Genomic DNA, 55,117 nt, shown 5'->3' with positions numbered 1-55,117 from the left:
CCCTGGCGGGCGATGGACATTTGCTCTGAGGGCGCGCGGCCCGGCACATCCGGGGCGTAAAATCCGTTTTGTCTGCAGACGTGTCGGGCTTAATATTTCCTTGTTCCAATGCTCTCCGGAGCCGGGCTTGGTACATCGCTTGACGGGCGTGATCATCTCGCGTCAGATGAACCCGAAGTCCTGCTGCCCTCGCCCACCTGAACCCTGGTTCAGGATGCGGGTCCGGCACACCATCTGCAGACACCTTTTCCCGCCACGGCCCCCTGCTTCACCGCACGGGGCCGTTGCTTTTTCAGCCGCTCGTTCTTTCTCCATCCTCCCGTGAACCTCGCTGCCCTGCTCGACCCCCTCCTGATCGCCGAACTCGCCGCGCTCGGCCTGGGCACCGGTTTCCTCGCGGGCCTCCTGGGCATCGGCGGCGGCATGCTGATGGTGCCGTTCATCACGATCATCATGGGCCAGCGCGGCGTGCCGGCCGACCTGGCGGTGAAGATGGCGATCGCAACCTCGATGGCGACGATCATCTTCACGTCGGTGTCCAGCGTGCGCGCGCACCACAAGCGCGGCGCGGTGCGCTGGGACATCGTGCAGCGCCTGGCACCCGGCATCGTCATCGGCAGCCTCGCGGGCAGCCTGGGCGTGTTCGCGCTGCTCAAGGGCACGGCGCTGGCCATCTTCTTTGCGCTGTTCGTGGGCTTCTCGGCCACGCAGATGTTCCTCGACAAGAAGCCCAAGCCCACGCGCCAGATGCCCGGCACCGGCGGCCAGCTCGCGGCGGGCGGCATCATCGGCTTCATCTCGGGCCTGGTGGGCGCGGGCGGCGGCTTCATCAGCGTGCCGTTCATGACCTGGTGCAACGTGGCGATCCACAACGCGGTGGCGACCAGCGCGGCGCTGGGCTTTCCCATTGCGGTGGCCAACGTGCTGGGCTACGTGCTCAGCGGCCAGTCGGTGCAGGGCCTGCCGGCCGGCGCCTTCGGCTACATCTGGCTGCCCGCGCTCGTGGTGATCGCGGCCTGCAGCGTGTTCACCGCGCCGTTGGGCGCCAAGGCCGCGCACAGCCTGCCGGTGAAGAAGCTCAAGCGCGTGTTCGCGAGCATCCTGTACCTGCTGGCCGCCTACATGCTCTGGAAGGGCCTGCGCGGCTGAGGCATATCAAACACCCCGTGGCTTTCCTGTGCCATCCTATGCGGCACTTGTTCACAGTCGTAGAAGGAAAGCCATGAAAATCCTCATTGCAGTCGACGGCAGCGCCTACACGCAAAAGGCCCTCAATTACCTGCTCGCCAACCGCGCCATGTTCGTGGACGGCCATGAGCTGGTGGTGGTCAATGTCTGCACCGGCATCTCCGGCCACGTGGCGCGCCACCTGAGCAAGGAAATCGTCACCGAGTACTACGCCGAGGAAAACGCCAAGGTGCTCGACCCGGTGAAGGCCTGGTTCGCCGAGAAAGGCGTGGCCAACTTCACCGCCGACGCGCGCCACGGCCACGCGGCCGAGGAAATCCTCAAGTCGGCCACCGAATCGAAGGCCGAGCTGATCGTGCTGGGCACGCACGGCCACGGCATCCTGGGCCGCGCGCTGATGGGCTCGGTGGCGACCAAGGTCGTGGCCGAGACCGACGTCTCGGTGCTGCTGGTCCAGTAAGAAGACCCGGTCACCCCGGCGACGGCCGATGCGCCGTGGCCGCGGTCATTGCGGCGAGCGCTGCTGCCGCCATTCGCGCGGCGAACACCCGAAGCGCTCGCGAAACGCGCGGCTGAAATGCGCCGCGTCGTTGAACCCCCTCCCGTACGCGATCTCTCCCACCGGCCGCCCTGCCAGGCGCGGCTCCAGCAGGTCGCGGCTGCATGCGTCGAGCCGGCGCTCCCAAATGTACTGCGAGGGCGTCAGCGGCTCGCTCTTGAACACGCGGTGGATGTGGCTCACCGACATGCCCAGCTGCGCCGCCAGCGTGCCCACCGACAGCGTCGGATCGGCCAGCTGCTCGTCGATGCGCTGCTTCACGCGCGCGAGGTGGTACGCCGTGAGCTTGCTGAGCGCCGGTGCGTGCGCCGCAGGCAGCGTCTGCAGGCCGGCCACGAGGATGTTCTGCACGCCATGGGCCACCGCCAGCGCCGAGGCCGGCTGCAGCGCGTCGAAGTCCTCGCGCAGCGTGCGGATCATGCCCAGCAGCAGGTGCCCCGCGCCCTCGCGCCCCGACACCGTGGTGGCCGTGAGCGCCTCGGTGTCGCGCAGTTCGCTGCGCAGCCGCTCGCCGGGCAGCTTGAGCACGATCTGCTCGAAGGGCTGGTCGAACAGCAGTTGATAAGGCCGCGTGCTGTCGTAGAGCGCGAAGTCGCCGGCACCGAGCACGGCGTCGCGCCCGTCCTGGCGCACCACGCCCTGTCCGCGCGCCTGGATGCTCACGAGAAAACAGTCGTCGCTCGACGCCGCGATGTGGCCCGGCGTGCGCATCACCTTCTGCGCCCGCGAGGTCACGACCGACATGCCGAGGCCGGGCAGCGCGTGCTGGCGAATGCTGCCCTCGAAGTCGCCGCCGTCGCCGGTGCGCACCGCGTCGCATTCGAGCTGCACGTAGACGTTGCAGATCATGTCGGTCCAGTACGCGAGCCGCTGCTCGCGCGGGACGGCATCGGTGCTGAGCAAGGGGGTCATCGGGGTCCTCGGAAGGCCTTCGCAAGGCACATGCAACGCTGGAACAAGAACGCCGCCAATCCGGGTCAAGGCGTTCCGGCGGCGCGAATTTACGCTTCATGCAACCCGCATGCCACCGCGCAAACCCGGTGCGCACAGCGGGGATTTCGTTACGTTCATTGCCCCCTGGAGAACACCCCATGCCGACCACCGTCCACCCCCAACTCCGCGTCGCCGCCGTGCAGGCCGCGCCTGTTTTCCTCGACCTCGACGCCACCATCGACAAGACCATCGACCTCATGGCGCAGGCTGCGAAACAGGGCGTGCAGCTCATCGCCTTTCCCGAGACCTGGGTGCCGGGCTACCCGTGGTGGGTCTGGCTCGATTCGCCGGCCTGGGGTATGCAGTTCGTGCAGCGCTACCACGACAACTCGCTGGTCATCGGCTCGCCCGAGTTCGAACGCCTGCAGGCGGCGGCGCGCCAGCACAAGATCTGGCTCTCGCTCGGCTACAGCGAGAAAGCGGCGGGCAGTCTCTACATCGCGCAGGCGCTGATCGACGACCAGGGCCGCACCGTGCAGACGCGTCGCAAGCTCAAGCCCACGCACGTGGAACGCACCGTGTTCGGCGAAGGCGACGGCGCCGACCTGCACGTGGTCCAGACGCCGCTGGGCAACATCGGCTCGCTGTGCTGCTGGGAACACCTGCAGCCGCTGAGCAAGTACGCGATGTATGCGCAGAACGAGCAGATCCACTGCGGCGCGTGGCCGAGCTTTTCGCTCTACCGCGGCGCGGCCTACGCGCTGGGCCATGAGGTCAACAACGCCGCGAGCCAGGTGTATGCGGTCGAGGGCGGCTGCTTCGTCATCGCGCCCTGCGCCACAGTGTCGAAGGCCATGAGCGAGCTGATGTGCACCGACGACGGCAAGCGGCAGATGCTGGGCGTCGGCGGCGGGCATGCGCGCATCTACGGCCCGGACGGTTCGCCACTGGGCACGCCGCTGGCCGAAGACGCCGAAGGCCTGGTGATCGCCGACATCGACCTCGGCATGATCGCGCTCGCCAAGGCGGCGGCCGATCCGAGCGGCCACTATTCGCGGCCCGACGTCACACAGCTGCTGCTGAACAAGACGCGGCGCACGCCCGTGGTGGTGCAGCTCACGCCGGAGCCCGAGGGCAGCGTGCCCGAGCCGGTCGTGGCCTGAGCCGACCACGGAGCCGCACCATGGAATCGGCCATCCCCGAGCACCTGCGCTGCCCGCGCACCCGCGAGCGCCGCGTGGCAGACGACCACACCCCGCCCTACCCCGGCTGGTCGGCGCGCGCGCCCGTGACGACGACCCAGGTCGTGATGGGCTATTTCGGCGTGCAGTCGCGCGGTCCGGCGATGCAGGGCCGGGCCTGCGCCGCGCTCCTGAAGATCGCTGGCGACTTCGCCTTGCCCGACGGCCCCGGCCACCACGACCTGGCCCACTGTGTCGACGCCGACGGCTGCGACAACATGATCGCCATCGCCTACTGGCACGATGCGGCGGCGTTCGCGCGTTGGTGTGCCACGCCCGCCATCGAGGCCTGGTGGAACGCCGACGAGCGCTTGCATGAAGGCCTCGGCTACTTCCGCGAAATCGCATCCCCGCGTGCTGCGCACTTCGAGACCCTGTTCAGCACGCCCGACCGCCTCGAGGGCATCGGCGTGGTGATGGGCGGTGTGAGCGGCGAACTGCAGGAGCACGGCTACTGGGGGTCGATGCGCGATCGACTCCCGCTCGCGCAGGCCGACGCGCTCGCGCCTTCAGGCACGCGCGCGGTGATCGCCGGCACGCCTGCACCGGGCCAGCGCGTGCGCATCGCGGGCCACACGCACCTCGCGATGATCCGTTCGGGCCAGGAATGGACCGAGACCACCGGCCAGGAACGCCAGCGCTACCTGGAAGACATGGCCCCGGTGCTGCGCGAAGGCATGGACTTCCTGCGCGACCAGGGCCTGCCCATCGGTTGCTACAGCAACCGCTTCATGCACCACCTCGACGCACACGGCGCTCCGCTGCAGAAGTCCTTCGGTCTGAGCTACTGGCGCTCGCTGGCCGACATGGAGCGCTGGGCCGAGTCGCACCCGACGCACGTCGCGATCTTCGGCAGCTTCATGCGCTACGTGCAGGCGCTGAACTTCGAGCTGCGCCTGCGCCTGTACCACGAGGTGTCGGTGCTGAAGGCCGACGAGCAGAGCTACGAGTACATCAACTGCCACGCGCGCAGCGGGCTGATGAACGGGCTCGCACCCGCCGCCTGAAGCCCGGGGCGCGCGGCGAGGCTCAGGCGGCGAACAGCCCCTTGTGCTCCGCCCGCAGCAACGCCTTCTGCACCTTCCCCATCGTGTTGCGCGGCAGCTCCGGCACGACGAAGCAGCGCTTGGGGATCTTGAAGTTCGCCAGCTTGGCCTTGAGCTCGGCCACGATGGCGTCGGCGTCGATCGTGGCGCCGCCCTTGGGGATCACGATGGCCACGCCCACCTCGCCGAAGTCGGGATGCGGCACGCCGATGACCGCGCTTTCGGCCACGCCGGCCATCTCGTTGATGTAGCCCTCGATCTCGGCCGGGTAGACGTTGTAGCCGCCGCTGATGATCAAATCTTTGCTGCGCCCGACGATGGTGATGTAGCCGCGCGCATCGATCTTGCCCACGTCGCCGGTCTTGAAGAAACCGTCGGCGGTGAACTCTTCCTTCGTCTTCTCGGGCATGCGCCAGTAGCCCGCGAACACGTTGGGGCCCTTCACCTGGATGCCGCCGATCTCGTCGACCGGCAGGTCCTTGCCCTCGTCGTCGCGCACGCGCAGCTGCACGCCGGGCAGTGCGAAGCCGACGGTGCCGCCGCGGCGCTCGCCCTTGGCGGCGTCGTACGGGTTGGACGTGAGCATGGCGGTCTCGCTCATGCCGTAGCGCTCGAGGATGGTGTGGCCGGTGCGCTCGCGCCATTCGTCAAACGTTTCGATGAGCAGCGGCGCCGAGCCCGCGACGAACAGGCGCATGGTGCGCACCGCCTCGCGCGTGAGGCCCGGCTCGGCCAGCAGGCGCACGTAGAGCGTGGGCACGCCCATGAACACGGTGGCCTCGGGCAGCTTGGCGACGATGCGCTTGGGGTCGAACTTCGAGAACCACAGGATCTTGCTGCCGTTGAGCAGCGCACCGTGCAACGCCACAAACAGGCCGTGCACGTGGAAGATCGGCAACGCGTGAATCAGCACGTCGCCCTTCGTCCAGCCCCAGTAGTCCTTGAGCACTTCGGCGTTCGACAGCAGGTTGCGGTGCGTGAGCATCGCGCCCTTGCTGCGGCCCGTGGTGCCGCTGGTGTAGAGGATGGCGGCGAGGTCGTCGGCCTTCTTGATGGCCACGGTGTGGCGGTCGCTGCAGCGCGCCGCCGCGTCGAGCAGCGTGCCGGTGCGGTCGTCGTCCAGCGTGAACACATGGCGCGTGCCGGCCGCCTCGGCGATGGGGCGCACCCAGGCCGCGTTGCGGCCGGTGCACACGACCACGGCGGGTTCGGCGTTGCCGATGAAGTACTCGATCTCGGCGCTCTGGTAGGCCGTGTTGAGCGGCAAAAACACGTAGCCCGCGCGCAAGGTCGCGAGGTACAGCAGCATGGCTTCGACCGATTTCTCGACCTGCACCGCGACGCGCGCGCCCTTCTCGAGCTTGAGGCCGTCGAGCAGGTTGGCGATCATCGCGCTGGCGCGGTCGAGGTCGCGCCACGAATAGTGCAGACCGTTGTCGGTCTCGACCGCGATGGCGTCGAGGTCGGCGGGAAAGGCCGCGCGCAAGGCGGCGAACAGGTTGGCGTTGGGGGAGGACTTCGTCTTCATCATCTTCGTCATCATCAAACGGCAGGCTCAGGAAGGTCGGAAATTCGGAGGGCGCTTGCCCAGGAAGGCATCGATGCCCTCGCGGTGCTCGGCGCTGTCGGCGTAGTCGTACGCGGTGGCCAGCAGCTGCTGCGCCGCCGCACCGCCACGCTTGAGCGCAGTGAAGGTGGCCTTGTGCAGGCGCGCGGCCTGCGGCGACAGCGCGGCAATGCGCGCCGCATGCGCCTGCGCGGCGGCCGGCACTTCGGCGTCGGGCAGCACATGCAAGAGAAAACCCGCGTCGTACAGCCGCTGCGCGCCATGCACGCCGGCGGCCAGCAGCATGTCGCGCGCCAGCACGTCGCCGATGGCGCCATGCACCAGCGCGGCTTCGCGCGGCGCCATCGGAAAGCCCAGCTTCGCGATCGGTGCGCCGAACTTCGACGACGCGCCGGCCAGGCGGATGTCGCAGCAGCTGGCCATCTCGACGCCGGCGCCCATGCAAGCGCCTTCGATCTGGGCCACCAGCGGCAGCGGGCAGTCGAGCATCGCCTGCAGCGCGGCCCAGACTTCGTTCTCGTGGAATTCGCGCAGGCTCGCTTCCTCGAAGCGGAACGAGGGGTACTCGGAGATGTCGCCGCCCGCGCAGAAGGCACCGCCCTCCCCGCGCACGACGACGCAGCGCAGCGCGGTGTCGCCGCGCAGGTCGTCGAACACCGCGCGCAGCGCACGCCACATGGCACGCGTCATCGCATTGAGACGCCCCGGGTTCGACAGCGTGACGAGCGCCACGGCGCCTTCGCGGCGCAGCGAGACCTGCCGCTCGGTCATTCGAGCTTGGCGCCCGAGGCCTTCACGACGGTCGCCCATCGCTTGATCTCGGCGTTGACGAAGCGGCCGTAGGCGGCGTTCGTGACGTTCGGGATCTCGGAGCCGTTCTGGGCCCAGATGGCCTTCAGCTCGTCGGTGCCCAGCGCCTTCTTCATCGTGTCGATGATCTGCGTCTGCGCTTCGGCCGGCGTGCCCTTGGGCGCCCACAGGCCGTACCAGGTGGTGACGGTGTAGTCGGGCAGCCCCACTTCGGCGGCGCAGGGCACGTCGGGGAATGCGGGGTTGCGCTTGGCGCCGGCGACCATCAGCGCCTTGATGCGGCCGCCCTTGATGTGCTGCGCCGAGGAACCCAGGCCGTCGAACATCAGGTCGACGTTGCCCGCGATCAGGTCGGACAGCGCCGGGCCCGCGCCGCGATACGGAATGTGGGTGATGAAGGTGCCGGTCTGCAGCTTGAACAGCTCGCCCGCCAGGTGGTGCGAGGTGCCCGAGCCGGCCGAGCCGTAGTTGAGCTTGCCGGGGTTGCGCTTGGCGGTGGCAATCAGCTCCTGGATGGTCGCGGCCTGCACCCGCTTCGGGTTGACCACCACCACCTGCGGCACGTTGGCCAGCAGCATCAGGGGCACGAAGTCTTTCTCGAGGTCGTAGTCGAGCTTGGGGTAGATCGACGGCGCGATCGCGTGGTGCACCGCGCCCATGAAGAGCGAGTAGCCGTCGGCCGGCAGCTTGGCCGCGATGCTCGCGCCCACGGTGCCGCCGGCGCCGCCGCGGTTGTCGATGACCAGCGTCTGGCCCGCCGCGCGGGAGAACTGGGCCGACAGCGGACGCGCGAAGGCGTCGGTGCCTCCGCCGGCCGGGAACGGCACCACCATGGTCACGGGCTTGGTCGGCCAGCCCTGGGCACGTGCGCCACCGCACAGGGCCACGGCCCCGGCTGCTGCGGCGACGCGCAGCACATCGCGTCGTTGAAAACTCTGTTGCGTCATCTGTCTCGTCTCCTGTCGTCGTCGTTGTAGATGTTGCCGCCCTCCGGCGGTCAAGGTGCGGGCCGCAGCGCTGCCGCGGCGAAGCGAACGGACTCAGCCTTTTTTGAGGAACAGGCCTTCGATGTCTCCCGAAACCGCGATCTTGCCTTCGGCCAGCCAGGCGCGATGCCGGTCCAGGCGCTTGAGGTCGTACAGGTAGTTGACCATGAGGCCGTACGACTGCTTGAGCCCCTTGGCCGACGGGTCGCCGGCCCAGTTGAGCCGCTCGACGCGCGCGCCGTTGCCCAGGTGGAAGCGCGCCACCGGGTCGGCCGGCGTGCCGTCGACCAGCGTGCGGCCCAGGTACTCGGCGGTGGCCTGCAGCAGCCATTGGCGCAGCGGCGACTTGGCATCGAGCTCGGGCCCCGCGTCGACCGCGGCCAGCAGGCGCTCGGCCGTGGGCGGCACCGAGCCGACGAGGCGGCCGAGTTCGGCCTCGCGCTTCTCGTCCAGGCGCGGCAGCAGCTCGGCGGCGTTCTTGGCGAGCCACGCGCGCAGGCCCGGAATGGGCGACAGCGTGGCGAAGGTCTTCAGGCGCGGCAGCTCGTCCTGCAGGGTCTCGACCACGCGCTTGATGAGCGAATCGCCGAAGCTCACGCCGCGCAGGCCGGTTTGCGTGTTGCTGATCGAATAGAAGATCGCGGTGGTCGCCTTGGCCGGCTGCACCGGCACGGCGGCCTCGTCGAGCAGCGGCATGATGCCTTCGCTGATGCGGTCGACCAGCGCCACCTCGACAAAGATGAGTGGCTCGTTCGGCAGGCGCGGATGGAAGAAGCCGTAGCAGCGGCGGTCGCTGTCGTCCAGGCGGTTCTTCACATCGGACCAGCTCTTGATGTCGTGCACCGCTTCGTAGCGGATGAGCTTCTCGATCAGCGAGGCCGGCGAGTTCCAGTCGATGCGGCGCAGCTCGAGAAAGGCCACGTCGAACCAGGTGGAGAACAGGTGCTCCAGCTCGGCCTCGAGCGCGAGCAGGCGCTTGTCGGACTTCAGGCACGGCAGCAGGTCGGCGCGCAGGTCGACCAAAAAGCGCATGCCGCCGGGCTCGACCGCAAAGCGCTGCAGCAGCCGCATGCGCGGCGACACCAGCGCGCGGCGCAGGCGCAACTCGGCCTGCCCTTCGTCGGGCGTGCCGACGGCGCTCTGGTGCTGGTCGCGCGCGCTCTTGAGCTTGCCCGCGTCGGCGGCGAAATGCTCGCTCATGAGCGCCCAGTAGTCGCGGCGCTCTTCGGGCGAGGCGCCGGCGTAGGCCTGCGCGATGGCGTGGGCGCGGCGGCCGCCCTCGACCTCGCTCACGCGCGGATCGATCACGGCCTGCAGCTCGGCCAGCACGCGGCGCAGCGTGCGCGGTGACAGGGCCTCGTCGGCCTTGCGCAGCGTGGCCTGCAGCCGCTCGGCGGTGGTGCGGGCGCTGGGCTTGGGCGTGTGGCGGGCCGGGCCTTTCGTGGCGCCGTTGCTCGCCACGGGAACCTTGGACGATTCGCCCATGCGCAGGCGCGCCTGGAACCACTCGGTCGCACTCATCGATCTGCTCCTGTGCCGTTGGCTGTAAAGGTGGTGCGTGTCACGGCATCACCCGGGATTTCTGCTGTTGCATCACTTCGCGCAAGGCTTCGCGCTGGCGCGTCATGTGGGTGCGCATGGCGGCATCGGCGCCTTCGCTGTCGCGCGCCTTGAGCGCGGCGAACACGGCCAGGTGCTCCGACAGGCTCTGGTCGAGCCGCCCCGGCGCGTGCAGCTGCTGCAGCCGCGCCAGCTTCAGGATCTTGCGCAGGTCGCCGATCACCTGAGCCAGCCACTTGTTGTCGGCGAGCTTGATGATCGCCTCGTGAATGATGTGGTTGGTGGCGTAGTAGTCGTTGATGCGCCGCGCCTTGGCGTGGCGCACCAGGCGCTCGTGCAGCGCGTCGAGTTCGTTCAGCTCGGCGTCGCTGGCGTTGCGCGCGGCCTCGTAGGCGCAGCGCCCTTCGAGCAGCGCAATGACCGGAAAGATTTCGTCGAGGTCGCGCTCCGTCACCTCGTTCACGAAGCAGCCGCGGCGCGGCTCGTGGCGCAGCAGGCCTTCGGCCGTGAGCACCTTCAGCGCCTCGCGCAGCGGCGTGCGCGAGATCGACAGCCGCTCGCACAGGGCCACCTCATCCACGAAGCTGCCGGGCGACAGCGTGCCGTCGAAGATCTGCTCGCGCAGCGTGGCGGCGACTTCGTCGTGGAGGGAGTTGGGGACCAGGCGCATGCGTGAAGGACTCGGAAAGTCGGTGGGCGTTTCGCGTAATTTCCTGTAATTACGCATAATTGTGAGTGCATGGTTAACGCAATGCAAGGGCCGCGCCCTGCCCTTGCGGCCCGGAATTACCCTGAGACGGACGAAAAAAAGCGGCGCGCACCCGAAGGTGCTGCGCCGCGTTGTGCGGGGTGTGAAGAGGTCAGGCGCGCGCGGTGCTGCCCGTCTTGCCGGCGCGGCCGAACCAGAACCACAGCGCGATGCCGGCGATCACCATCGGCACGCTGAGCCACTGGCCCTGGCTCAGGCTGAGCGCGCGCAGGCCCAGGAAATCGTCGGGCTCGCGGAAGTACTCGGCCACGAAGCGCAGCACGCCATAACCGATGAGGAACACGGCGGCCACCTGCCCCTGCTTGCGCTCCTTGCGCGCATAGAGCCACATCACGACGAACAGCAGCAGCCCTTCGAGCAGGAACTGGTAGACCTGCGACGGGTGGCGCGGCAGCATCGAGCCGCTTTGCGGGAACACCATGCCCCACGGCAGCTCGGGGCTGCTGAAGCGGCCCCACAGCTCGCCGTTGATGAAGTTGCCCACGCGGCCCGCGGCCAGGCCGGTCGGCACGCAGGGCGCGACGAAGTCCATCACCTGCCAGAACGGCCGCGCACGCGAGCGCGCAAACCACACCATGGCGCCGATCACGCCGAGCAGGCCGCCATGGAAGCTCATGCCGCCCTGCCACACATAAAGAATCTCGAGCGGGTGCGTGAGGTAGTACTCGGGCTTGTAGAACAGGCAGTAGCCGAGCCGGCCGCCAACGATCACGCCCATGACACCCAGGAACAGGATGTCCTCGATGTCCTTGCGTTGCCACACGCCGGCCGTGGCCAGCGAGCGGAACGGCTCGTGGTGCAGGCGGCGCGTGCCCAGAAAATAAAACAGCGCGAAGGCCGCCAGGTAGGTCAGGCCGTACCAGTGGATGGCCACCGGCCCCAGCTGCAAGGCGATGGGATTGATCTGCGGATACATGAGCATCCGACGATTGTGCCGTGGCGCAATGACGCCGCCGCCACGGGGGCATTCAGGGCAATGTCAGCGCCCGAACTTCCACCACAGCAACCCCGCCACCAGGGCCGGCACCGCGAAGATGAACAGGAAGATCGGCAGCTCCTCGGCCACCGAGTACCCGGCCTTGAGCACGCCCACGGCCATGTTGATGCCCGCGCCGACGAACCACGCCGGAATGAACCACTTGGCCGCCGCGGCCAGCGCCATCGACGAGCCGTCGCCCATGAAGCGGCCGGCCAGAAGAAACACCACCAGCAGCGCGAAGCCGCCTCCCATCACCATGACTGTGTGCATCTGCGTTGTCCTCCTGGGCGCATCTTGCCGGATATCGGCGTTTCAGCGCGTGGTGTAGCCACCGTTGGCGAAGATCGTCTGGCCCGTGATCCACCAGCCTTCGGTGACCAGGAAGCGCACGATGGGCGCGATGTCCTCGATGTCGGTGAGGCCCTTCTTCGAGTACTTGCTGAGCGCGGCGGCGCTGCTGTGGTACGCCACGGCCTCGGGGCTTTCCTGGCCGTAGAAGAACGGCGTGTCCATCGGGCCGGGGCCGATGGCATTCACCGAGATGCCGCGGTCGCCGAACTCCTTGGAGGCCGCGCGCGTGTAGTGCTCCACCGCCGCCTTCGCCGCCGGGTAGATGGCATAGAACGGCGTGTAGGCCGCGAGCAGCGAGCTCACCAGCGTCACGATGCTGCCGCCGTCGGCCAGCGTGCGGCCGGCCTGCTGGATGAAGAAGAAGGCCGCCTTGGCATTGGCGTCGAAGCTCTTGTCGTAGTCGGCTTCGGTGATGTCCAGGATCGGCTTCTTGATCACCACGCCCGCCGTGTTGATCGCCAGGTCGACCTGGCCGAAGTGCTTCACGGCCTGGTCGAACAGCTTCACATTGTTCTCGACCACCGCGAGGTCGCCCTGCACCAGCAGCGTGTCGGCGCCCTTGGCCTTCAGCGCGGCGGCCGTCTGCTCGGCCTCGGCGCGCGAGCCGTCGCTGTTGTAGTGGATGGCGATGCCGCGGGCGCCGCCGTCGACCAGCTGGTGGGCGATGAGGGCACCGAGGTTCTTGCCACCGCCGGCGATGACGGCGACCTTGTTCGTGAGCGTGCGTGCGGACATGGATGGATTCCTCTGAGTGAGTGAAAGACCCGGGACGGGATGTGTGACGAGCCGCCAGTCTATTGATCGTCAAGTTGCAGATAAATCATTCATTCAAGGCTAGACTGTTCTGGAAACCACGAACAATCAGCCCGCCGCCATGGACCGCATCGAACTCCTCCAGGTCTTCCTGCGCGTGGCCGAAACCGGCAGCTTCACGCGCGCCGCCGACCGGCTGGCGCTGCCGCGCGCCACCATCTCGACCGCCATCCAGCAGCTCGAGGCCCGCCTGGGCTCGCGCCTGCTGCACCGCACCACGCGCCGCGTGGGCCTCACGCCCGACGGCGAGGTGCTGCTCGAACGGGCGCGCGCTTTGGTGGCCGACATGGAGGACATGGAGCAGCAGTTCCAGCCCGCGCACAGCAGCGTGAGCGGCCGACTCAAGGTCGACGTGCCCAGCCGCATCGCGCGCCTGCTGATCGCGCCGGCGCTGCCCGACTTCTTTGCACGTCACCCGGCGGTCGAGCTCGAACTGGGCTCCAGCGACCGCGCGGTCGACCTCGTGCTCGAAGGCGTGGACTGCGCCCTGCGCGTCGGCCCGCTCGCCAGCAGCAGCCTCGTGGCCCGGCCGCTGGGGCACTTCACGCTCATCAACTGCGCCAGCCCCGCCTACCTCGCGCGCCACGGCACGCCGCGCACGCCGGCCGACCTGCCGCAGCACGTGGCGGTCAACTACGCCTCGCCAACCAGCGGCCGGGCCGCACCCTGGGAATGGCAAGTGCGCGACGGCGAGACCCAGGTGCTGCGCCTGCGCAGCCAGGTGGCGGCGAACAACGCCGAGACCTACATCGCCTGCGCGCTGGCGGGGCTGGGCCTGATCCAGATCCCGGCCTACGACGTGCGCGAGCACCTCGCGGCCGGCGAGCTGGTGGAAGTGCTGCCCGACGCGCGCGCCGAGCCGCTGCCGGTGCACCTCGTCTACCCGCACCGACGCAATCTGTCGCGGCGGGTGCAGGCCTTCGCGGGATGGCTCGACACGCTGCTGGCGAACACGCTCGATGCGCCCTCGCCCGCCGGCCGGGCTTCGCGCAGCGCCTGAGTCTTACGCCGGCACGCGCCCCGCCCGCTCGCGCACGAAGGCCACGAAGCGCGCCAGCGCCGGATGCGCGGCTTGCGCGGGCCACACGAGGCTGGTCTCGCACACCGGCAGCGTCACGCGGCGGCGCCCCACGCCCTTGAACTCGTGGACCTGCCGGTAGACCACGCCCGCGCGCCGGAACTGCATCACGCTGTGCGGCACCCAGGCCACGCCGATGCCGCCCGACACGAGGTTGACGATGGTCTGCATCTGGATCGCCTCCTGCGCCACCTGCGGCGTCCGGCCGGCCGCGTGGTAGAGGTCGAAGATCGCGTCGTGCAGCGAGGGCACGATGCGGCGCGGAAAGATCACCAGCGGCTCGTCGAGCACCTCGGCCAACGGCACGGGCCGCGCCTCGGCCAGCCGGTGCTGGGCGGGCAGCGCGAGCACCAGCGGCTCCACCTCGACCGGCAGGCAGGCCAGCCCCGGCGGCGCGGCGCCCGGCGAATGCAGCATCAGGCCGGCATCGATCTCGCCGCGCGCGAAGGCCTCGAGCTGCACGTCGCCGGTGGCCTCGACCAGCTCCAGCGCCACCTCGGGGCACAGCACGCGGAACTCGCGCACCCAGGCCGGCAGCTGTTCAAAGCCGACCGTCGAGACGAAGGCGATGCGCACGCGCCCCACCTGCCCCGCCGCCGCCGCGCGCGCCCGCGCCGGCAGCGCCTGGGCGCGCGCCAGCAGCTCGCGCACATCGGGCAGCAGCGCCTCGCCGGCCGGCGTGAGCGCCACGCGGCGGCGCGTGCGGTCGAACAGCACCACGCCCAGCGTTTTCTCGAGCTGGGCAATGGCCTGCGTGACCGGCGGCTGCGTCATGTGCAGGCGCTGGGCGGCGCGACCGAAGTGCAGTTCTTCGGCCACGGCCACGAACTGGCGCCAGGCACGCAGATCGATGAGAGCTTCATTCATATGCCAAGCATATCAATCCATGCTTCAAATTGGATTGGAACCAATCAATCAGAAGTCCGATACTTGGCGCTCCCCTCACGATCTCCCCACGACAGAAGAGACACCATGGACACCAAGACCATCCAGATCAACCGCCGCAGCGCGAACATCACCGAAGGCAAGAGCCGCGCCCCCAACCGCTCGATGTTCTACGCCATGGGCTACGAGGAAGGCGACTTCAAGAAGCCGATGGTCGGCGTCGCCAACGGCCACAGCACCATCACGCCCTGCAACTCGGGCCTGCAGAAGCTGGCCGACGCGGCCATCGCGGGCATCGAAGAAGCCGGCGGCAACGCGCAGGTGTTCGGCACCCCCACCATCTCCGACGGCATGGCGATGGGCACCGAAGGCATGAAGTACTCGCTGGTGAGCCGCGAAGTCATCTCCGACTGCATCGAGACCTGCGTCGGCGGCCAGTGGATGGACGGCGTGCTGGTGGTCGGCGGCTGCGACAAGAACATGCCCGGCGGCCTCATGGGCATGCTGCGCGCCAACGTGCCGGCGATCTACGTGTACGGCGGCACGATCCTCCCGGGCCGCTACAAGGGCCAGGACCTGAACATCGTGAGCGTGTTCGAAGCCGTGGGCCAGAACGCCGCCGGCAACATGAGCGACGAAGATCTGCACGAGATCGAGAAGCGCGCCATTCCCGGCACCGGCTCGTGCGGCGGCATGTACACGGCCAACACGATGTCGAGCGCGTTCGAGGCGCTGGGCATCTCGCTGCCCTACTCGTCGACCATGGCGAACCCGCACGACGAGAAGGCCAACTCGGCCAAGGAATCGGCCAAGGTGCTGATCGAGGCCATCAAGAAGGACCTGAAGCCGCGCGACATCGTGACCAAGAAGGCCATCGAGAACGCGGTGGCGGTCATCATGGCCACCGGCGGCTCGACCAACGCAGTGCTGCACTTCCTGGCCATCGCGCACGCGGCTGGCGTGGAGTGGTCCATCGACGACTTCGAGCGCATGCGCAAGAAGGTGCCCGTGATCTGCGACCTGAAGCCCTCGGGCAAGTACCTCGCGGTCGACCTGCATCAGGCCGGCGGCATTCCGCAAGTGATGAAGGTGCTGCTCAAGGCCGGCCTGCTGCATGGCGACTGCATCACCATCAGCGGCCAGACCATCGAAGAAGTGCTCAAGGACGTGCCCGACGTGCCGCGCGCCGACCAGGACGTGATCCGCCCCATCGACAACCCGATGTACGAGGAAGGCCACCTGGCCATCCTGAAGGGCAACCTGTCGCCCGAAGGTGCCGTGGCTAAGATCACCGGCCTGAAGAACCCGGTCATCACCGGCCCGGCGCGCGTGTTCGACGACGAGCAGTCGGCATTGCAGGCCATCCTGGCCGGCAAGATCGTCGCCGGCGACGTGATGGTGCTGCGCTACCTCGGCCCCAAGGGCGGCCCGGGCATGCCGGAAATGCTGGCGCCCACGGGCGCGCTGATCGGCGCGGGCCTGGGCGAGAGCGTCGGCCTCATCACCGACGGCCGCTTCTCGGGCGGCACCTGGGGCATGGTGGTCGGCCACGTCGCGCCGGAAGCGGCGGCGGGCGGCACCATCGCGTTCGTGAACGAAGGCGACTCGATCACCATCGACGCGCACAAGCTGGTGCTCGAACTGAACGTGCCCGAAGCCGAGCTGGCCAAGCGCCGCGAAGGCTGGACGCCGCCGGCCCCGCGCTACACGCGCGGCGTGCAGGCCAAGTTCGCGTTCAACGCCTCGAGCGCAAGCTCGGGTGCGGTGCTCGACAAGTTCTGAAGCGGCATCAGCCCATCATCCACGCGCCGTAGCCGAAGGCCATGAAGCCCAGGCCGACGATCGCGAAGATGGCCCGGGCTTCGAAGTCCATCGCCGGGGGAAAGCTCTGCACGACGAAGTGCAGCAGCGCCCCCGCGCCGATGGTGAGAAAACCCGCACCGAACTGCTTCATCGCGCTGTCGTCGGGATAGAGAAACACCAGCGCGAAGCCGGCCAGGAACACCACGTTCGCCAGCACCGTGCCGCGCGTGCGCCATTTCTTCTGCGTGGGCGTCGGCTCGCGCACCGGCGCCGGCCGCCCCCTGCGGCCCTCCTTGAGCGCCATGCCGGTGAAGAACAGGCCGAACATCGTCGGAAAGCCGCCGAAGAGGCCGAGCCCCCAGACGATGCCCCACATGTTCTGGAAGTCGGCCACCAGCGCCTGGGCCGGGTCGGCGGTGCTGTAGCGCACCTCGACCGCATCGCCCCACTCCTTGTCCGACAGGCTGCCACCGAGCCCCTTGACGCGGCGCTTCTGCCCGTCGGCGGCGGTGTATTCGACGAGGGGCGCGCGCGTGGTGGTGACGTAGCCCTTGCTGTCCTTGCTGCGCTCTTCCACGAACTCGACCAGGCTGCCTTGCGTGCTGGCCGTGCCCGCGATCGACTGGTAGCGCTGCCAGCCCACCGTGACCGCGCCGTACAGGCCGGCGCAGCCGATCAGCAAGGCGCCAATGCCTGCGCCCCAGAAGAAGGTCTTGAAACGCCCGACCAGCGCGCCGACAGCCGGCCCGACCAGCAGCGACAGCCCGAAGACGAGCAAGGCGTGGGTGGCGGCTTCGTCGTCCATGGCGCGCGTCCTGTCGGCATGCGGCGCGGGTGACGGAGCCGCGTGGTCAGCGGCGCGGGCGCTGTTGCCCGTTGCTGGTGCGAAGGCCCATGTTGGTCTTCTGGCGGTCGATGCGCGCCTGCTTGCGCCGCTCTTCGCGCTCGATGACCTTGCGCTTGGTATAGCCCGACGAATCGGCCCAGGCCCACCAGGCCAGCGCCAGCGCGAACGGGCTCAGCACGATCCACCAGCTCCAGCCGGCGACCATGCCCACTTCGAAATATTTGAGGGCTACACCGAGCAGACCCAAGAGCAGAAACCACATCGCGAATACCCTCCGAGTTGGTCGGTATCGCCGCCGGTGCGTGTGCACCGCGCTACCTACAATCGCGTTGGATCGAATGTAACTCAGCCCTTACGAAAACAGTCCCCATGAAAAGAACGATGTTGATGGCAGCCCTGGGCCTCGGCCTCGCGGCGCCCGCCTTTGCCGACCTGGCCCTTGCCACGTCGAAGAACTGCATGAGCTGCCACGCGGTCGAACGCAAGGTGCTCGGGCCGTCGTTCAAGGACATCGCGGCCAAGTACAAGGACGACAAGGGCGCGGCCAACTCGCTGGCCACCAAGATCATCAAGGGCGGCTCGGGCGTGTGGGGCCCGGTGCCGATGCCGGCCAACAACCAGGTCAGCGAAGCCGATGCGAAGAAGCTCGCGGCCTGGGTGCTGTCGACGAAGTAATCGGCAGGAAAACGAAGCGCGCAGCGGCGCGCCCGCTCAGATGCTCGGGTTGATGTCGCTGGGCACCGGACGGCGTTCGATGCGGTCCTCGAGCTGCCCGATGTGCGCCGCCACCGTGTTGTCGGTCTGGTCCGAACGCAGCTTGACCGCGCTTTCCAGCTGATCCATGCGCGCCAGCAGCGCCGTGTGGCGGTCGGCGTTGTGCGACATGTGCTGCTTCTCCTGTGCTTCCAGGAAGTTGCGCAGCTCGGTGAAGCGCGAGGCCTCGGCCTTGTCGGCGAGGTCGCGCTGGGTCTGCATTTCCTTCGTGTGGCGCTTGGTCTCCAGCAGCACCGAGCTGTGCAGGTACAGCACGTACACGAGGAAGAAGGCTGCGAGCACGGCCGTGAGCCCCAGCATGATCAGCCCCAGCGGCGCCGACACGCTCATGAAGCCCAGCCACACGTCGGTGGGTGCCGACAACGTGCCCCAGTTCAGCGCGGCAAGCCCCGCGATGAGCAGCACGATGACAAAAAGAAAAGCGGATCTCACGCCCATGTGGCGCCTCCTTGCAAACAACCGATCACGATGACCAAGACCGCGCGCCTGTCATGGCACGTGGTGACGACATCGGTTTTACCTCAGCCAGGAGGCCGCTTTGGTGCACATGGCCGCACAAACGGCCATGTCCTACACCTCGATACAGCAGGTTCGTGACAACTGTTCCGGAATGGCCGGATTCGGCCAATCCCGGGGGTCAGTTCGTCTCGGACAGCTGATCGAGGATCGCCGGGTTCTCCAGCGTCGAGGTGTCCTGCGTGATCGCCTCGCCCTTGGCGATGCTGCGCAGCAGGCGCCGCATGATCTTGCCGCTGCGCGTCTTGGGCAGGTTGTCGCCGAAGCGGATGTCCTTGGGCTTGGCGATGGGGCCGATTTCCTTGGCGACCCACGCGCGCAGCTCGTTGGCGATCTGCTTGGCTTCCTCGCCGGTCGGGCGCGCGCGCTTGAGCACCACGAAAGCACACACGGCCTCGCCCGTCACGTCGTCAGGCCGGCCCACCACCGCGGCTTCGGCCACGAGGTCGGTCTTGGACACCAGCGCCGATTCGATTTCCATCGTGCCCAGGCGGTGGCCCGACACGTTGAGCACGTCGTCGATGCGGCCCGTGATGCGGAAGTAGCCGCGGTCGGCGCTGCGCACCGCGCCGTCGCCGGCCAGGTAGATGGTGCCGCCCATCTCTTCGGGGAAGTAGCTCTTCTTGAAGCGCTCGGGGTCGTTCCAGATGGTGCGGATCATCGAGGGCCATGGCCGCTTGATGACCAGCATGCCGCCCGCGCCGTTGGGCAGGTCCTTGCCCGTCTCGTCGACGATGGCGGCCATGATGCCCGGCAGCGGCAAGGTGCACGAGCCCGGCACCAGCGGCGTGGCGCCCGGCAGCGGCGTGATGACGTGGCCGCCGGTCTCGGTCTGCCAGAAGGTGTCGACGATCGGGCAGCGCTCGCCGCCGATGTTCCGGTGGTACCACATCCACGCTTCAGGATTGATCGGCTCGCCGACCGAACCGAGGATGCGCAGGCTGGTCAGGTCCCAGTTCTTCGGGTGCACCTTCTCGTCGCCTTCGGCCGCCTTGATGAGCGAGCGGATGGCGGTGGGCGCGGTATAGAAGATCGAGACCTTGTGCTTCTGGATCATTTCCCAGAAGCGCCCCGCATGCGGGAAGGTGGGGATGCCTTCGAACACGACCTGCGTGGCGCCAGCCGCGAGCGGGCCGTAGGCGACGTAGGTGTGGCCGGTGATCCAGCCGATGTCGGCGGTGCACCAGAACAGGTCTTCGGGGCGGATGTCGAAGGTCCAGTCCATCGTGAGCTTGGCCCACAGCAGGTAGCCGCCGGTGGCGTGCTGCACGCCCTTGGGCTTGCCGGTGGAGCCCGAGGTGTAGAGGATGAACAGCGGGTGCTCGGCATTGACCGGCACGGGCGCGCACTCGGTGCTCTGCCCGGCCAGCGCTTCGGCGAAGGTCTTGTCGCGGCCCTCGACGCGGTTCCACGCGGTGGGCGTGCGCTCGTACACGAGCACGGTCTTGAGCGTGTCGCAGCCGCCCAGCGCGATGCCGTCGTCCACGATGGCCTTCAGCGGCAGTTCCTTGCCGCCGCGCAGCTGGTAGTTGGCGGTGATGACGGCCACGGCGCCCGCGTCGATGATGCGTTCCTGCAGCGCCTTGGCCGAGAAGCCGCCGAACACCACGCTGTGGGTGGCGCCGATGCGCGCGCAGGCCTGCATGGCGACCACGCCTTCGATGGTCATCGGCATGTAGATGATGACGCGGTCGCCCTTGTTGATGCCCTGCGCCTTGAGCGCGTTGGCGAACTGGCTCACGCGGGCCAGCAGCTCCTTGTAGGTGACGCGGGTGACGGCGCCGTCGTCGGCTTCGAAGACGATGGCGGTCTTGTTCTCGACGGGGGTGCCGATGTGCTTGTCCAGGCAGTTGGCGCTGGCGTTGAGTTCACCGTCGCCGAACCATTCGTAGAACGGCGCCTTCGATTCGTCCAGGGTGCGGGTGAAGGGCTTGGTCCACTGCAGGTTGTCCTTGGCCAGCCGGGTCCAGAAGCCTTCGAAGTCCTGTTCGGCTTCCTTGCACAGCGCCTCGTAGGCGGCCATGCCGGCAATGCGGGCGCCTTCGGTGGCGCGGGCGTCGGGCGGGAACACGCGGTTCTCGACCAGGACGGATTCAATGTTCTTCGATGCGCTGCTCATGCTCTTGTCTCCTGATTGAATGCGGCCGTAATGTCGGGGCACGCACTTACGGGCCACTGACGGGGTCGATGTTAGTTCGCAGGGTTATCACGAGTGCGTCACTGGGAGACCTCTAGAATCGCCCGACTTTTTACATCTGTCTTCTTACTTCATGTCCGCCCCCGATCCTTTCGACGCCCGGAACGCGCCCGTACCAGCACGCAGTTCCCCGCTGAAGCCACTGCCCCGGCTCATCTTCGCGAGCCGCTGGTTGCAGCTGCCGCTGTACCTGGGGCTGATCGTGGCGCAGGGCGTGTACGTGGTGCACTTCCTGGTCGAACTGCTGCACCTGGTCGAAGCCGCCTTCGGCAACAAGGACGCGCTGCAGGCCCTGATCGCGAGCATCGGCTACAAGACCACCGCACCGGTCGGCTCGCTCAACGAGACGGTGATCATGCTGGTGGTGCTGGCGCTGATCGACGTGGTGATGATCTCCAACCTGCTGATCATGGTGATCGTGGGCGGCTACGAGACCTTCGTGAGTCGCATGGACCTCGAAGGCCACCAGGACCAGCCCGAATGGCTGAGCCACGTGAACGCCTCGGTGCTCAAGGTGAAGCTGGCCACCGCCATCATCGGCATCAGCTCGATCCACCTGCTCAAGACCTTCATCAACGCGGACAACTACACCGACAAGGTGCTGATCGCGCAGACCGTGATCCACATCGCGTTCCTGTTCTCGGCCATGGCCATCGCCTACACCGACAAGCTGATGAACGAAGCCGCAGCCGCCAACGCCCACCACTAGGAAGGCGTGTCCCAGGCCGGCACTTCGGTGAAGCGCTCGGCCAGGAAATCGAGCAGGGTGCGCAGCGCAGACGGCATGTGCTTGCGCGAGGCGTACACCGCGTACACCCCCAGCACCTGCGGCTCGTGATCGGGAAAGAGCGACACCAGCTCGCCCGATTGCAGTAACCCCGACGTCAGATAGGTGGGCAGCATTGCGATGCCCGCCCCGGCCCGTGCCAGCGCCATCAGGCTGGCCGCGTCGTTGGTCGAGAGGTTGCCGGCCACGGCCACCGAGACCGGCAGGCCGTCGGCCTTGCGCGTGAAGTTCCACAGGCTGCGGCCGAAATACGAGTGCGTGAGGCAGTTGCGCTGCGCCAGCTCTTCCACGCGCTGCGGCTGGCCGTGCGTCTTCAGGTAGTCGGGCGTCGCGCAGACCACCGAACGGCACACCGAGAGCCGGCGCGCGATGAGGTTCGGATCGATCTCGGACGACACGCGGATGGCGAGGTCGATGCGCTCGTCCACCAGGTTCACCGCGCGGTCGAGCAGCACCAGGTCGACCGCCACGCCCGGGTAGCGCCGCACGTAGTCGGCCACCGCGCCGGCCAGCTGCGCCTGCGCGAACGAGGTGCTGGCCGTGATGCGCAATTGCCCGCTCGGCGCCTCGGCCGGATGGCGCACCGCCACCTGCATGTCGCCCGCAAGCTCCAGCACCTGGCGGCAGCGCGGCAGCAGCTCTTCGCCCGCCGCCGTGAGGCTCAGGCGGCGCGTCGTGCGGTGCAGCAGGCGTGCGCCGGTCCATTGCTCCAGTTCGGCCACGTAGCGCGTGACCACCGGGCGCGACAGGTCGAGCTTGTCGGCCGCGGCCGAGAGGCTGCCCGCGTCCACCACAGTCACGAACACCCGCATTGCGTTCAATCGGTCCATTCGAACGATTTTAGGAATAAAGAAGCGCGGAATTCGAGGTATTTCTTTCGAAACCAGAAACCTAAGATGCGGTTCATCCCCTTCCCAACCTTTTGACTGGAGTCCCTCATGAGCCACATCGCCATCCTCGGCGCCACCGGACGTGCCGGCGGCCGCCTTCTCGAAGAAGCGCTGCGCCGCGGCCACACCGTGACGGCCATCGCCCGCCATGCCAGCGCAAAGCTGGCGGGCCGTGCCAACGTCAAGACCGTCGATGTCGACGCGCTCGACGCCGCCGCCCTAGAAAGGGCCGTGGCCGGCCATGACGCCGTGTTCAGCGCCGCGCACTTCGCCACCGTGCCGCCCGCGGCCGTCATCGAGCCCGTGAAGCGCGCGGGCGTGAAGCGCCTGCTGGTGGTCGGCGGTGCCGGCAGCCTGTTCGCGGCGCCCGGCCTGAAGGTGATCGACACGCCGAACTTCCCCGATGCCTACCGCGCCGAAGCCACGGCCGGCGGCGTGTTCCTCGATGCGCTGCGCAACGAGAAGGACCTCGACTGGACCTTCCTGTCGCCCTCCGCCGAATTCGTCGAAGGCGAGCGCACCGGCAAGTTCCGCCTCGGCAAGGACGACCTGCTGGTGAGCGCCGAAGGCCGCAGCTGGATCACCTTCGAGGACTACGCGATCGCGTTCATCGACGAGCTCGAGAAGCCCGCGCACTCGCGCCAGCGCTACACGATCGGCTACTGATCGATCGGCCGGCAACGAAAAAGGACCCTCGCGGGTCCTTTTTTCTTTGGGGCTGCGGAGCGGATCAGCGACCGGTCATGTTCTCCGGCACCACCCACTGGTCGAACTGCTCGGCCGTCAGGTGCCCCGACGCGATCGCCGCCTCGCGCAGGCTCGTGCCTTCCTTGTGCGCCTTCTTCGCGATGTAGGCCGACTTGTCGTAGCCGATGTGCGTGTTCAGCGCCGTCACCAGCATCAGCGAACGCTGCACCAGCTCCGTGATGCGTTCGCGGTTCGGCTCGATGCCCACGGCGCAATGGTCGTTGAAGCTCACCATGCCGTCGGCCAGCAGGCGCACGCTCTGCAGGAAGTTGTGCGCCACCATCGGGCGGAACACGTTCAGCTCGAAGTTGCCCGAGGCCCCGCCGATGTTGATGGCGACATCGTTGCCGAACACCTGCGCGGCCAGCATCGTCACGGCCTCGCTCTGGGTCGGGTTGACCTTGCCCGGCATGATCGACGAGCCCGGTTCGTTCTCGGGAATGCTCAGTTCGCCGATGCCGCTGCGCGGGCCGCTCGCGAGCCAGCGCACGTCGTTGGCGATCTTGTTCATGCTGGCGGCGAGCGTCTTCAGCGCGCCGTGGGCATGCACCAGCGCATCGACGCTGGCCATGGCTTCGAACTTGTTCGGCGCGGTCACGAACGGCAGGTTCGTGAGCTTCGCGAGTTCGGCCGCGACCTGCTCCGCGTAGCCCTTGGGCGCGTTGAGCCCGGTGCCGACGGCCGTGCCGCCCAGCGCCAGTTCGCACAGGTGCGGCAGCGCGGCGCGCACGTGCGCCTCGCCGTGCGCCAGTTGCGCCACGTAGCCCGAGAACTCCTGGCCCAGCGTGAGCGGCGTGGCGTCCTGCAGGTGGGTGCGCCCGATCTTCACGATGTCGGCGAAGTCTTCGGCCTTCTTCGCCAGCGTACCGCGCAGCTTGGCGATGGCGGGCAGCAGCTTGTGCGTGATGGCTTCCACGGCCGCCACGTGCATGGCGGTGGGGAACACGTCGTTGCTCGACTGGCTGCGGTTCACGTCGTCGTTCGGGTGCACCAGGCGCCCTTCCCCGCGCTCGCCGCCGAGCAGTTCGCTGGCGCGGTTGGCCAGCACCTCGTTGACGTTCATGTTGCTCTGCGTGCCCGAGCCGGTCTGCCAGACCACCAGCGGGAACTCGCCCGGGTGCTTGCCGGCAATGACTTCGTCGGCCGCGGCCACGATGGCTTGGGTCTTCTTCTCGTCCTGCAGGCCCAGCGCGTGGTTGACCACGGCGGACGCGCGCTTGACCTGCGCCAGCGCCTTGATGATCTCGCGCGGCTGCTGTTCGCCGGAGATGTCGAAGTTCTGCAGCGAGCGCTGCGTCTGCGCGCCCCACAGCTTGTCGGCCGGCACGTCGATCGGGCCGAAGGTGTCGCGCTCGGCACGGGTCTTGGGAGAAGTCGTCATGAGAAAAATGGCTCCACAGTCTTGGATGGTTGCGCCCGCTCACCGGGCGCGGTGCCGAGTATGGTCTCAATAAGAATAGCTCGCATCTGACGAGGCCTTTCGCCCGGGTCCCACAGACACGATACGCCCGTGGGTTGACTCGCGTCATGCCAAAAAGTTATAATTAGCGGCTTCCGACGACCAACAAGTCATGTTGGTCACCCTTGCACTACTCGCGGATCTGCGAATCCCGTCGCGGTGCAAGGCCCTTCACGCCGGGCTCAGCCCGGCAAACCGGCCGGATCTTTTTTCCGGCCCCATTGCCACGTCACGCTCATCCAGGCGGCGCCCCTCGACCAGGCCCGTTGTCTGCGAATGAAGCATCCGGCGGGCACTGGCTTCGTCGCCAAGTCGTCTTCAGTGCCTGTCGGCAGCCCTCGGGGCTCGCCGGGCCATTGCATGCGCATGCGCAATCTTCATGCGCGCTGTCGGGCAGCTCCCTCATCGGGCTGATGGCGTGGCCGTTGCCGCCCTCCGGGGCGGTGCTGTGTCCACCCTTCACTCAAGGAGCCCCGGCATATGGCCAAAGGAATTCTCATCGACCATGTCTTCAAGGTGTTCGGCGACTCGCCCGAACAAGCCCTCGAGCTGGTCCGCCAAGGCTTTTCCAAGAAGGAAATCCTGGCGAAGACCGGCCAGTCGATCGGCGTGTTCGATGCCACCTTCGAGATCCAGGCCGGCGAGATCTTCGTGATCATGGGCCTGTCGGGCTCGGGCAAGTCGACGCTGGTGCGCCTGTTGAACCGGCTCATCGAGCCGACCGCCGGGCGCATCGTGATCGACGGCGCCGACATCAACGAGCACTCCGACAGCAAGCTGCGCGCGCTGCGCCGCAAGGACATCAGCATGGTGTTCCAGTCGTTCGCGTTGATGCCGCACATGACGGTGCGCGAGAACACCGCCTTCGGCCTGGAGCTGTCGGGCACGCGCAAGAAAGACCGCCTCGCGCAGGCTGACCTGGCGCTCGCGCAGGTGGGCCTTTCGGGCTGGGGCGACAGCTACCCCGACGAGCTGTCGGGCGGCATGCAGCAGCGCGTGGGCCTGGCGCGCGCGCTGGCGTCTGATCCGTCGATCCTGCTGATGGACGAGGCCTTCTCGGCGCTCGACCCGATCATCCGCACCGAGATGCAGTCGGAGCTGCTGCGGCTGCAGCAGGTGCAACGCCGCACCATCGTCTTCATCTCGCACGACCTGGACGAAGCCATGCGCATCGGCGACCGCATCGCGATCATGAAGGACGGCCACGTGATCCAGGTCGGCACGCCCGACGAAATCCTGCGCACCCCGGCCGACGACTACGTGCGCAGCTTCGTGCGCGGCGTGGACGCAGCGGCGGTGTTCAAGGCGGCCGACATCGCGCGCAAGTCGCTCACCGTGGTGTGCGAGCACCCCGAGCGCGGCGCGCGCGCGGCGCTCAAGCTGCTCGAAGACCAGGACCGCGACTTCGCCTACGTGACCAGCCCGACCAAGCGCTTCCTGGGCGTGGTCTCGGCCGACACGCTGCGCGGTGCGCTCGACGGACATTCGGGCCCGCTCGGGTTGCAGCACGCCTTCCTCGAGGACCTGCCGCGCATCGACGCCGAAGCCCCCGTGGCCGGCCTGATCGGCCAGCTCGCGCAGGCGCCCTGCGCCCTGCCGGTCGTGGCCGGCGACGGCCGCTTCTGCGGCGCGATCAGCAAGACGACGCTGCTGCGCTTCCTCGACCGCGACACGCCGCCGATCGAACCCGTCTCGCCGCACGCCGCGCCCGCACTCGCCGCCGAGCCGCACTGAATGCACGAAGGACCTTGAACGATGAACGACACCACATTGCCTTCCGACCTGAACGCGCCCCTGCTGGACACCCCCGTCCTGGACACGCCCGCCGCGCCCCCCGCCCTCGATCCGTGGGAAGCCATCTCGGCCGCGCCTGACACCTCGACCGCCAGCGCCTGGCTCGACGCGCCGGCGAACACCACGCACGCCCTCGCGGGCCAAGCCGACACCGCCACCAACGGCTTCGCGCTGCACCGCCTGTGGGACGGCTCGCTGCCCGTCGAGGCCTGGATCAACCAGGGCCTGGGTTGGGTGGTGGAACACTTCCGTCCCTTCTTCCAGACCGTGCGCCTGCCCATCGACAGCACGCTCAACTCGGTGCAGGGCCTGCTCACCGCCCTGCCCGCGCTGCCGATGATCGCGCTCATCGGCCTGCTCGCCTGGCAGTTCGCCGGCCGCGCGCTGGCCATCGGCACCGTCGTGTCGCTGATGCTGGTGACCGTGCTGGGCATCTGGCCCGAAGCCATGGTCACGCTGTCGCTGGTGCTGACCTCATTGGTGTTCTGCATGGTCATCGGCCTGCCGCTGGGCGTGCTGCTGGCCAGCAGCGACCGGGCCCAGCGCGTGATGCGCCCGGTGCTCGACGCCATGCAGACCACGCCAGCCTTCGTGTACCTCGTGCCGGTGGTGATGCTGTTCGGCATCGGCAACGTGCCGGGCGTGATCGTGACCATCGTCTTCGCGCTCGCCCCGCTGGTGCGCCTGACCAACCTCGGCCTGCGCCAGGTGCGCCCCGACCTCATCGAGGCCGCGCGCGCCTACGGCGCCTCGCCCTGGCAGATGCTCGTGAAGGTGAAGCTGCCGCTGGCCATGCCCTCGATCATGGCGGGCATCAACCAGGCGCTGATGCTGTCGCTGTCGATGGTGGTGATCGCCTCGATGATCGCCGTGGGCGGCCTGGGCCAGATGGTGCTGCGCGGCATCGGCCGGCTCGACATGGGCCTGGCCACCGTCGGCGGCCTGGGCATCGTGCTGCTGGCGATCACGCTGGACCGCCTGACGCAGGCCATGGGCAAGTCGCGCCGCAGCGCCGGCCACCGCTGGTGGCACACCGGCCCGGCCGGCTTCGCGCTGCGCACGCTGCAGCGCCTCGTCGGCACGCCCTCGCGCGGCTCGCACGCCGATGACGCCGTGCCCGCCCTTTCCACGCAAGCGCACTGACCGCCCCGGAGGACAACCACGCATGAAGACCACCCGCCTCTTCCTTGCCCGCGGCCTCCTGGCGCTGGGCCTTATCGCCTTCGGTGCGACCGCGCAGGCCGCCAACGACCTGCCCGGCCAGGGCGTCACCGTACAGCCGCTGAAAAGCTCGCTCGCCGAGGAAGCCTTCCAGACGCTGCTGGTGATGCGCGCGCTCGAGAAGCTCGGCTACAAGGTCGAGCCCATGAAGGACCTCGAGCCCGCCACCGAGCACCTGGCCATTGCCAATGGCGACGCCACCTTCATGGCCAACCACTGGAGCCTGCTGCACGCCGACTTCTACAAGAACAGCGGCGGCGACGCCAAGCTGTGGCGCCAGGGCACGTACTCCGACGGCGCGGTGCAGGGCTACCTGATCGACCGCAAGACCGCCGAGCAGTACAACATCACCAACCTCGCGCAGCTGAAGGACCCGGCGATTGCGAAGCTGTTCGATGCCGACGGCGACGGCAAGGCCGACCTCACCGGCTGCAACCCCGGCTGGGGCTGCGAGCTGGCCATCGAGAACCACCTGAACACCTACCAGCTGCGCGACAGCGTGACCCACAAACAGGGCAGCTACGCCGCGCTCATGGCCGACACCATCGCGCGCTTCAAGCAGGACAAGCCGATCCTCTACTACACGTGGACGCCCTACTGGGTCAGCGCCGTGCTGCGCCCGGGCGCCGACGTGGTCTGGCTGCAGGTGCCGTTCTCGCCGCCGCAGGCCGGCGCGCAGGTCGACACCCGGCTTCCCAACGGCCGCAACTACGGCTTCCTGGCCAACGAGCAGCGCATCGTCGCCAACCGGGCCTTCATCGAGAAGAACCCCGCCGCCGGCCGCCTGTTCGAGGTGATGAAGCTGCCGATCAGCGACATCAACGCGCAGAACCTGCGCATGAGCGAAGGCGCGAACAGCATGCAGGACGTGACGCGGCACACCGACGGGTGGATTCGGGTGCACCAGGCGACGTTCGATGGGTGGATTGCGCAGGCGCGCGCGGCGGCCCGGTAACACGGCCTCACCCCCGCGCCGGCGCCCTTTCGCCCGGCGCCGGCCTGCGGTATTGGTGGCTGAGATAATCGAGGGCGTTCCCCCTCCAAGAAGACTCCCCACCATGACGACCACGATCCAGCAGGCCGACCTGATCGAATCGATCAGCGCCGCGCTCCAGTACATCAGCTACTACCACCCCGCGGACTACATTGCCCATTTGGCCAAGGCCTACGAGCGCGAGCAGAGCCCCGCCGCCAAGGACGCCATTGCGCAGATCCTGACCAACAGCAAGATGAGCGCCACGGGCCACCGCCCGATCTGCCAGGACACCGGCATCGTCAACGTGTTCCTCAAGGTGGGCATGGACGTGCGCTGGGGCGGCTTCACCGGTTCGCTGGACGACGCCATCAACGAAGGCGTGCGCCGCGGCTACAACCACCCCGACAACACGCTGCGCGCCTCGGTCGTGGGCGACCCGCAGTTCGATCGCAAGAACACCAAGGACAACACGCCCGCGGTGATCTTCACCGAGATCGTGCCGGGCAACACCGTCGAGGTGACGGTGGCCGCCAAGGGCGGCGGCAGCGAGAACAAGAGCAAGCTGGTCATGCTGAACCCCGGCGACAGCGTGGTCGACTGGGTGCTCAAGACCGTGCCGACCATGGGCGCCGGCTGGTGTCCGCCGGGCATGCTGGGCATCGGCATCGGCGGCACGGCCGAGAAGGCCGCGCTGATGGCCAAGGAAAGCCTGATGGACGACCTGGACATGCACGAGCTGCAGGCCAAGGCCGCCTCGGGCGCCGAGCTCAGCAAGGTCGAGGCGCTGCGCCTCGAACTGTTCGAGAAGGTCAATGCCCTGGGCATCGGCGCGCAGGGCCTGGGCGGCCTGGCCACCGTGCTCGACGTCAAGATCCAGATGTACCCCACGCACGCGGCCAGCAAGCCCGTGGCGATGATCCCCAACTGCGCGGCCACGCGCCACGCGCACTTCGTGATGGACGGCAGCGGCCCGGTCTACCTCGATCCGCCGTCGCTGGACCTGTGGCCCGACGTGAACTGGGCGCCCGACGAAAAGAAGAGCAAGCGCGTCGATCTGAACAAGCTCACGCCCGCCGAAGTGGCCAGCTGGAAGCCGGGCGACACGATCCTGCTGAACGGCAAGATGCTCACCGGCCGCGATGCCGCGCACAAGCGCATCCAGGACATGCTGGCCAAGGGCGAGAAGCTGCCGGTCGATTTCACCAACCGCGTCATCTACTACGTCGGCCCGGTCGATCCGGTCGGCAACGAAGCCGTGGGCCCCGCCGGCCCGACCACCGCCACGCGCATGGACGGCTTCACCGAGATGATGCTGGCCGAAACCGGCCTGATCGCCATGATCGGCAAGGCCGAGCGCGGCCCGGTCGCCATCGAGGCGATCAAGAAGCACAAGAGCGCCTACCTCATGGCCGTGGGCGGCGCCGCCTACCTCGTGAGCAAGGCCATCAAGACCGCCAAGGTGGTGGGCTTCGAAGACCTGGGCATGGAAGCCATCTACGAATTCGACGTGGTCGACATGCCCGTGACGGTGGCGGTCGATGCCGGCGGCACCAGCGCGCACATCACCGGCCCGGCCGAGTGGCAAAAGCGCATCGCCAGCGGCGAGTTCAAGACCATTCCGCTGGAAGTCGCTTGAACCCGGTCGGCGTGTTCGACAGCGGCGTCGGGGGGCTGAGCACGCTCGCCGCGCTGCAGGCCGAGCTGCCGACGGAACGCTTCGTCTACTTCGCCGACACCGCGAACGCGCCGTATGGCGAGCGCGGCGACGCCTACGTCATCGCGCACTCGCGCCAGGTGGTCGAACACCTGCTGCGCGCGCACGACATCAAGGCGCTGGTGGTGGCCTGCAACACGGCCACCACGGCGGCGATCCACGTGCTGCGCGCCGAATTTCCCTCGCTGCCCATCGTGGGCCTGGAGCCGGCGCTCAAGCCCGCCGTGGCGACGAGCCGCACGGGCCACATCGCGGTGCTGGCCACGCGCGGCACGCTGGCCAGCGCCCGGTATGCAGCGCTGCGCGATTCCTTCGCAGGCGCGACGACCGTGCGGCCCGTGCCGTGCGACGGCCTCGTGAAGGCCATCGAAGGCTTTGACAGCGCCACCATCGCCGCGCTGTGCGAGCGCTACATGGCGCAAGCAGGCCCCTTCGGCGACGGGCTAGGCGAGGTCGACACCGTGGTGCTCGGTTGCACGCACTATCCGCTCGTGAAAGACGAACTGCAGCGCCACGCACCGCCGACGCTGCGCTTCATCGACACCGGCGCACCGGTCGCGCAGCAGACGCGCCGCGTGCTGACATCGCTCGGCCGGCTGGCCGACGACGGCAGCGAAGGCGGGTTGGTGCTCGAGAGCAGCGGCGACATGACGGTGCTCGAAGCCGCCGCGGCGCGCTGGTTGCCCGCGCGCGTGCAAGGCGCTTCGGTGCCGGCGGCGAACGCAGCCTGACATCCACTCACCAGCAAATGCGCGCCCTCTTCTTTCTGCGTCATGCACTGGTCCTGCTGGGCCTGGCCTCGGCCGCCGGCCTGAGCCACGCCGCCTGCGAAAGCGGGCTGGCCGAGCGCATGCACGCCAAGCTCTATCCGAAGCAGCCGCTCGACGAACGGTTGGCCGCCTGCAAGGTCTGGCCGGCGTTTCCCGGCCGCAGCATCGTGGTGCTGCCCATGCCGCGCGAGACCACGGACAAGGGCGCCAAGGTCTTCGACCTCGCGCTGCTGCTGATCCAGCGGCCCGACAACGGCAACACCGACCGCGACACGGTGATCGGGCGGATCTTCCTGCCCGAGGCGCTCGACGAAGACGCCACCACCTCGATCCAGGAAATCCGCGTCGACACCTCGCGCTACGTGCTGTCGCCCGACACGCGCGCCTTCGGCCTGCGCGTGCGTTACCGCGGCAACAGCACGACCTCGGGCCCGCAGGCCAGCGAGACCGTGCGCCTGTACGTGCAGCGCGGCAACAAGCTGCAGCAGGTGCTGCAGGAGATCGAGCTCGACCACGACAACGGCGGCTGGGACGCCACCTGCACCGGCCACTTCGAGAAGCTGCGCACCATGCTGTCAGTCGCCCGCACCACGAGCAACGGCTTTGCCGATCTGCAGTTGTCGCGCACGCTGGTGCAAAGCCGCGCGCAGGAACAGGAAGACCAGGGTTGCGTCGAGAAAGCGCTGCCCGCGAAGTTCAGCACCGTGACGCTGCGCTATGACGGCGAGCGCTTCAAGGTGCCCAAGTCGCTGCAGCAGGCGCCCTGAGGCACTGACCCGCCGCTATCGCGCAACAGCCTTGTCGTGCAGCGCAGCCCTGCGGCCGCGTTGCATGTCGATCGGCAGCAGCAACAACAGCCCGCCGATGAACAGCACGGCCGTCGAGAGGATCGCGATGCGCTGATTGCCGCCGGTGGCCCAGGTGATGGCGCCGAAGCTCAGCGGGCCGATGATGCTGGCCAGGCGCGTGGCGAAGGTCCAGAGCCCGAAGAACTCGGCGAGCTGCTGCGGCGGCGCAAGGTAGCCCGTCATCGCGCGCCCGGCCGACTGGCTCGAGCCCATTGCCAGCCCCGCGATGGCGGCGGCCCACCAGAAGCCGCCCTTGGTCGTGACCCATGCGGCGATCACGCACACCGCGATCCACGCGAGCAGCGTGGCGGCCAGCGACACCTTGTGGCCGATGCGGTCCTGCACGTAGCCGAAGCCGAAGGCGCCGAGCGCGGCCGCGATGTTGAGCACGAAGATCAGCACCATCGTCTCGCTCGCGACGAAGCCGATCACCTGCTCGGCGTAGATCGCGGCCAGCGTGATCGCGACCGCCACGCCGCCCTGGTAGCAGACGGTGCAGACCAGCAGCCACATGAAGTCACGGTAGGCGCGCGCCTGCTGGAAGGTGGTGCGCAATTGCCGCCAGGCGCTGTCCTGGCCGCGGCGGGCCTGGGGCACGGCGCGTTCGGGCAGCAGCGCGAAGGTAACGCAGGCGGCCACGCCATAGATCGCTGCCGTGATCAGCATCGTGACCGGCACGAAGTGCGCCGCCGGCAACCCGCGCGCCTGCGACCACAGCACGTATGCCAGGCACAACCCCAGCGCCAGCATGCCGCCGACATAGCCGAAGGCCCAGCCCCAGCCGCTCACCTTGCCCATGCCTTCGGCCGTTGCCAACTCGGGCAGGAAGGCGCCGGTCAGCGACTCGCCGTAGGAATAGAAAGCATTGGAGACGATCACCAGCGCCATTGCGAGCGCGACGCCCATCGCGCCGCCCGCGAAGCCCGGCGTGAGCGCCAGAGCCGCCGTGGCGAGCACGCAGCCTGTGGTCGTCATGACCAGCACGCGCTTCTTGGCGGCGCGCAGGTCGGCCCAGGCGCCGATGGCGGGCATCGTGAGCATCACGATGGCGTACGAGGTACTGAGGGCCACGGTCCACGCGAAGGTGGCCCATGGCGCACCCTTGGCGATGCCACCCACGAAGTAGGCGGCGAACACCGCCGTGATCACGACCGTGGTGTAGCCCGAGTTCGCGAAGTCGTACATCGTCCAGCCGAACACCTCGCGCTTGCGCACGCCGGGGCGCAACGCGGAGGCTGGGAACAGGGCCATGCGGCCTTGGGACCGGGCGGTAAGGGAAAGGTCAGTGCAGGTGGCGCGGACGACGGCCACCGCCGTGACCACCACCGCTGCCGCCGCCGGCCCCACCGGCACCGCGCGGACGCTTGCCGATTTCGAGCGAGTTCACGAGCGCGTCGAAACGGTCGCTGAAGAGGCGGTCGATCTCGGCGACCACACCGCCCAGCTCGGCGCCGTCGAAGTGGCGTTCCATGAGATTGACCACGTCTTCGACCAGCAGATCGCGCTGCACCTGCATGATCGCGGCCGGGTTGGGGCCCACGAACAGCATCAGGAAGTCGTCGCGCGATTCTTCGTCGGGATCACCCTCTTCCTCGTCGAAATCGGTGTCGTAGAAGGTGACTTCGATCGCGGCACCGCGTTCGGAGAGTTCGTTCAGGCCCATGCACATCTCGTCGAGCGCCTGGCGGAAGTCTTCGTCGCCCGGCACGGTCCAGCAGATCTGCAGCGTGTGGTCCTTCTGCTCGAAGCGGATGCCGGGTTCTTCTTCGTAGGTGCTGGTGGCACCGTCGGCCAGCGATTTGGCGCCTGCGTATTTCCAGAGCGGCCGCAGCGCCTCCTGGATCTGCTCGAAGCTCACGTCCGAGCGCAGCGGCACATCGCCATGCACATGGATCTCAAATGGAGCGTTGTAGCGAGGCATCAAATACTCCCTTGTAAATATGGTGGTACCCGGAACGGGGGTCGAACCCGTATGCCCCGATTAAGGAAGCGGCGGATTTTAAGTCCGATGTGTCTACCAATTTCACCATCCGGGCCTCGGGTTGAACATCGACGATAACCCAAATGAAACAAGCCCCGGCAACGTCGGTTGGCGGGGCTTGTGTATCGGAGCCGATCGGTCTTGACGAGAGGGTGGAGGCGCGACCCGGAGTCGAACCGGGCTAGACGGATTTGCAATCCGTTGCATAACCGCTTTGCTATCGCGCCACGCTGAATAACGAAATCGAACTGCGAAAAAAAGGGAAGCTGCTTGCTTCCCTTTTTCAAAACTGGAGCGGGAAAAGAGTCTCGAACTCTCGACCTCAACCTTGGCAAGGTTGCGCTCTACCAACTGAGCTATTCCCGCGTTTCGAGCCTCAAATTATATACCAGTTTTTTGAGGCTTCACAAGTTCTGCAATCAATCGATCAATGTTTGACCGAGCCTTCGACGGCCGGCGCCGCAGCACGCTGCTTGGCCAGTTCGGCCACCGCAGCAGCCGACGCGGCCACCTCTTCGTCGGACAGCGGCTCGGGCATTTTCTCGAGCGCGATCTCGAGCACCTTGTCGATCCACTTCACCGGCACGATCTCGAGGCCGTTCTTCACGTTCTCGGGAATGTCCTGCAGGTCCTTGGCGTTCTCTTCGGGGATCAGCACGGTCTTGATGCCGCCGCGCAATGCTGCCAGCAGCTTTTCCTTCAGGCCGCCGATGGCGGTGACTTCGCCGCGCAGCGTGATCTCGCCGGTCATCGCGACGTCGGCACGCACCGGGATGCCCGTGAGCGCCGACACGAAGGCCGTCGTCATCGCCGCGCCCGCGCTCGGGCCGTCCTTGGGCGTGGCGCCGTCGGGCACGTGGATGTGGATGTCACGCTTCTCGAACACCTCGTCCTTGATGCCCAAGCGGCGCGAGCGGCTGCGCACCACGGTGCGTGCGGCCTCGACCGATTCCTTCATCACGTCGCCGAGCGAACCCGTGCGGCTGATCACGCCCTTGCCGGGCATGGTCACGGCCTCGATCGTCAGCAGGTCGCCGCCGACTTCGGTCCACGCAAGGCCCACCACCTGGCCGACCTGGTTCTGCTTCTCGGCCAGGCCGAAGCTGTACTTGCGCACGCCGAGGAACTCGTTGAGGTTCTCGCCGTCGACCGTGACCTTGGGCGTCAGTTGCTTGAGCAGCAGGCCCTTCACCACCTTGCGGCAGATCTTGGAGAGCTCGCGCTCCAGCGAACGCACGCCGGCTTCACGCGTGTAGTAGCGCACGATGTCGCGCACGGCGGCTTCGGTGACGGCGAGCTCGTCGTCCTTCACGCCGTTGTTCTTCATCTGCTTGGGCAGCAGGTACTTGATCGCGATGTTGGTCTTCTCGTCCTCGGTGTAGCCCGAGAGGCGGATGACTTCCATGCGGTCCAGCAGCGCCGGCGGAATGTTCATCGAGTTCGAGGTGGCGACGAACATCACGTCGCTCAGGTCGAAGTCGACTTCCACGTAGTGGTCGCCGAAGGTGTGGTTCTGTTCGGGGTCGAGCACCTCGAGCAGCGCGCTCGACGGATCGCCGCGGAAGTCCGTGCCCAGCTTGTCGATTTCGTCGAGCAGGAACAGCGGGTTGCGCGTGCCGATCTTGCTCAGCCCCTGCAGCACCTTGCCCGGCAGCGCGCCGATGTAGGTGCGGCGGTGGCCGCGAATCTCGGCTTCGTCGCGCATGCCGCCCAGCGCCATGCGGGTGTACTTGCGGCCGGTCGCCTTCGCGATCGACTGCCCCAGCGAGGTCTTGCCGACACCCGGCGGGCCCACGAGGCACAGGATGGGTGCCTTCACCTTGTCGACGCGTTGCTGCACCGCGAGGTATTCAAGGATGCGGTCTTTGACCTTCTCGAGGCCGTAGTGGTCGGCGTTGAGCACGGCCTCGGCATTGGCCAGGTCGTGCTTGATCTTGGTCTTCTTGCTCCACGGCAGGCTGATGAGCACGTCGATGTAGTTGCGCACCACCGTGGCTTCGGCCGACATGGGCGACATGAGCTTGAGCTTCTTGAGCTCGCCCTCGGCCTTCTTCAGGCCTTCCTTGGACATCTTGGCGAGCTTGATCTTCTTCTCGATCTCCTCGATGTCCGCGCCCTCTTCGCCTTCGCCGAGCTCCTTCTGGATGGCCTTGACCTGCTCGTTGAGGTAGAAGTCGCGCTGGTTCTTCTCCATCTGGCGCTTCACGCGGCCACGGATCTTCTTGTCGACGTTCAGGATGTCGACTTCGCGCTCGAGCTGGCCGAACAGGTTTTCCAGGCGCGCCTTGACGTCGTCCAAGTCGAGCACGGCCTGCTTGTTGTCCAGCTTGAGCGGCAGGTGGGCGGCGATGGTGTCGGCCAGGCGGCCGGCGTCGTCGATGCTCGAGATCGAGGTGAGGATCTCGGGCGGGATCTTCTTGTTCAGTTTGACGTACTGGTCGAACTGCTGCATCACCGCGCGGCGCAGCGCCTCGACCTCGGTGCCCTTCTCGCCGCCTTCGGGCGCCTCGACGGGCGTCACGTTGGCCGAGAAGTGCGTCTCGCCGTCATCGATGCGGTTCACGCGGGCGCGCTGCTGGCCTTCGACCAGCACCTTCACGGTGCCGTCGGGCAGCTTGAGCATCTGCAGGATGGTCGAGACGCAGCCGACCTCGAACATGTCCTCGACCGAGGGCTCGTCCTTGGCGGCGGCCTTCTGGGCCACCAGCATGATGCGGCGCTCGGCCTCCATCGCCAGCTCGAGCGCCTTGATGCTCTTCGGGCGACCCACGAAGAGCGGGATCACCATGTGGGGAAACACCACGACGTCCCGCAGCGGCAGCAGCGGCAGGTCGAGGGCTTCGGGGGGCAATGGGGTATGACCAGACATGAGCGTCCTTGTCCTTTAGGCCTTTTTCGCCGTTTCGCGGTACACGAGCAGCGGGGGCTTGTTTTCGTCGATGGTCGATTCCTCGACCACCACCTTGTCGACATTGGTCGCGTTCGGCAATTCGAACATGGTGTCGATCAGCGACTGTTCAAGGATCGAGCGCAGGCCGCGCGCACCGGTCTTGCGGGCCAGCGCCTTGCGTGCGATCGCCTTGAGCGCCGCGGGACGGATTTCGAGGTCCACGCCCTCCATCTGCAGCAGCTTGGTGAACTGCTTCACCACCGCATTCTTGGGCTCGGTCAGGATCTGCACCAGCGCGTCTTCGCTCAGTTCGGCCAGCGAGGCGACCACGGGCATGCGGCCCACGAGTTCGGGGATCAGGCCGAACTTGATCAGGTCTTCGGGCTCGACTTCGCGGAACACCTCGGTGATGCTGCGCTGGGCCTTGCTCTTCACTGCGGCGCCGAAGCCGATACCCGAGGCCTCGGTACGGTTTTCGATGACCTTCTCCAGGCCCGCAAAGGCGCCGCCGCAGATGAACAGGATGTTGGTCGTGTCGATCTGCAGGAAGTCCTGGTTCGGGTGCTTGCGCCCGCCCTGGGGCGGCACGCTGGCCATGGTGCCTTCGATGAGCTTGAGCAGCGCCTGCTGCACGCCCTCGCCCGACACGTCGCGGGTGATCGAGGGGTTGTCGGACTTGCGCGAGATCTTGTCGATTTCGTCGATGTAGACGATGCCGCGCTGGGCGCGCTCGACCTCGTAGTTGCAGCTTTGCAGCAGCTTCTGGATGATGTTCTCGACGTCTTCGCCCACGTAGCCGGCTTCGGTCAGCGTGGTGGCGTCGGCCATCACGAAGGGCACGTCGAGCATGCGCGCGAGCGTTTGCGCCAGGAGCGTCTTGCCCGAACCCGTGGGGCCGATCAAGAGGATGTTGCTCTTGCTGAGCTCGACCTCGTCGCCCTTGGTGTTCTTTTCCTTGTGGCGCAGGCGCTTGTAGTGGTTGTAGACCGCCACCGACAGCATGCGCTTGGCCGGCTCCTGGCCGATCACGTAGTTGTCGAGGTTGGTCTTGATCTCCAGCGGCGTGGGCAGGTCGCTGCGCGCGTCGCGCGCTTCCTCACCGGCCGGCAGCTCGTCACGGATGATCTCGTTGCACAGGTCGATGCATTCGTCGCAGATGAAGACCGAAGGGCCCGCGATCAGCTTCTTGACCTCATGCTGGCTCTTGCCGCAGAACGAGCAATAAAGCGTTTTTTCGCTGGAGGTGCCTTTTTTTTCGGCCATGGACTTTTGCCTCGTGACAGGGTATGGACAATGATAACTAAACAAAAACGGCGTTTCCCGTGTGGGAAACGCCGTTTTTGCCTTTTGGGCGCCCGAGGCGCCGGGCGGCATTAACCGCGCTGGGAGACGACCTGGTCGACCAGGCCGTAATCCTTGGCCTCGTCGGCGGTCAGGAAATAGTCGCGCTCGGTGTCCGACTTGACCTTTTCCAGCGGCTGGCCAGTGCGTTCGGCCAGGATGCGGTTCATCTGGTCCTTGGTGCGCAGGATGTCGCGCGCATGGATCTCGATGTCGGTGGCCTGGCCGCGTGCGCCGCCCAGCACCTGGTGGATCATGATCTTCGAGTTGGGCAGCGAGAAACGCTTGCCCTTCTCGCCGGCCGCCAGCAGGAAGGCGCCCATGCTGGCCGCGAAGCCCAGGCACATGGTCGACACCGACGGCTTGATGAACTGCATCGTGTCGTAGATCGCCATGCCGGCGCTCACGCTGCCGCCCGGGGAGTTGATGTAGAACGAAATGTCCTTGTCCGGGTTCTCGCTCTCGAGGAACAGCAGCTGGGCCACCACGAGGTTGGCGGTCTGGTCGTTGACCTCGCCCACCAGGAAGATGATGCGTTCCTTGAGGAGACGCGAGTAGATGTCATACGACCGCTCGCCGCGGCCCGACTGCTCGACGACCATCGGGATCATGCCGAGGCCTTGAATTTCCTGTGCGCTCATGAATTTGCTCTCCGGAAAATGGATTCGTTCGCTCTGATTGAACTGTACGCCTGAGTGAAATGGGGCTCGTGCCGCAAAGCACAAGCCCCATCGGCGTTGCTGCATGCAGCGACGGAAACCAGCTTACTGCTGCTGCGCCATCAGTTCGTCGAACGACACCGACTTTTCGTTGACCTTGGCCTTGCCCAGCACGAAGTCGGTCACGTTGTTCTCGATGACCACGGCTTCGACTTCCGCCAGGCGGTTGTTGTCGCTGAAGTACCAGCGCACGACGTCTTGCGGCTTCTCGTAGCTGGCGGCCAGCTCGTCGATGTGGGCCTTGATCTGCTCGGGCTTGGCCTGCAGGTTGTTGGCACGCACCAGCTCGGCCACGACCAGGCCCAGGCGCACGCGGCGCTCGGCTTGCGGGCGGAACACTTCCTCGGGGATCGGGGCCTTGTCGGCGTCCTTGATGCCGCGCTGCTTGAGCTCGGCGCGGGCGCCGTCGATCATGCGGGCGACTTCCGACTGCACGCTGGCGTTGGGCAGGTCGAGTTCGGCGTTGGCCACCAGGGCGTCCATCACGGCGTTCTTGTTGCGGGCCAGCAGGCGGAACTTCACTTCGCGCTCGAGGTTGCGCTTGATGTCGGCGCGCAGGCCTTCCACGGTGGCTTCGGCGATGCCGAGCGACTTGGCCAGCTGCTCGTTGACTTCGGGCAGGTGTGAAGCTTCGATCTTCTTCACGGTGACCATGAAGTCGGCTTGCTTGCCGGCCACGTCCTTGCCGTGGTAATCGGCCGGGAACGACAGCGGGAAGGTGCGGCTGTCGCCGGACTTCATGCCGCGCACGGCGTCTTCGAATTCCTTGAGCATCTGGCCTTCGCCGACGACGAACTGGAAGTCTTCGGCCTTGCCGCCCTGGAAGGGTTCGCCGTCGATCTTGCCTTCGAAGTCGACCGTCACGCGGTCGTTGTCTTCGGCCACGGCGTCTTGGGCGCGCTGGGCGAAGGTGCGGCGCTGCTTGCGCAGGATGTCCAGGGTCTTGTCGATGGCTTCGTCGCCGACTTCGGCCGACAGCTTCTCGACTTCAGCGCCCGACAGGTCATTGATCTTGACTTCGGGGAACACTTCGAAGACCGCGTCGAAGGCGAGCTGGCCTTCGGGCGACTCTTCCTTCTCGGTGATGCGGGGCTGGCCGGCGACGCGCAGCTTGGCTTCGTTGGCGGCTTGCGAGAAGGCCTCGCCGACCTTGTCGTTCATGACTTCGTAGTGCACCGAGTAGCCGTAGCGCTGGGCCACGACGTTCATCGGCACCTTGCCGGGACGGAAGCCGTCCATCTTGACGGTGCGCGCGAGCTTCTTGAGGCGCGAATCGACTTCGTTCTGGATGGTGCCGACCGGCAGGGTCAGCGTGATCTTGCGTTCGAGCTTCTCGAGAGTTTCAACGTTCACGGTCATGGTGTCTTCCTTGTGAGGGGTGTGGCTGGTGCGCGGGGCCGGACTCGAACCGGCACGTTCTTGCGAACGTCAGGACCTAAACCTGGTGCGTCTACCAATTTCGCCACCCGCGCGATGCCAAATTTCAGGTGAATGCAAAGGCGGACGGCCTCGGCGCTGCGGAAAACCGCTGGCCCAAGACCGTCCGCCTGAAATCGGTCAACCGCGCATTTTAAACGCAAGAATGGGGGCCTTCCGGCTTCCCCCTTTGGGGGATTTCACCCACTCTCGCGCAAGGGATACGGGCCGCACGACAACGGCCCGTGAAAAGCGCCTTTTCAGGCAGCAGCGGTTTGCGGCTCCCGCTTGATTCGGAAGGCCGCGGCGTACATGGCCGGCAGCGCCAGCAGCGTCAGCACGGTGGCCACGATCAGGCCGCCCATGATGGCCACGGCCATCGGCCCCCAGAACACGCTGCGCGACAGCGGGATCATCGCCAGCACCGCCGCCGCGGCGGTCAGCACGATGGGGCGCAGGCGCCGCACGGCCGATTCGACGATCGCGTCCCAGGCCGGCACGCCGGCGGCGCGGTCGAGCTCGATCTGGTCGATCAGGATCACGGCGTTGCGCTGGATCATGCCCATCAGCGCGATCACGCCGAGCAGCGCCACGAAGCCGAAAGGCCGGTTCAGCAGCAGCAGCGCGGCAGCCACGCCGGCGATGCCCATCGGGCCGGTGATGAACACCAGCAGCGAGCGGCTGAAGCTGTGCAGCTGCAGCATCAGCAGCGTGAACACCAGGAACAGCATGATCGGCACGCCCGCCACGATCGAGGCCGAGCCCTTGGAGCTTTCCTCCACGGCGCCCGCCACCTCGATGCGGTAGCCACCCTGCCCGGCCGCATGCCAGCCGGCTTCCAGCTCGCGCAGTTTCGGCAGCAGTTGCTCGGTCACGGTGGCGCCCTGCAGGCCTTCCACCACGTCGCCCTGCACGGTGATCGCGTAGTCGCGGTTCTCGCGCCACATCACGCCGGGCTCCCAGGTGAACACCGGACGGGCGATCTGCGTGAGCGGGATCGAACGGCCCGTGGTCGTCGGGATGTAGGCGTTGCCGATGTCCGAGATGGCCTCGCGCTCGTCGGCCGACTGGCGCAGCACGATGTCGATCAGCAGGTCGTTCTCGCGGTACTGGCCGACCGTGGTGCCGCTGAACATGGTGCGCGAAGCCTGGGCGATGGCCTGGCTGGTCACGCCGAGCGCACGCGCCTTGGCCTGGTCGATCTCGAGGCGGATCACCTTGACCGATTCGTTCCAGTTGTCGTTCACGCCGCGCATGTTGGGGCTTTCGCGCAGCACGGCCTTCACCTCGTCGGCGCGGGCGCGCAGCTGGGCGGGCTCGGTGCCGATCACGCGGAACTGCACCGGGTACGGCACCGGCGGGCCGTTGGGCAGCAGCTTGACACGGCCGCGCACCTCGGGAAATTCCTCGGCCAGCAAGGCGGGCAGGCGCAGGCGCAGCGTTTCGCGCACCTTCAGGTCCTTGGCCAGCACGATGAGCTGCGACACGTTGGTCTGCGGAAACACCTGGTCCAGCGGCAGGTAGAAGCGCGGCACGCCGGAACCGATCCAGGTGCTGACGGTCTTCACGCCCTCTTCCTTCATCACGCGCTGCTCGACGCGCCTGGCCACCTCTTCGTTGGCGGCGAACGAGGTGCCTTCGGGGAACCAGATGTCCACCATGATCTCGGGCCGGCTCGAATCGGGGAAAAACTGCTGCTGCACCTTGCCCATGCCGACGATGCCCAGCGCGAAGATCAGCACGGTGGCGCCGATGGTCAGCCAGCGGTGCTGCACGCACCAGTTCACGGCGCGGCGGAAGCTGTTGTAGAACGGCGTGTCGAACAGCTCGTGCGGCGGCGCGTCGGGGTCGTGCGGCTTCACCTTGAGCAGCAGCGTGCCCAGGTACGGCACAAAGTACACCGACACGACCCACGACAGCACCAGCGCAATCACCGTCACCGCGAAGATCGCGAAGGTGTACTCGCCCGTCACCGACTTGGCGATGCCGATCGGCAAAAAGCCCGCCGCCGTGATGAGCGTGCCCGTGAGCATCGGCTTGGCCGTGACGTCGTAGGCGAAGGTGGCGGCGCGGACCTTGTCGTAGCCCTCTTCCATCTTCCGCACCATCATTTCCACGGCAATGATCGCGTCGTCCACCAGGAGGCCCAGCGCGATGATCAGCGACCCCAGCGATATCTTGTGCAGCCCGATGCCGAAGTAGTTCATGGCCAGGAAGGTCACGGCCAGCACCAGCGGAATGGTGATGGCCACCACCAGCCCCGGGCGCATGTCGATGTACCAGCCGAAACGCCCGCCCTTGTGCAGGCCGAGCGCGATGATGCTCACGGCCAGCACGATGGCCACGGCCTCGATGAGCACGCCGACGAATTCGTTGACCGAGCTGGCCACCGACACCGGCTGGTCCTGCACCTGCGCCAGCTTCACGCCGGCCGGCAGGCGCTGGTCGATGGTGGCGGTGGTGGCCTTGAGCGCCTTGCCCAGCGCGATGATGTCGCCGCCCTTGGCCATCGACACACCGAGCGCGATCACTTCCTTGCCCTGGTGGTGCACCTTGACGGCCGGCGGATCGACATACCCGCGGCGGATCTCGGCGATGTCGCCGAGCTTGATCTGGTTGCCCGAGCTGCCGCGGATCGGCATCTCGCGCAGCTGCTCCACGCTGGTGAACTGGCCGCCCACGCGCACCTGCACCACATCCAGCGGCGACTGGATCGTGCCGGCGCTTTCAACCGCGTTCTGCGAGCCGAGCTGGGCCAGCACGGCATTGAAGTCGAGCCCCAGCTGGGCCAGGCGCTTCTGCGAGATCTCGATGAAAACCTTCTCGTCCTGCACGCCGAACTGGTCGACCTTGGCCACGTCCTTCACGCGCAGCAATTGCTGGCGCACGTCGTCGGCCAGCGTCTTGAGCTCGGCGTAGCTGAAGCCCTCGCTTTCCAGCGCGTAGATCACGCCGTAGACGTCGCCGAAGTCGTCATTGAAGAACGGCCCCTGCACACCTGCGGGCAAGGTGCCGCGCATGTCGCCGATCTTCTTGCGCACCGTGTACCAGACGTTGGCCACCTCGGCGGCCTTCGACGAATCCTTGATCTGGAAAATGATCTGCGACTCGCCCGGCTTCGAATAGCTGCGGATCTTGTCGGCGTACGGCGCTTCCTGCAGCGTGCGCTCCAGCTTGTCGGTGACCTGCTCGGCCACCTGCTGCGCGGTGGCGCCCGGCCAGTAGGTGCGCACCACCATCGCACGGAAGGTGAACGGCGGGTCTTCGTCCTGGCCGAGCTGGAAGTACGCGAAGGCGCCCAGCACCATCAGCACCACCATCAGGTAGCGCGTGAGGGGCGCGTGGTCCAGCGCCCATTTGGAAAGATTGAAGCCGGGCGACTTGTACTCGGACGCCGGAGTTGTCGCAGGGGTTGCGGGGGTCGCTGGGCCTTCCGTCATTTGGCGGCACCCGTTGCGATCTCCTTCTTCGTCGCGGCCACGGCCTCGACGGCCTGCTGCTTCGCCTGCGCCTGTTGCTGGCCATTGGCGGCGGCCGCCATGGCCTCCTTCGACTGGTAGATGGTGACCTTCTGCCCCGGCGACAGCACGTGCACGCCCGCGGCCACGACCATCATTCCGGTCGACAGGCCCGATCCGATCACCGCTTCATTGCCGTCGGCCGTGACCACCTGCACCGGCTGCGAGCGCACGGTCATGCTGTTCTTGTCGAGCACCCAGACCGCCGAGCCCTTGCCTTCCTGGCGCAGCGCGCTGGTCGGCAGCTTGATCACCGCGACGTCGGTGCGGGCCAGCGCCTGCGGCCGGGCATAGACGGTGGCGCCGAGCGCCGGCGAGGTCGCGGCGTCGATCGACACCTTGACCGAGTAGGTGCGCGTGACCGCGTCGGCACTGGCCGCCACCTCGCGCACCTGGCCCTGCAGCACCTCGCCGCCGGACCAGCCGCGCACCGCGACCGGCGAGCCGGGCTTGATCAGCGCGGCGCGGTCTTCAGGCACCGCGAACACCACGTCGCGCGCGCCGTCCTGGGCGATGCGCACGACCGGCGTGCCGGCCTGCACCACCTGGCCCGGCTCGGCCTCGATGGCCGTGATGATGCCTGCCACGTCGGCCACCAGCGTCGTGTAGCTGGCCTGGTTGCCTTGCGAGGCCAGTTGCGCCTGCGCCTGTTCGAGCTGGGCCTGCGCGGCCTTCCAGGTGGTTTCGCGGCGTTCCAGTTCGGCGCCGCTGATGAAGTTCTGCGATCGCAGTTCGGTGTAGCGCTTGAGGTCGGCGGCTGCCAGATCGCGGTTGGTCAGCGCGGCGGCCTGCTGGGCGCGGGCGGCCTCGGCAGCCAGGCGGTAGTCCTGCGGATCGAGCTGGGCCAAGACCTGGCCGGCCTGCACGTGCTGGCCGAGCTCGGCCTGGCGGCGGATGATCTTGCCCGCCACCCGGAAGCCCAGGCGCGATTCGACCCGGGCCCGCACCTCGGCCGAGAACTCGGGCTGGGCGTCGTAGTCGCTGGTGCCGACGGTCACGAACTTGACCGCCCTCACGGGCTCCTGGGCAGGCGGTTTCGGCGAACAGCCGGCCAGAAAGATGGCGGGAAGCAGCAGCCAGGCGGCGCTGCGGGCACGGAGTGAGGCGGCGGAGGCGGTCATGAGACACCCAAGAAGAAAGGAACCGGGCCATTAATGACCCACCGGTTAGTAATCTAGGGTAAACGTTAAACAGTGTCAATGACCCGCGGGTCAGTTGACCATGTCGACAGCAATGTCTGCGCTAGGTTCTCTGCCCCATTTCGACCAGCCGGTTATCAGGAAGCTCGAAGTAATCGGATGCCCGGCCCGCGTTGCGCTGCAGCCAGCCGAACAGCACCCGTCGCACCGGGTTCATGCCCGGCAGGTTCTCCTCGCCCACCGAGGCGCGGGAGACGAAGTACGAGGTCTTCATCGAGTCGATGGCCAGGGTCTTCTGGTACGCCAGGATGCGGATGAACTCGGGCACGTCGGCGCGCTCCATGAAGCCGTGCCGCGCGGTGACCACCCAGATGCCGTCCATCAGCTGCTCGGCCTCGATGCGCAGGCGCGCGTCCACGCGCGGCGTGTCGCACGAGAGCACGCGCAGCACGATCACCTGCTCGTGCAGCACCTGGTTGTGCTTGAGGTTGTGCAGCAGCGCGTGGGGCACCGCCGTGGCGTCGGGATTCAGGAACACGGCCGTGCCGCTCACCCGGTGCGGCATGTTCAGCGCCAGCGAATCGACGAAGGGGCGCAGCGGCAGGCTGTCGGCCGCCGCCGCCTCCAGGCCCAGGCGCCGGCCCTTGGCCCAGGTGGTGAACAGCACCATCACCCCGGCCGCCACCGCCAGCGTGAGCCAGCCGCCCTCGGCCACCTTCAGGCTGTTGGACACCACGAAGGTCAGGTCGACCGCCGCGAAGGCCGCCACGCCGACCGCCACCGCCACCTTGTTCCAGCGCCACAGGCCCCAGGCCACGATGCCGGCCAGCAATGTGGTCGTCACCATCGTGATCGACACCGCGATGCCGTACGCCGCCGACAGCGCGCCCGAACTGCGGAAGCCCAGCACCAGCAGCAGCACGCCGACCATCAGCAACCAGTTGACGGCTGGCACGTAGATCTGCCCGATGGCCGTGCCCGAGGTCTGCACCACGCGCATGCGCGGCAGGTAGCCCATGCGCATCGCCTGCGCGGTGAGCGAGAAGGCGCCCGAGATCACCGCCTGCGACGCGATCACCGTGGCCATGGCCGCGAGCACCACCATCGGCAGCACGCCCCACGAGGGAAAGAGCCGGAAGAACGGGTTGTCGATGGACGCCGGGTTCGCCAGCACCAGCGCGCCCTGTCCGAAGTAGTTGAGCACCAGCCCCGGCAGCGCGATGAAGAGCCACGCGAGACGGATCGGCCTGGCGCCGAAGTGCCCCATGTCGGCATACAGCGCCTCGCCTCCCGTGAACGCCAGGAACACCGCGCCCAGCACGGCCAGCGACTGCGCCCGGTGCTCGACCAGAAAGCCCACCGCCCGGCGCGGGTCGAGCGCCGCCAGCACCTGCGGCTGCTGCAGCACCTGCCACAGCCCCGCCACGCCCAGCACCAGGAACCACAGCAGCATCACCGGCCCGAAGATCTTGCCGACCACGCCGGTGCCCTTCTTCTGCACCATGAACAGCCCGACAAGGATCGCCAGCGTGATCGGGATCACCACCCGTTGCAGCACCGGCGCCTGCACCTCCAGGCCCTCGACCGCCGACAGCACCGAGATCGCCGGCGTGATGAGGCTGTCGCCGTAGAACATGGCCGCGCCCACCAGGCCCAGGACCCCGATCCCGCGCCACACCCAGGGCCGGGTCTTCGGGCCGGAAACGGCGTTGCGCGCCAGCGCCTGCAGCGCCAGGATGCCACCCTCGCCGTCGTGGTCGGCGCGCAGCACGAACACCACGTACTTGAGCGTCACCACGAACATCAGGCCCCAGAAGATCAGCGAGAGCAGGCCCAGCACCGCGTCGGGCGAGAACGGCACGCCGTGCTCGGGATTCATCGTTTCCTTGAAGGCGTACAGCGGCGAAGTGCCGATGTCGCCGAAGACGACGCCCAGCGCCGCGATCATCAAACCGGGCCCGGCCGCGTGTGCCGTGTCGCCCGAAGCGGGAAGCGAAGTCCCGGAAGCCGCGGCAGTTGCTTTCATCGTCATGGGCGAAAGAGAGATGGAAAGTGGCGACGCCACGAGCATAGTGCCCGGACATGACGTCGCCGACAATCGTGGCGTGTCCGCCACTCCCCCCCATGCCGCCGCGCCGGCCCATTACGAAAACTTCCCCGTGGCCTCGTGGCTGTGCCCGCCGCACCTGCGCCCGCCCATCGCCGCGATCTACCACTTCGCGCGCACCGCCGACGACATCGCCGACGAGGGCGACGCCTCGCCCGATGCGCGCCTGGCCGAGCTGCGCGCCTACCGAGAGGAACTGGCCGCCGCCGCACGCGGCGAAGCGCTGCCCGACTCGCGCTGGCCCCATGTGTTCGGCCCGCTGGCCTGGGCCATCACCGAGTACCGCCTGCCCGAAGACCTGCTCGCCGACCTGCTCAGCGCCTTCATGCAGGACATCGAGAAGACCCGCGACCGCGGCACCTACGCCGACCGCGCCGAGCTGCTCGACTACTGCCGCCGCTCCGCCAACCCGGTCGGCCGCCTGCTGCTGCACCTGTACGGCGTGACCGATGCGCAGGCGCTGGCCCAGAGCGACGCCATCTGCAGCGCACTGCAGCTCATCAACTTCTGGCAGGACCCGAGCGTCGACCTGCCGCGCGGGCGCTTCTACTTTCCGCGCACCGACTGCGCCCGGCGCGGGCTGACCTCGGAGCATTTCAAGGTCTTCGCGCCGCTGTCTTCCGCGCCACCGCCGCAGGAAGCTATCAATCTGATAGCGGTGGTGGCCTTCTGGGCGCGCGAGCTCATGACCGAGGGCGCCCCGCTCGTGCACCGCCTGCCGGGCCGCGTGGGCTGGGAGCTGCGCCTGGTCGTGCAGGGCGGCCTGCGCATCCTCGACAAGATCGAGGACCTGGGCTTCGACACCTTCACGCAGCGCCCCACCGTCGGCAAGGCCGACGCGCCCGTGCTGCTCTGGAAGGCATGGCGGATGCGGAGACAATCACGGCCCATGAAAGCAGCGCCTCCCCGATGAATCCCGAGCAATACGTGCAAGACAAGGCCGCCGCTTCGGGCAGCAGTTTCTATTACGCCTTCCTGTTCCTGCCCAAGCCGCGGCGCGCCGCGATCACGGCTTTTTATGCCTTCTGCCGCGAAGTCGACGACGTGGTGGACGAGGTCTCCGACCCCGGCGTGGCCGCCACCAAGCTCGCCTGGTGGCGCACCGAGGTCGCCCAGGCTTTTGCCGGCACGCCGCGCCACCCGGTCATGCAGGCGCTCATGCCGCATGCCGCCACCTACGGCATCGAGGCGCGCCAGCTCAACGAAGTGATCGACGGCTGCCAGATGGACCTGGACCAGACCCGCTACCTCGACTTCCCCGGCCTCGCGCGCTACTGCCACCTGGTGGCCGGTGTGGTCGGCGAGGTCGCGGCACGCATCTTCGGCCAGACCGATCCGCAGACCACCGCCTACGCCCACAAGCTCGGCCTGGCGCTGCAGCTGACCAACATCCTGCGCGACGTCGGCGAAGACGCGCTGCGCGGTCGCATCTACCTGCCCGTCAACGAGCTGCAGCAGTTCGACGTGAAGGCGCACGAGATCCTGAACCGCGTGCACTCCGACCGTTTTGTCGCGCTCATGAAGTTCCAGGCCCAGCGCGCCCACGCCGCCTACGACGAAGCGCTGGCCCTGCTGCCGCAGGCCGACCGCCGCACGCAGAAGCCCGGCCTGATGATGGCCAGCATCTACCGCACGCTGCTGCGCGAGATCGAGCGCGACGACTTCCAGGTGTTGAACCAGCGCATCAGCCTGACGCCGGTGCGCAAGTTCTGGCTGGCCTGGAAAGTCCAGGCGCTGGGCCGGATATGACGCCCCACCCTTCGTGCCCATGAGGCTCGCCGTCATCGGCGCCGGCTGGGCCGGCCTGGCCTGCGCCGTCGAGGCCACGCGCCTCGGGCATGCCGTCACCCTGTTCGAAGCCGCGCCGATAGCCGGCGGACGGGCGCGGCGGGTCGATCACATGCACGGCATGGCGCTGGACAACGGCCAGCACATCCTGATCGGCGCCTACACCGCCACGCTGGCGCTCATGCGCGACGTGGGGGTCGATGTCGACACCGCCCTGCAGCGCCTGCCGCTGTCGCTGCGCTTTGCCGACGGCGGCGGGTTGCAGCTGCCCGCGGGCCGGCCGCCGCCGCTCGACCTGCTCATCGGCATCTTCACCGCGCGCGGCTGGACCTGGCGCGACAAGGCCGCGCTGCTGGCCACCGCCGTGCGCTGGCGCCTCGCGGGCTTTCGCTGCGCGCCCGGCACCAGCGTTGCCACGCTGTGCGCCGGCCTCACGCCGCGCGTGATGCACGAACTCATCGAGCCGCTGTGCGTCTCGGCGCTCAACACGCCCGTGCCGCAATCGAGCGGCCAGGTGTTCCTGCGCGTGCTGCACGACGCGCTGTTCAGCGGACGCGGCGGCGCCGACCTGTTGCTGCCGCGCGTCGACCTCGGCGCCCTGCTGCCCGATGCCGCGCTGGCGTGGCTCGCGCGGCACGGCGCCACCGCGCACATCGGCCACCGCGTGCGCACCATCGCGCCGGAAGGCGACCGGTGGCGCGTCGATGACGAGGTCTTCGACCAGGCCGTGCTGGCCTGCGCGCCCTGGGACGCCGCGCGCCTTGTGCGTGCCACCGGCCTGCCGGCCGCTTCGCGCTGGTGCAACGTCACCGAATCGCTGCGCTTCGAGGCGATTGCCACGGTCTACGTGCGCGGCGCCGCGCCGCTGGCCGAACCGATGCTCGCGCTGCGCAGCCAGCCGGGCAGCGCGCCGGCCCAGTTCGTGTTCGACCGCGGTCAGCTCGGTGGACCAGAAGGCGTGCTCGCCTTCGTCGTGAGCGCCAACGAGACGCCGCGCGAGATGCTCGAGAAACAGGTGCTCGCGCAAGCCGGCGCGCAGCTCGGGCAGCCCGGCCTCACGCCGATCCAGACCGTGGTCGAAAAACGCGCCACCTTCGCCTGCACGCCCGGCCTGGCCCGCCCGCCGGCCGCCATCGCGCCGGGACTGCAGGCCTGCGGCGACTACACCGAAGGCCCTTATCCCGCCACGCTCGAAGGTGCGGTCCTCAACGGACTGGCCGTCGCGCGCTCGCTTGCCACCTCATGACCACGACCCTGCACTACCTGGATTTCGACTACAGCGAAGACACCGAAGACCACGGCACCTTCGACGCCATGGCCTCGACCCCGCCCGAGCGCACGCCCGAGGTGGAAGCCGAGATCGCGCAGGTGCTGGCCTGGGCCGAGGCCACCTTCCCCGGTGCGCGCGGCGCGCTCGACGACGGTGCGGTGTGGGACTGCGACGTGCAGCGCACGCGGGAGGACAACCCGCGCCTGGACACCCTCACGCTCTCGCTCAGCGGCACCGCCGACTTCTGCGCGGCGCTGCGCGAGCACTTCGGGCTCGACTGAAAAAAGTCGAAGGCTTTCTCAGGCGGTCTTGTTGCGCAAGCGCAGCAGGCTCAACCCCAGCAGCACGAAAGCACCGCCCGACACGCGGTTGAACAGCTGCGCGCGCTTCGGGTTCGCGAACTGCTTCTTCAGCAGGCGCGCCAGCAGCACGTACGAACCATGCGCCAGCACCGAGCCGGCCGCGAAGGTCGTGGTGAGCACGGCGAACTGCGTGAGGATCGGCGCGTCGTGCGTGAGGAACTGCGGGAACAGCGCCGAGAAGAACAGGATGCCCTTCGGGTTGGTCAGCGCCACCGTCACGCCATGCCCGAACAGCCGGCGCGCGGAACGCGAAGGCGCCGGCGCGGCCGACGGCTGCAGCTCGGCGAACACGCTCGTGCGGCTGCGCCACTGCCGGATGCCCAGGTACACGAGGTAGCCCGCGCCCGCCACCTTCAGCACCATGAAGGCCGTGGCCGAGGTGTTGAGCACCACGCCCAGCCCGCCCATCGCGGCGGCCGAGACCAGGAAGAGCCCGCAGGCGTTGCCCAGCGAACTGATCATGGCGCGGCGCGGGCCGACGGAGATGGCGTTGGAGACCGCGAGCAGCACGGCCGGACCGGGCGTGAAGGCGACGACCAGGGTCACGCCGCAAAAGAGGAGCCAGGTGGAGAGATGCATGGGAGGAAATTCGCGCGAAAGCAATGAAAGGAGGCCGTCGCAAAACTATAGTCCGGGCAGCCGCGCGCCGCTCGGGCCGCGCCGATAGTCCCCTGACATTCCTCACCCATGATCACCTGCTACCTGCGCTACATCGTCGATCCCTTCAAGCTCAAGGAATTCGAGCACTACGGCAAGCTCTGGATTCCGCTGGTCGAGAAGTTCGGCGGCCAGCACCACGGCTACTTCCTGCCGTCCGAAGGCGCGAACAACGTGGCGCTGGCGATGTTCAGCTTCCCCAGCCTGGCCGCGTACGAAACCTACCGGGCCGACTCGATGCAGGACGCCGACTGCCAGGCCGCCTTCCGGTACGCCGAAGAGACCCGCTGCATCGTCAGCTACGAACGCAGCTTCTTCCGCCCCGTGTTCCGCTGAGGTTCAAGCGCCCAGCGCGATGCACAGCGCGTGCAGGTTGGGCACGATCAGCTGCGGACGCGCGCCGTGCTCCCACGGTCGCTCGTCGCGCACCAGCCACGCGGCCTGCATGCCGGCGTTGAGCGCGCCCACCACGTCGAGCGCGGCGTCATCACCCACGTGCAGCACGTCTTTCGGCAGCAGGCCGACCGAGGCCGCCGCGGCGCGGAAGATCGGCGCGTGCGGCTTGCCGCTGCCGAAGGTGCGCGCATTGAAGGCGGTGCGGAACCACCGGCCGACGCCGGTCTTGTGGATATCGGCGTTGCCGTTCGACACCGCCACCAGCGGGTAGCGCTCGCTGAGCCACTTCAGCGCCGGCAGCGCGTCGTCGTACAGCGTGACGCGCTGGCGCTCTTCGAAGAAGGCGTCGAAGGCCGGATCGGCCAGCGCCGGGTCTTCGCCCGCGCGCACGAGCGCCGTGCGGATCGACTCGCGGCGCAGCGCGCTCAGGTCGTGCGCGAGGTCGGAGCGCTCCTTGGCCGTGGCTTCGCGCAACTCGCGCAGCACGCCCGGCGTGAGCAGCAGCGAGGCCGTCTTGGGCGCCTCGCGCAGCAGCCATTCGTGCAGCACGCGCTCGGCCCGCTCGATGGTCGGCCAGATCGGCCACAGGGTGTCGTCGAGGTCGAGCGTGATCGCCGAGATGCGCGAGATGTCGAGCGGCGTGGCGCCGCCGGGCGCCGGGGAAGCGGAAGTCATGCCCGAGAATATCGCATGCCTCTCGCCCCCCAAGACAGTCAGAACAGCAAGAACGACCGCACCGCCGTGCTCTGGTGCAACCTGGGTTCGCCCGATGCCCCCACCGCCGCCGCGGTGCGCCCCTACCTCGCCGACTTCCTGGGCGACCCGCGCGTGGTCGAGATTCCCAGGGCGCTGTGGGCGTTGATCCTGCACGGCATCATCCTGCGCACGCGGCCCGCGAAGTCGGCCGTGAAGTACGCCAGCATCTGGCTGCCCGAGGGCTCGCCGCTCAAGGTCTGGACCCAGAAGCAGGCCACCCTGCTGGCCGGCTGGCTCGGCGAACGCGGCCACCGCGTGACGGTGCGCGACGCGATGCGCTATGCCAACCCGTCGATCGCCTCGCGGCTCGATGCGCTGCAGGCCGAGGGCGCCACGCGCGTGCTGGTGCTGCAGGCCTACCCGCAGTACTCGGCCACCACCACGGCCAGCGTGATCGACGCGGTGAACGCCTGGAGCCGCCGCCAGCGCCACGTGCCCGAGTTCCGCTTCGTCAACCAGTACCACGACGACCCGGCCTACATCGAGGCGCTCGCGCAAGGCATCGAGAAGCACTGGAAGACCGAAGGCCGCGGCGAGCTGCTGGTGATGAGCTTCCACGGCATTCCCGCGCGCAACATCGCGCTGGGCGATCCCTACGAGGTGCAGTGCCTCGAGACCGCGCGCCTGCTCGCGGCGCGGCTGGGCCTGGCGTCCACGCAGTACCGCACGACCTTCCAGTCGCGCTTCGGCCGCGCCAAGTGGCTGGAGCCCTACACCGAACCCACCCTGCGCGAACTCGGCGCGCGCGGCGTGAAGCACGTCGACGTGGTGTGCCCGGGCTTTCCGGCCGACTGCCTCGAGACGCTTGAAGAGATCGCCATGGAAGGCCGCGAAGCCTTCCTGCACGCGGGCGGCGAGCGCTTCGGCTACATCCCCTGCCTCAACGACAGCCCGGCGTGGATCACCGCGCTCGCGGGCATCGCCGAACGCCACCTGGCGGGCTGGCCCACCCGACCCGACACGACCACGCCATGAAGAAAGACCTGCACGAAGCCAACCGCCAGTCGTGGAACGCCGCCACGGTGGCGCACAACAGCCACAAGGGCGACCAGGCCGCCTTCTTCCGCGCGGGCGGCTCCACGCTGTTCCCCGAGGAAAGCGCCCTGCTCGGCGACGTGGAGGGCCTCTCGGTGCTGCACCTGCAGTGCAACGCGGGACAGGACAGCCTGAGCATCGCGCGCCGCGGCGCCCGCGTGACCGGCGTCGACATCTCCGACGAGGCCATCGACTTCGCCACCCGGCTCTCGGCCGAGTCGGGCGTTGCGGCGCGCTTCGAGCGTGCGGACGTCTACGACTACTTCGACGCCGCCGCCGCGCGCGGCGAGCGCCACGACCTCGTGTTCTGCTCGTACGGCACGCTGTGCTGGCTGTCCGACATCGGCGCCTGGGCGCGCGGCGTGGCGCAGTTGCTGAAACCCGGCGGGCGCTTCGTGATCGTCGAGTTCCACCCGTTCGCGCTGGTGTTCGACCCGCAGTGGAAGTTCCACTACGACTACTTCAACGACGCCCCCGTGCCCGAGGAAGGCGTGGGCGACTACGTGGCCGAGTCGGGCGACGGCCTCGTGCCCGACGACCGGCCGGTGCCCGGCGTGCAGGGCTTTCGCAACCCGCACCCGAGCTTCGAGTTCACCTGGGGCGTGGGCCAGGTGACGACCGCGCTCGCGCAGGCGGGACTGGCCATCGAGCGCTTCGAGGAGTACCCGTACACCAACGGCTGGAAGCCCTTCGAGGGCATGCGCGAACTCGGCGGACGCCGCATGGCCCCGCCCGAAGGCATGCCGCGCATTCCGCTGATGTACGCGCTGGCGGCACGCCGCGCCTGAACGGACTCAGAAGCGGCCGAGGTAGTCCAGCTTGCCGATGGGCACGCCCTTGTGGCGCAGCACGTCGTAGGCGGTGGTCACGTGAAAGAAGAAATTCGGCAGCGCGAACTGCAGCAGGTAGCGCTGCGCGGTGAAGTGCGCTTCGCCTTCGCGCGCCTTGATGGTCACGGGGCGTTCTTCGTGGCCGTCGATGAGCGCGCGGTCCACGCCGGCCAGGAAATCCTGCGTCTTCACGATGCGCGCCAGCAGGTCGTCCCAGGTCTTTTCCTCGTCGGGAAAGCTCGGGGCCGTGATGCCCGCGATGCGCGCCGTGCCCAGCTTGGAGGCGTCGCTCGCGCGCTGGATCTGGCCGGCCAGCGTGAGCATGTCGGGCGCGAGGCGCGCGTCGACCAGCGTCGCCGGGTCGATGCCCTGGGCCTTCGCATGCGCGAGGCTCTTGTCGAGCAGGTGGGTGAGTTGCCCGAGTCCGCGGGTGAAAACCGGCACGGACAGGTCGTACATCGAGAGGGCCATGGCGAGGTGATCTTGGAGTTGAAGTCGGCGCGATTGTGAGCGCGCCGTGCCTTCAACGACCGGCCGCGCGGATAAACCCCTCGATCGGGTCCAGTTGTTCCGCCACGTTGAGCGCGGGCGCATGGCCGCAGCCCGGCACCTCGATCACCTGCAGGCGCCCGGCCGCGCCCGGCCCGCGCCGGTGCATCTCCTCGATCACCTCGGGCAGCACCAGGTCGGACTCGGCGCCGCGCAGGCACAGCACCGGCGCCTCGATCACGTCGTAGTGCGGCCAGATCAGGTAGTCGTTGTCGTGCGCGCTGAACTGCCTGACCATGGCCGGGTCGTAGTGCG

The 55,117-nt window shown here is 67.8% G+C and carries 52 protein-coding genes and 4 tRNA genes (2 of these 56 cut by a window edge); 23 read left to right on the top strand and 33 right to left on the bottom strand.

Annotated features, from left to right (window positions below; genetic code table 11):
• The 3 genes from AC07O4_RS13230 to AC07O4_RS13220 all read left to right on the top strand — a co-directional run.
• Positions 1-29: the 3' portion of a cell division protein ZapA gene (locus AC07O4_RS13230; RefSeq protein ID WP_062480529.1), read on the top strand. 307 nt of this gene lie to the left of the window's left edge; the window shows 29 of its 336 coding nt (coding positions 308-336); its start codon lies off the left edge, out of view; it ends in the stop codon at positions 27-29.
• A 292-nt stretch (positions 30-321) separates the two neighbouring features.
• The gene (locus tag AC07O4_RS13225) at positions 322-1,149 is read left to right on the top strand and encodes a sulfite exporter TauE/SafE family protein (protein WP_070060491.1); all 828 of its coding nucleotides are present in this window, start codon (positions 322-324) and stop codon (positions 1,147-1,149) included.
• Between the two features lie 73 nt (positions 1,150-1,222).
• Positions 1,223-1,648 (top strand): universal stress protein, encoded by a 426-nt coding sequence (locus tag AC07O4_RS13220; protein ID WP_495304761.1) that lies wholly within the window; start codon positions 1,223-1,225, stop codon positions 1,646-1,648.
• 45 nt (positions 1,649-1,693) lie between these two features.
• On the opposite strand, the gene AC07O4_RS13215 is transcribed toward AC07O4_RS13220, so the two are convergent.
• Positions 1,694-2,659 carry an AraC-like ligand-binding domain-containing protein gene (locus AC07O4_RS13215; RefSeq protein ID WP_492742218.1) on the bottom strand — a complete coding sequence of 322 codons (966 nt, stop codon included), beginning with the start codon at positions 2,657-2,659 and terminating at the stop codon, positions 1,694-1,696.
• Between the two features lie 179 nt (positions 2,660-2,838).
• On the opposite strand from AC07O4_RS13215, the gene AC07O4_RS13210 reads away from it, so the two are divergent.
• Complete coding sequence (locus tag AC07O4_RS13210) at positions 2,839-3,843, top strand: carbon-nitrogen hydrolase family protein (RefSeq protein ID WP_492742217.1); 1,005 nt, start codon at positions 2,839-2,841, stop codon at positions 3,841-3,843.
• A gap of 20 nt (positions 3,844-3,863) precedes the next feature.
• Entirely contained in the window at positions 3,864-4,928 is a 1,065-nt protein-coding gene (locus AC07O4_RS13205) for a phenylacetaldoxime dehydratase family protein (RefSeq protein WP_495267845.1), read from the top strand.
• A 22-nt stretch (positions 4,929-4,950) separates the two neighbouring features.
• Here AC07O4_RS13205 and AC07O4_RS13200 read toward each other — a convergent pair whose 3' ends face one another.
• The 8 genes from AC07O4_RS13200 to AC07O4_RS13165 all read right to left on the bottom strand — a co-directional run bounded on the left by AC07O4_RS13200 (position 4,951) and on the right by AC07O4_RS13165 (position 12,724).
• Positions 4,951-6,495, bottom strand: a complete 1,545-nt coding sequence (locus AC07O4_RS13200) for a malonate--CoA ligase (RefSeq protein WP_495304760.1) — start codon at positions 6,493-6,495, stop codon at positions 4,951-4,953.
• Positions 6,496-6,522: 27 nt separating this feature from the next.
• Complete coding sequence (locus AC07O4_RS13195; protein ID WP_492742212.1) at positions 6,523-7,305, bottom strand: enoyl-CoA hydratase/isomerase family protein; 783 nt, start codon at positions 7,303-7,305, stop codon at positions 6,523-6,525.
• Positions 7,302-8,291 (bottom strand): Bug family tripartite tricarboxylate transporter substrate binding protein, encoded by a 990-nt coding sequence (locus AC07O4_RS13190; protein WP_062480542.1) that lies wholly within the window; start codon positions 8,289-8,291, stop codon positions 7,302-7,304. Before AC07O4_RS13190 ends, AC07O4_RS13195 begins: the two co-directional genes overlap by 4 nt.
• Positions 8,292-8,384: 93 nt before the next feature.
• Positions 8,385-9,851, bottom strand: a complete 1,467-nt coding sequence (locus AC07O4_RS13185) for a malonyl-CoA decarboxylase (protein WP_495304759.1) — start codon at positions 9,849-9,851, stop codon at positions 8,385-8,387.
• 40 nt (positions 9,852-9,891) lie between these two features.
• A complete protein-coding gene (locus AC07O4_RS13180) occupies positions 9,892-10,560 on the bottom strand; it encodes a GntR family transcriptional regulator (protein WP_062480546.1) in 669 nt (222 codons plus the stop codon).
• Between the two features lie 190 nt (positions 10,561-10,750).
• Positions 10,751-11,581, bottom strand: a complete 831-nt coding sequence (gene lgt / locus AC07O4_RS13175) for a prolipoprotein diacylglyceryl transferase (protein ID WP_095947771.1) — start codon at positions 11,579-11,581, stop codon at positions 10,751-10,753.
• Positions 11,582-11,638: 57 nt separating this feature from the next.
• Positions 11,639-11,908, bottom strand: coding sequence for a hypothetical protein (locus AC07O4_RS13170; RefSeq protein ID WP_062480550.1), 270 nt, complete (start codon positions 11,906-11,908; stop codon positions 11,639-11,641).
• A gap of 42 nt (positions 11,909-11,950) precedes the next feature.
• Entirely contained in the window at positions 11,951-12,724 is a 774-nt protein-coding gene (locus AC07O4_RS13165; protein ID WP_070060483.1) for an SDR family oxidoreductase, read from the bottom strand.
• A gap of 139 nt (positions 12,725-12,863) precedes the next feature.
• Here AC07O4_RS13165 and AC07O4_RS13160 point away from each other — a divergent pair, with 139 nt between their 5' ends.
• A complete protein-coding gene (locus tag AC07O4_RS13160; protein WP_495304758.1) occupies positions 12,864-13,802 on the top strand; it encodes a LysR family transcriptional regulator in 939 nt (312 codons plus the stop codon).
• 3 nt (positions 13,803-13,805) lie between these two features.
• Here AC07O4_RS13160 and AC07O4_RS13155 read toward each other — a convergent pair whose 3' ends face one another.
• On the bottom strand, positions 13,806-14,747 hold the full coding sequence (locus AC07O4_RS13155) for a LysR family transcriptional regulator (RefSeq protein ID WP_495304757.1): 942 nt from the start codon (positions 14,745-14,747) through the stop codon (positions 13,806-13,808).
• 105 nt (positions 14,748-14,852) lie between these two features.
• Here AC07O4_RS13155 and ilvD point away from each other — a divergent pair, with 105 nt between their 5' ends.
• Positions 14,853-16,547, top strand: coding sequence for a dihydroxy-acid dehydratase (gene ilvD / locus AC07O4_RS13150; RefSeq protein WP_495304756.1), 1,695 nt, complete (start codon positions 14,853-14,855; stop codon positions 16,545-16,547).
• 7 nt (positions 16,548-16,554) lie between these two features.
• Here the strand turns inward: ilvD and AC07O4_RS13145 are convergent, their stop codons facing one another.
• Together AC07O4_RS13145 and AC07O4_RS13140 are read right to left on the bottom strand one after the other, a co-directional pair.
• Positions 16,555-17,373: a DUF3592 domain-containing protein gene (locus AC07O4_RS13145; RefSeq protein WP_095947776.1), complete on the bottom strand. Its 819-nt coding sequence runs from the start codon at positions 17,371-17,373 to the stop codon at positions 16,555-16,557.
• Positions 17,374-17,419: 46 nt separating this feature from the next.
• Positions 17,420-17,677 (bottom strand): TIGR04438 family Trp-rich protein, encoded by a 258-nt coding sequence (locus tag AC07O4_RS13140; RefSeq protein ID WP_062482640.1) that lies wholly within the window; start codon positions 17,675-17,677, stop codon positions 17,420-17,422.
• Between the two features lie 107 nt (positions 17,678-17,784).
• On the opposite strand from AC07O4_RS13140, the gene AC07O4_RS13135 reads away from it, so the two are divergent.
• Positions 17,785-18,090, top strand: coding sequence for a c-type cytochrome (locus AC07O4_RS13135; RefSeq protein WP_095745089.1), 306 nt, complete (start codon positions 17,785-17,787; stop codon positions 18,088-18,090).
• 36 nt (positions 18,091-18,126) lie between these two features.
• Here AC07O4_RS13135 and AC07O4_RS13130 read toward each other — a convergent pair whose 3' ends face one another.
• Positions 18,127-18,627, bottom strand: coding sequence for a hypothetical protein (locus AC07O4_RS13130; RefSeq protein WP_062482638.1), 501 nt, complete (start codon positions 18,625-18,627; stop codon positions 18,127-18,129).
• A gap of 199 nt (positions 18,628-18,826) precedes the next feature.
• Positions 18,827-20,824, bottom strand: coding sequence for an acetate--CoA ligase (gene acs / locus AC07O4_RS13125; protein ID WP_495304755.1), 1,998 nt, complete (start codon positions 20,822-20,824; stop codon positions 18,827-18,829).
• A 151-nt stretch (positions 20,825-20,975) separates the two neighbouring features.
• Between acs and AC07O4_RS13120 the strand changes: the two genes are divergently transcribed.
• Entirely contained in the window at positions 20,976-21,611 is a 636-nt protein-coding gene (locus AC07O4_RS13120; protein WP_095947778.1) for a YqhA family protein, read from the top strand.
• Here AC07O4_RS13120 and AC07O4_RS13115 read toward each other — a convergent pair.
• Positions 21,608-22,519, bottom strand: coding sequence for a LysR family transcriptional regulator (locus AC07O4_RS13115; protein ID WP_495304754.1), 912 nt, complete (start codon positions 22,517-22,519; stop codon positions 21,608-21,610). The two genes, AC07O4_RS13120 and AC07O4_RS13115, sit on opposite strands and share 4 nt — an antisense overlap.
• Before the next feature lie 108 nt (positions 22,520-22,627).
• Here AC07O4_RS13115 and AC07O4_RS13110 point away from each other — a divergent pair, with 108 nt between their 5' ends.
• Positions 22,628-23,245, top strand: a complete 618-nt coding sequence (locus AC07O4_RS13110) for an NAD(P)-dependent oxidoreductase (RefSeq protein WP_495304753.1) — start codon at positions 22,628-22,630, stop codon at positions 23,243-23,245.
• A 64-nt stretch (positions 23,246-23,309) separates the two neighbouring features.
• Here the strand turns inward: AC07O4_RS13110 and fumC are convergent, their stop codons facing one another.
• Complete coding sequence (fumC, locus tag AC07O4_RS13105; RefSeq protein ID WP_495304752.1) at positions 23,310-24,707, bottom strand: class II fumarate hydratase; 1,398 nt, start codon at positions 24,705-24,707, stop codon at positions 23,310-23,312.
• Between the two features lie 558 nt (positions 24,708-25,265).
• Between fumC and proV the strand changes: the two genes are divergently transcribed.
• The 6 genes from proV (at position 25,266) to AC07O4_RS13075 (ending at position 32,027) form a co-directional block, all read left to right on the top strand.
• On the top strand, positions 25,266-26,519 hold the full coding sequence (gene proV, locus AC07O4_RS13100; RefSeq protein WP_062475815.1) for a glycine betaine/L-proline ABC transporter ATP-binding protein ProV: 1,254 nt from the start codon (positions 25,266-25,268) through the stop codon (positions 26,517-26,519).
• Between the two features lie 21 nt (positions 26,520-26,540).
• Positions 26,541-27,722: a glycine betaine/L-proline ABC transporter permease ProW gene (proW, locus tag AC07O4_RS13095; RefSeq protein WP_495304751.1), complete on the top strand. Its 1,182-nt coding sequence runs from the start codon at positions 26,541-26,543 to the stop codon at positions 27,720-27,722.
• Positions 27,723-27,744: 22 nt separating this feature from the next.
• Complete coding sequence (gene proX / locus AC07O4_RS13090) at positions 27,745-28,755, top strand: glycine betaine/L-proline ABC transporter substrate-binding protein ProX (RefSeq protein WP_492742197.1); 1,011 nt, start codon at positions 27,745-27,747, stop codon at positions 28,753-28,755.
• Between the two features lie 103 nt (positions 28,756-28,858).
• Entirely contained in the window at positions 28,859-30,412 is a 1,554-nt protein-coding gene (locus AC07O4_RS13085) for a fumarate hydratase (protein ID WP_495304750.1), read from the top strand.
• A complete protein-coding gene (gene murI / locus AC07O4_RS13080) occupies positions 30,409-31,221 on the top strand; it encodes a glutamate racemase (protein ID WP_495304749.1) in 813 nt (270 codons plus the stop codon). The genes AC07O4_RS13085 and murI overlap by 4 nt, the downstream gene beginning before the upstream one ends.
• Positions 31,222-31,238: 17 nt before the next feature.
• On the top strand, positions 31,239-32,027 hold the full coding sequence (locus tag AC07O4_RS13075) for a PA3715 family protein (protein ID WP_492742193.1): 789 nt from the start codon (positions 31,239-31,241) through the stop codon (positions 32,025-32,027).
• A 15-nt stretch (positions 32,028-32,042) separates the two neighbouring features.
• Here the strand turns inward: AC07O4_RS13075 and AC07O4_RS13070 are convergent, their stop codons facing one another.
• From AC07O4_RS13070 to AC07O4_RS13010, 13 genes are all read right to left on the bottom strand, one after another.
• Positions 32,043-33,359 (bottom strand): MFS transporter, encoded by a 1,317-nt coding sequence (locus tag AC07O4_RS13070; protein WP_492742191.1) that lies wholly within the window; start codon positions 33,357-33,359, stop codon positions 32,043-32,045.
• 31 nt (positions 33,360-33,390) lie between these two features.
• Positions 33,391-34,029, bottom strand: coding sequence for a DUF6806 family protein (locus AC07O4_RS13065; protein WP_095745079.1), 639 nt, complete (start codon positions 34,027-34,029; stop codon positions 33,391-33,393).
• A gap of 23 nt (positions 34,030-34,052) precedes the next feature.
• Positions 34,053-34,144, bottom strand: a tRNA-Leu gene (locus AC07O4_RS13060).
• 98 nt (positions 34,145-34,242) lie between these two features.
• A tRNA-Cys gene (locus tag AC07O4_RS13055) sits at positions 34,243-34,316 on the bottom strand.
• 63 nt (positions 34,317-34,379) lie between these two features.
• Positions 34,380-34,455 (bottom strand) — tRNA-Gly (locus AC07O4_RS13050).
• Positions 34,456-34,516: 61 nt separating this feature from the next.
• Positions 34,517-36,958: an endopeptidase La gene (lon, locus tag AC07O4_RS13045; protein WP_062475837.1), complete on the bottom strand. Its 2,442-nt coding sequence runs from the start codon at positions 36,956-36,958 to the stop codon at positions 34,517-34,519.
• A 15-nt stretch (positions 36,959-36,973) separates the two neighbouring features.
• Positions 36,974-38,242: an ATP-dependent Clp protease ATP-binding subunit ClpX gene (gene clpX, locus AC07O4_RS13040; RefSeq protein WP_062475840.1), complete on the bottom strand. Its 1,269-nt coding sequence runs from the start codon at positions 38,240-38,242 to the stop codon at positions 36,974-36,976.
• A 110-nt stretch (positions 38,243-38,352) separates the two neighbouring features.
• Entirely contained in the window at positions 38,353-38,961 is a 609-nt protein-coding gene (clpP, locus tag AC07O4_RS13035) for an ATP-dependent Clp endopeptidase proteolytic subunit ClpP (protein ID WP_062475843.1), read from the bottom strand.
• A gap of 123 nt (positions 38,962-39,084) precedes the next feature.
• Complete coding sequence (gene tig, locus AC07O4_RS13030; RefSeq protein WP_070060465.1) at positions 39,085-40,398, bottom strand: trigger factor; 1,314 nt, start codon at positions 40,396-40,398, stop codon at positions 39,085-39,087.
• 26 nt (positions 40,399-40,424) lie between these two features.
• Positions 40,425-40,511: transfer RNA gene (locus AC07O4_RS13025), tRNA-Leu, on the bottom strand.
• Positions 40,512-40,715: 204 nt separating this feature from the next.
• Entirely contained in the window at positions 40,716-43,895 is a 3,180-nt protein-coding gene (locus AC07O4_RS13020; protein WP_495304748.1) for an efflux RND transporter permease subunit, read from the bottom strand.
• Entirely contained in the window at positions 43,892-45,094 is a 1,203-nt protein-coding gene (locus AC07O4_RS13015) for an efflux RND transporter periplasmic adaptor subunit (RefSeq protein ID WP_495304747.1), read from the bottom strand. The genes AC07O4_RS13020 and AC07O4_RS13015 overlap by 4 nt, the downstream gene beginning before the upstream one ends.
• A gap of 121 nt (positions 45,095-45,215) precedes the next feature.
• The gene (locus AC07O4_RS13010) at positions 45,216-47,138 is read right to left on the bottom strand and encodes a potassium transporter Kup (RefSeq protein ID WP_495304746.1); all 1,923 of its coding nucleotides are present in this window, start codon (positions 47,136-47,138) and stop codon (positions 45,216-45,218) included.
• 19 nt (positions 47,139-47,157) lie between these two features.
• Here AC07O4_RS13010 and hpnC point away from each other — a divergent pair, with 19 nt between their 5' ends.
• The 4 genes from hpnC to AC07O4_RS12990 are packed head-to-tail and all read left to right on the top strand — an operon-like array spanning position 47,158 to position 50,558.
• Positions 47,158-48,132, top strand: coding sequence for a squalene synthase HpnC (gene hpnC / locus AC07O4_RS13005; protein ID WP_495304745.1), 975 nt, complete (start codon positions 47,158-47,160; stop codon positions 48,130-48,132).
• Entirely contained in the window at positions 48,129-48,968 is an 840-nt protein-coding gene (gene hpnD / locus AC07O4_RS13000) for a presqualene diphosphate synthase HpnD (RefSeq protein WP_495304744.1), read from the top strand. Before hpnC ends, hpnD begins: the two co-directional genes overlap by 4 nt.
• A 19-nt stretch (positions 48,969-48,987) precedes the next feature.
• Positions 48,988-50,253: a hydroxysqualene dehydroxylase HpnE gene (hpnE, locus tag AC07O4_RS12995; RefSeq protein ID WP_495304743.1), complete on the top strand. Its 1,266-nt coding sequence runs from the start codon at positions 48,988-48,990 to the stop codon at positions 50,251-50,253.
• Positions 50,250-50,558 carry a hypothetical protein gene (locus AC07O4_RS12990; protein ID WP_495304742.1) on the top strand — a complete coding sequence of 103 codons (309 nt, stop codon included), beginning with the start codon at positions 50,250-50,252 and terminating at the stop codon, positions 50,556-50,558. Before hpnE ends, AC07O4_RS12990 begins: the two co-directional genes overlap by 4 nt.
• A gap of 18 nt (positions 50,559-50,576) precedes the next feature.
• On the opposite strand, the gene AC07O4_RS12985 is transcribed toward AC07O4_RS12990, so the two are convergent.
• Positions 50,577-51,218, bottom strand: a complete 642-nt coding sequence (locus AC07O4_RS12985; protein ID WP_062475861.1) for a LysE family translocator — start codon at positions 51,216-51,218, stop codon at positions 50,577-50,579.
• A 108-nt stretch (positions 51,219-51,326) separates the two neighbouring features.
• On the opposite strand from AC07O4_RS12985, the gene AC07O4_RS12980 reads away from it, so the two are divergent.
• A complete protein-coding gene (locus AC07O4_RS12980; RefSeq protein WP_062475864.1) occupies positions 51,327-51,632 on the top strand; it encodes an NIPSNAP family protein in 306 nt (101 codons plus the stop codon).
• A gap of 3 nt (positions 51,633-51,635) precedes the next feature.
• Here AC07O4_RS12980 and AC07O4_RS12975 read toward each other — a convergent pair whose 3' ends face one another.
• Complete coding sequence (locus AC07O4_RS12975; RefSeq protein WP_495304741.1) at positions 51,636-52,367, bottom strand: HAD family hydrolase; 732 nt, start codon at positions 52,365-52,367, stop codon at positions 51,636-51,638.
• A gap of 15 nt (positions 52,368-52,382) precedes the next feature.
• On the opposite strand from AC07O4_RS12975, the gene hemH reads away from it, so the two are divergent.
• Positions 52,383-53,423, top strand: coding sequence for a ferrochelatase (gene hemH, locus AC07O4_RS12970; RefSeq protein WP_495304740.1), 1,041 nt, complete (start codon positions 52,383-52,385; stop codon positions 53,421-53,423).
• Positions 53,420-54,271, top strand: a complete 852-nt coding sequence (locus tag AC07O4_RS12965; RefSeq protein ID WP_495304739.1) for a class I SAM-dependent methyltransferase — start codon at positions 53,420-53,422, stop codon at positions 54,269-54,271. Before hemH ends, AC07O4_RS12965 begins: the two co-directional genes overlap by 4 nt.
• A gap of 6 nt (positions 54,272-54,277) precedes the next feature.
• On the opposite strand, the gene AC07O4_RS12960 is transcribed toward AC07O4_RS12965, so the two are convergent.
• Positions 54,278-54,784, bottom strand: coding sequence for a DUF1993 domain-containing protein (locus AC07O4_RS12960; RefSeq protein ID WP_495304738.1), 507 nt, complete (start codon positions 54,782-54,784; stop codon positions 54,278-54,280).
• Positions 54,785-54,836: 52 nt separating this feature from the next.
• Positions 54,837-55,117, bottom strand: partial view of an alpha/beta fold hydrolase gene (locus AC07O4_RS12955; protein WP_495304900.1) — the final stretch only. It continues 592 nt past the right edge of the window; only the last 281 of its 873 coding nucleotides appear in the window; its start codon lies off the right edge, out of view — the gene reads right to left on this strand; the stop codon is at positions 54,837-54,839.

It is taken from the genome of Variovorax sp. GW821-FHT09D04 (assembly GCF_059416405.1).
Note: the sequence above shows the minus strand (reverse complement) of the source record. Positions and strands in the feature narration are given on the sequence as shown.

What these genes read in the sequence shown, in the direction of transcription:
- tig (WP_070060465.1), bottom strand. Translation starts at nt 40,398, where the DNA reads ATGACCGTGAACGTTGAAACTCTCGAGAAGCTCGAACGCAAGATCACG.
- clpP (WP_062475843.1), bottom strand. Translation starts at nt 38,961, where the DNA reads ATGAGCGCACAGGAAATTCAAGGCCTCGGCATGATCCCGATGGTCGTC.
- AC07O4_RS13130 (WP_062482638.1), bottom strand. Translation starts at nt 18,627, where the DNA reads ATGGGCGTGAGATCCGCTTTTCTTTTTGTCATCGTGCTGCTCATCGCG.
- proX (WP_492742197.1), top strand. Translation starts at nt 27,745, where the DNA reads ATGAAGACCACCCGCCTCTTCCTTGCCCGCGGCCTCCTGGCGCTGGGC.
- AC07O4_RS13185 (WP_495304759.1), bottom strand. Translation starts at nt 9,851, where the DNA reads ATGAGTGCGACCGAGTGGTTCCAGGCGCGCCTGCGCATGGGCGAATCG.
- AC07O4_RS13195 (WP_492742212.1), bottom strand. Translation starts at nt 7,305, where the DNA reads ATGACCGAGCGGCAGGTCTCGCTGCGCCGCGAAGGCGCCGTGGCGCTC.
- hpnE (WP_495304743.1), top strand. Translation starts at nt 48,988, where the DNA reads ATGAGGCTCGCCGTCATCGGCGCCGGCTGGGCCGGCCTGGCCTGCGCC.
- hpnC (WP_495304745.1), top strand. Translation starts at nt 47,158, where the DNA reads ATGGAAAGTGGCGACGCCACGAGCATAGTGCCCGGACATGACGTCGCC.
- AC07O4_RS13085 (WP_495304750.1), top strand. Translation starts at nt 28,859, where the DNA reads ATGACGACCACGATCCAGCAGGCCGACCTGATCGAATCGATCAGCGCC.
- AC07O4_RS13115 (WP_495304754.1), bottom strand. Translation starts at nt 22,519, where the DNA reads ATGGACCGATTGAACGCAATGCGGGTGTTCGTGACTGTGGTGGACGCG.
- AC07O4_RS13120 (WP_095947778.1), top strand. Translation starts at nt 20,976, where the DNA reads ATGTCCGCCCCCGATCCTTTCGACGCCCGGAACGCGCCCGTACCAGCA.
- ilvD (WP_495304756.1), top strand. Translation starts at nt 14,853, where the DNA reads ATGGACACCAAGACCATCCAGATCAACCGCCGCAGCGCGAACATCACC.
- AC07O4_RS12965 (WP_495304739.1), top strand. Translation starts at nt 53,420, where the DNA reads ATGAAGAAAGACCTGCACGAAGCCAACCGCCAGTCGTGGAACGCCGCC.
- clpX (WP_062475840.1), bottom strand. Translation starts at nt 38,242, where the DNA reads ATGGCCGAAAAAAAAGGCACCTCCAGCGAAAAAACGCTTTATTGCTCG.
- AC07O4_RS12985 (WP_062475861.1), bottom strand. Translation starts at nt 51,218, where the DNA reads ATGCATCTCTCCACCTGGCTCCTCTTTTGCGGCGTGACCCTGGTCGTC.
- hemH (WP_495304740.1), top strand. Translation starts at nt 52,383, where the DNA reads ATGCCTCTCGCCCCCCAAGACAGTCAGAACAGCAAGAACGACCGCACC.
- AC07O4_RS12990 (WP_495304742.1), top strand. Translation starts at nt 50,250, where the DNA reads ATGACCACGACCCTGCACTACCTGGATTTCGACTACAGCGAAGACACC.
- hpnD (WP_495304744.1), top strand. Translation starts at nt 48,129, where the DNA reads ATGAATCCCGAGCAATACGTGCAAGACAAGGCCGCCGCTTCGGGCAGC.
- AC07O4_RS13135 (WP_095745089.1), top strand. Translation starts at nt 17,785, where the DNA reads ATGAAAAGAACGATGTTGATGGCAGCCCTGGGCCTCGGCCTCGCGGCG.
- AC07O4_RS13145 (WP_095947776.1), bottom strand. Translation starts at nt 17,373, where the DNA reads ATGGACGACGAAGCCGCCACCCACGCCTTGCTCGTCTTCGGGCTGTCG.
- AC07O4_RS13075 (WP_492742193.1), top strand. Translation starts at nt 31,239, where the DNA reads ATGCGCGCCCTCTTCTTTCTGCGTCATGCACTGGTCCTGCTGGGCCTG.
- AC07O4_RS13015 (WP_495304747.1), bottom strand. Translation starts at nt 45,094, where the DNA reads ATGACCGCCTCCGCCGCCTCACTCCGTGCCCGCAGCGCCGCCTGGCTG.
- fumC (WP_495304752.1), bottom strand. Translation starts at nt 24,707, where the DNA reads ATGACGACTTCTCCCAAGACCCGTGCCGAGCGCGACACCTTCGGCCCG.
- AC07O4_RS13205 (WP_495267845.1), top strand. Translation starts at nt 3,864, where the DNA reads ATGGAATCGGCCATCCCCGAGCACCTGCGCTGCCCGCGCACCCGCGAG.
- proV (WP_062475815.1), top strand. Translation starts at nt 25,266, where the DNA reads ATGGCCAAAGGAATTCTCATCGACCATGTCTTCAAGGTGTTCGGCGAC.
- AC07O4_RS13070 (WP_492742191.1), bottom strand. Translation starts at nt 33,359, where the DNA reads ATGGCCCTGTTCCCAGCCTCCGCGTTGCGCCCCGGCGTGCGCAAGCGC.
- AC07O4_RS13010 (WP_495304746.1), bottom strand. Translation starts at nt 47,138, where the DNA reads ATGAAAGCAACTGCCGCGGCTTCCGGGACTTCGCTTCCCGCTTCGGGC.
- proW (WP_495304751.1), top strand. Translation starts at nt 26,541, where the DNA reads ATGAACGACACCACATTGCCTTCCGACCTGAACGCGCCCCTGCTGGAC.
- lon (WP_062475837.1), bottom strand. Translation starts at nt 36,958, where the DNA reads ATGTCTGGTCATACCCCATTGCCCCCCGAAGCCCTCGACCTGCCGCTG.
- AC07O4_RS13160 (WP_495304758.1), top strand. Translation starts at nt 12,864, where the DNA reads ATGGACCGCATCGAACTCCTCCAGGTCTTCCTGCGCGTGGCCGAAACC.
- AC07O4_RS13170 (WP_062480550.1), bottom strand. Translation starts at nt 11,908, where the DNA reads ATGCACACAGTCATGGTGATGGGAGGCGGCTTCGCGCTGCTGGTGGTG.
- AC07O4_RS13215 (WP_492742218.1), bottom strand. Translation starts at nt 2,659, where the DNA reads ATGACCCCCTTGCTCAGCACCGATGCCGTCCCGCGCGAGCAGCGGCTC.
- AC07O4_RS13180 (WP_062480546.1), bottom strand. Translation starts at nt 10,560, where the DNA reads ATGCGCCTGGTCCCCAACTCCCTCCACGACGAAGTCGCCGCCACGCTG.
- lgt (WP_095947771.1), bottom strand. Translation starts at nt 11,581, where the DNA reads ATGCTCATGTATCCGCAGATCAATCCCATCGCCTTGCAGCTGGGGCCG.
- acs (WP_495304755.1), bottom strand. Translation starts at nt 20,824, where the DNA reads ATGAGCAGCGCATCGAAGAACATTGAATCCGTCCTGGTCGAGAACCGC.
- AC07O4_RS13155 (WP_495304757.1), bottom strand. Translation starts at nt 14,747, where the DNA reads ATGAATGAAGCTCTCATCGATCTGCGTGCCTGGCGCCAGTTCGTGGCC.
- AC07O4_RS12975 (WP_495304741.1), bottom strand. Translation starts at nt 52,367, where the DNA reads ATGACTTCCGCTTCCCCGGCGCCCGGCGGCGCCACGCCGCTCGACATC.
- AC07O4_RS12960 (WP_495304738.1), bottom strand. Translation starts at nt 54,784, where the DNA reads ATGGCCCTCTCGATGTACGACCTGTCCGTGCCGGTTTTCACCCGCGGA.
- AC07O4_RS13200 (WP_495304760.1), bottom strand. Translation starts at nt 6,495, where the DNA reads ATGAAGACGAAGTCCTCCCCCAACGCCAACCTGTTCGCCGCCTTGCGC.
- AC07O4_RS13140 (WP_062482640.1), bottom strand. Translation starts at nt 17,677, where the DNA reads ATGTGGTTTCTGCTCTTGGGTCTGCTCGGTGTAGCCCTCAAATATTTC.
- AC07O4_RS13210 (WP_492742217.1), top strand. Translation starts at nt 2,839, where the DNA reads ATGCCGACCACCGTCCACCCCCAACTCCGCGTCGCCGCCGTGCAGGCC.
- AC07O4_RS13065 (WP_095745079.1), bottom strand. Translation starts at nt 34,029, where the DNA reads ATGCCTCGCTACAACGCTCCATTTGAGATCCATGTGCATGGCGATGTG.
- AC07O4_RS12980 (WP_062475864.1), top strand. Translation starts at nt 51,327, where the DNA reads ATGATCACCTGCTACCTGCGCTACATCGTCGATCCCTTCAAGCTCAAG.
- AC07O4_RS13190 (WP_062480542.1), bottom strand. Translation starts at nt 8,291, where the DNA reads ATGACGCAACAGAGTTTTCAACGACGCGATGTGCTGCGCGTCGCCGCA.
- AC07O4_RS13220 (WP_495304761.1), top strand. Translation starts at nt 1,223, where the DNA reads ATGAAAATCCTCATTGCAGTCGACGGCAGCGCCTACACGCAAAAGGCC.
- AC07O4_RS13020 (WP_495304748.1), bottom strand. Translation starts at nt 43,895, where the DNA reads ATGACGGAAGGCCCAGCGACCCCCGCAACCCCTGCGACAACTCCGGCG.
- AC07O4_RS13165 (WP_070060483.1), bottom strand. Translation starts at nt 12,724, where the DNA reads ATGTCCGCACGCACGCTCACGAACAAGGTCGCCGTCATCGCCGGCGGT.
- AC07O4_RS13110 (WP_495304753.1), top strand. Translation starts at nt 22,628, where the DNA reads ATGAGCCACATCGCCATCCTCGGCGCCACCGGACGTGCCGGCGGCCGC.